General features: G+C 44.9%; 45 protein-coding genes and 1 tRNA gene (1 of these 46 running past the window's edge). 27 read left to right on the plus strand and 19 right to left on the minus strand.

Translation table 11 applies throughout. From position 1 onward, the window contains the following. Window positions 1-517: 517 nt before the first annotated feature. The 5 genes from AB204_RS13075 to AB204_RS13095 all read right to left on the minus strand — a co-directional run bounded on the left by AB204_RS13075 (window position 518) and on the right by AB204_RS13095 (window position 4,495). Window positions 518-1,096, minus strand: coding sequence for a TerD family protein (locus AB204_RS13075; RefSeq protein ID WP_047963809.1), 579 nt, complete (start codon window positions 1,094-1,096; stop codon window positions 518-520). Between the two features lie 74 nt (window positions 1,097-1,170). After that, window positions 1,171-2,199, minus strand: coding sequence for a TerC/Alx family metal homeostasis membrane protein (locus tag AB204_RS13080; RefSeq protein ID WP_047963810.1), 1,029 nt, complete (start codon window positions 2,197-2,199; stop codon window positions 1,171-1,173). 27 nt (window positions 2,200-2,226) lie between these two features. After that, entirely contained in the window at window positions 2,227-2,682 is a 456-nt protein-coding gene (locus AB204_RS13085) for a tellurite resistance TerB family protein (protein ID WP_047963811.1), read from the minus strand. Window positions 2,683-2,747: 65 nt separating this feature from the next. Further along, window positions 2,748-3,911: a TerD family protein gene (locus tag AB204_RS13090; RefSeq protein WP_047963812.1), complete on the minus strand. Its 1,164-nt coding sequence runs from the start codon at window positions 3,909-3,911 to the stop codon at window positions 2,748-2,750. Then, window positions 3,911-4,495 (minus strand): TerD family protein, encoded by a 585-nt coding sequence (locus tag AB204_RS13095; RefSeq protein WP_047963813.1) that lies wholly within the window; start codon window positions 4,493-4,495, stop codon window positions 3,911-3,913. Before AB204_RS13095 ends, AB204_RS13090 begins: the two co-directional genes overlap by 1 nt. A 444-nt stretch (window positions 4,496-4,939) precedes the next feature. Between AB204_RS13095 and AB204_RS13100 the strand changes: the two genes are divergently transcribed. The 5 genes from AB204_RS13100 to AB204_RS13120 all read left to right on the plus strand — a co-directional run bounded on the left by AB204_RS13100 (window position 4,940) and on the right by AB204_RS13120 (window position 9,529). Next, window positions 4,940-6,109 carry a phosphoribosyltransferase domain-containing protein gene (locus AB204_RS13100; protein WP_047963814.1) on the plus strand — a complete coding sequence of 390 codons (1,170 nt, stop codon included), beginning with the start codon at window positions 4,940-4,942 and terminating at the stop codon, window positions 6,107-6,109. Further along, a complete protein-coding gene (locus AB204_RS13105) occupies window positions 6,102-6,890 on the plus strand; it encodes a hypothetical protein (protein WP_047963815.1) in 789 nt (262 codons plus the stop codon). Before AB204_RS13100 ends, AB204_RS13105 begins: the two co-directional genes overlap by 8 nt. After that, complete coding sequence (locus AB204_RS13110) at window positions 6,887-7,966, plus strand: cysteine protease StiP family protein (protein ID WP_047963816.1); 1,080 nt, start codon at window positions 6,887-6,889, stop codon at window positions 7,964-7,966. Before AB204_RS13105 ends, AB204_RS13110 begins: the two co-directional genes overlap by 4 nt. Beyond that, window positions 7,966-8,904 (plus strand): HpcH/HpaI aldolase/citrate lyase family protein, encoded by a 939-nt coding sequence (locus AB204_RS13115; RefSeq protein WP_047963817.1) that lies wholly within the window; start codon window positions 7,966-7,968, stop codon window positions 8,902-8,904. Before AB204_RS13110 ends, AB204_RS13115 begins: the two co-directional genes overlap by 1 nt. 139 nt (window positions 8,905-9,043) lie before the next feature. Further along, the gene (locus AB204_RS13120; protein ID WP_047963818.1) at window positions 9,044-9,529 is read left to right on the plus strand and encodes a hypothetical protein; all 486 of its coding nucleotides are present in this window, start codon (window positions 9,044-9,046) and stop codon (window positions 9,527-9,529) included. A gap of 58 nt (window positions 9,530-9,587) precedes the next feature. On the opposite strand, the gene AB204_RS13125 is transcribed toward AB204_RS13120, so the two are convergent. From AB204_RS13125 to AB204_RS13150, 6 genes are all read right to left on the minus strand, one after another. Beyond that, on the minus strand, window positions 9,588-10,082 hold the full coding sequence (locus tag AB204_RS13125; RefSeq protein WP_047963819.1) for a TIGR00645 family protein: 495 nt from the start codon (window positions 10,080-10,082) through the stop codon (window positions 9,588-9,590). Window positions 10,083-10,273: 191 nt separating this feature from the next. Then, window positions 10,274-11,047 (minus strand): 2,3-dihydro-2,3-dihydroxybenzoate dehydrogenase, encoded by a 774-nt coding sequence (gene dhbA, locus AB204_RS13130; protein WP_047963820.1) that lies wholly within the window; start codon window positions 11,045-11,047, stop codon window positions 10,274-10,276. Next, window positions 11,044-11,922, minus strand: coding sequence for an isochorismatase family protein (locus AB204_RS13135; protein WP_047963821.1), 879 nt, complete (start codon window positions 11,920-11,922; stop codon window positions 11,044-11,046). The genes dhbA and AB204_RS13135 overlap by 4 nt, the downstream gene beginning before the upstream one ends. A 19-nt stretch (window positions 11,923-11,941) precedes the next feature. Continuing rightward, window positions 11,942-13,579, minus strand: coding sequence for a (2,3-dihydroxybenzoyl)adenylate synthase (locus AB204_RS13140; RefSeq protein ID WP_047963822.1), 1,638 nt, complete (start codon window positions 13,577-13,579; stop codon window positions 11,942-11,944). Next, window positions 13,576-14,769, minus strand: coding sequence for an isochorismate synthase (locus tag AB204_RS13145; protein WP_411354717.1), 1,194 nt, complete (start codon window positions 14,767-14,769; stop codon window positions 13,576-13,578). Before AB204_RS13145 ends, AB204_RS13140 begins: the two co-directional genes overlap by 4 nt. A 110-nt stretch (window positions 14,770-14,879) precedes the next feature. After that, window positions 14,880-17,090 carry a TonB-dependent siderophore receptor gene (locus AB204_RS13150; protein ID WP_084728578.1) on the minus strand — a complete coding sequence of 737 codons (2,211 nt, stop codon included), beginning with the start codon at window positions 17,088-17,090 and terminating at the stop codon, window positions 14,880-14,882. Between the two features lie 357 nt (window positions 17,091-17,447). Between AB204_RS13150 and fes the strand changes: the two genes are divergently transcribed. The 10 genes from fes to AB204_RS13205 all read left to right on the plus strand — a co-directional run bounded on the left by fes (window position 17,448) and on the right by AB204_RS13205 (window position 38,684). Beyond that, entirely contained in the window at window positions 17,448-18,776 is a 1,329-nt protein-coding gene (gene fes / locus AB204_RS13155) for an enterochelin esterase (RefSeq protein ID WP_047963824.1), read from the plus strand. A 47-nt stretch (window positions 18,777-18,823) separates the two neighbouring features. Then, window positions 18,824-19,051 carry an MbtH family protein gene (locus tag AB204_RS13160; RefSeq protein ID WP_047963825.1) on the plus strand — a complete coding sequence of 76 codons (228 nt, stop codon included), beginning with the start codon at window positions 18,824-18,826 and terminating at the stop codon, window positions 19,049-19,051. 57 nt (window positions 19,052-19,108) lie between these two features. Beyond that, window positions 19,109-27,838 (plus strand): amino acid adenylation domain-containing protein, encoded by an 8,730-nt coding sequence (locus AB204_RS13165; RefSeq protein WP_047963826.1) that lies wholly within the window; start codon window positions 19,109-19,111, stop codon window positions 27,836-27,838. 49 nt (window positions 27,839-27,887) lie between these two features. Next, entirely contained in the window at window positions 27,888-29,174 is a 1,287-nt protein-coding gene (gene entS, locus AB204_RS13170) for an enterobactin transporter EntS (protein WP_047963827.1), read from the plus strand. 325 nt (window positions 29,175-29,499) lie between these two features. Next, entirely contained in the window at window positions 29,500-32,694 is a 3,195-nt protein-coding gene (locus AB204_RS13175) for an autotransporter outer membrane beta-barrel domain-containing protein (RefSeq protein WP_053067909.1), read from the plus strand. Window positions 32,695-33,159: 465 nt separating this feature from the next. Then, window positions 33,160-34,473: a sodium-dependent transporter gene (locus AB204_RS13180; RefSeq protein WP_047963828.1), complete on the plus strand. Its 1,314-nt coding sequence runs from the start codon at window positions 33,160-33,162 to the stop codon at window positions 34,471-34,473. 814 nt (window positions 34,474-35,287) lie between these two features. Continuing rightward, window positions 35,288-35,719 (plus strand): hypothetical protein, encoded by a 432-nt coding sequence (locus tag AB204_RS13190; protein WP_047963830.1) that lies wholly within the window; start codon window positions 35,288-35,290, stop codon window positions 35,717-35,719. 20 nt (window positions 35,720-35,739) lie between these two features. Continuing rightward, a complete protein-coding gene (locus AB204_RS13195) occupies window positions 35,740-37,272 on the plus strand; it encodes a zinc metalloprotease (RefSeq protein WP_047963831.1) in 1,533 nt (510 codons plus the stop codon). A 216-nt stretch (window positions 37,273-37,488) separates the two neighbouring features. Next, complete coding sequence (locus AB204_RS13200; RefSeq protein WP_047963832.1) at window positions 37,489-37,881, plus strand: hypothetical protein; 393 nt, start codon at window positions 37,489-37,491, stop codon at window positions 37,879-37,881. A gap of 149 nt (window positions 37,882-38,030) precedes the next feature. Further along, window positions 38,031-38,684 (plus strand): type VI secretion system baseplate subunit TssF, encoded by a 654-nt coding sequence (locus AB204_RS13205; RefSeq protein WP_053067910.1) that lies wholly within the window; start codon window positions 38,031-38,033, stop codon window positions 38,682-38,684. Between the two features lie 369 nt (window positions 38,685-39,053). On the opposite strand, the gene AB204_RS13210 is transcribed toward AB204_RS13205, so the two are convergent. The 5 genes from AB204_RS13210 to aspA form a co-directional block, all read right to left on the minus strand. Then, window positions 39,054-39,129, minus strand: a tRNA-Phe gene (locus tag AB204_RS13210). 129 nt (window positions 39,130-39,258) lie between these two features. Continuing rightward, complete coding sequence (gene dicD, locus AB204_RS13215) at window positions 39,259-39,831, minus strand: division control transcriptional repressor DicD (RefSeq protein WP_047963833.1); 573 nt, start codon at window positions 39,829-39,831, stop codon at window positions 39,259-39,261. 18 nt (window positions 39,832-39,849) lie between these two features. Continuing rightward, the gene (locus tag AB204_RS13220; RefSeq protein ID WP_047963834.1) at window positions 39,850-41,580 is read right to left on the minus strand and encodes a protein-disulfide reductase DsbD; all 1,731 of its coding nucleotides are present in this window, start codon (window positions 41,578-41,580) and stop codon (window positions 39,850-39,852) included. 207 nt (window positions 41,581-41,787) lie between these two features. Continuing rightward, window positions 41,788-43,089, minus strand: a complete 1,302-nt coding sequence (locus AB204_RS13225; RefSeq protein ID WP_047963835.1) for an anaerobic C4-dicarboxylate transporter — start codon at window positions 43,087-43,089, stop codon at window positions 41,788-41,790. A 140-nt stretch (window positions 43,090-43,229) separates the two neighbouring features. Beyond that, window positions 43,230-44,654 (minus strand): aspartate ammonia-lyase, encoded by a 1,425-nt coding sequence (aspA, locus tag AB204_RS13230; protein ID WP_047963836.1) that lies wholly within the window; start codon window positions 44,652-44,654, stop codon window positions 43,230-43,232. Between the two features lie 413 nt (window positions 44,655-45,067). Between aspA and AB204_RS13235 the strand changes: the two genes are divergently transcribed. The 4 genes from AB204_RS13235 to AB204_RS13250 all read left to right on the plus strand — a co-directional run bounded on the left by AB204_RS13235 (window position 45,068) and on the right by AB204_RS13250 (window position 48,245). After that, a complete protein-coding gene (locus AB204_RS13235; protein WP_047963837.1) occupies window positions 45,068-45,637 on the plus strand; it encodes an FxsA family protein in 570 nt (189 codons plus the stop codon). A 176-nt stretch (window positions 45,638-45,813) separates the two neighbouring features. Continuing rightward, window positions 45,814-46,107: a co-chaperone GroES gene (locus tag AB204_RS13240; RefSeq protein ID WP_047963838.1), complete on the plus strand. Its 294-nt coding sequence runs from the start codon at window positions 45,814-45,816 to the stop codon at window positions 46,105-46,107. 54 nt (window positions 46,108-46,161) lie between these two features. Further along, window positions 46,162-47,808 (plus strand): chaperonin GroEL, encoded by a 1,647-nt coding sequence (gene groL, locus AB204_RS13245; protein WP_047963839.1) that lies wholly within the window; start codon window positions 46,162-46,164, stop codon window positions 47,806-47,808. A gap of 95 nt (window positions 47,809-47,903) precedes the next feature. Then, window positions 47,904-48,245, plus strand: coding sequence for a DUF4156 domain-containing protein (locus AB204_RS13250; protein WP_047963840.1), 342 nt, complete (start codon window positions 47,904-47,906; stop codon window positions 48,243-48,245). 223 nt (window positions 48,246-48,468) lie between these two features. On the opposite strand, the gene epmB is transcribed toward AB204_RS13250, so the two are convergent. Continuing rightward, entirely contained in the window at window positions 48,469-49,497 is a 1,029-nt protein-coding gene (gene epmB / locus AB204_RS13255; protein WP_047963841.1) for an EF-P beta-lysylation protein EpmB, read from the minus strand. Window positions 49,498-49,538: 41 nt separating this feature from the next. Here epmB and efp point away from each other — a divergent pair, with 41 nt between their 5' ends. Both efp and sugE read left to right on the plus strand, forming a co-directional pair. Then, entirely contained in the window at window positions 49,539-50,105 is a 567-nt protein-coding gene (efp, locus tag AB204_RS13260) for an elongation factor P (RefSeq protein ID WP_047963842.1), read from the plus strand. A 204-nt stretch (window positions 50,106-50,309) separates the two neighbouring features. Continuing rightward, window positions 50,310-50,624: a quaternary ammonium compound efflux SMR transporter SugE gene (gene sugE, locus AB204_RS13265; protein WP_047963843.1), complete on the plus strand. Its 315-nt coding sequence runs from the start codon at window positions 50,310-50,312 to the stop codon at window positions 50,622-50,624. Window positions 50,625-50,713: 89 nt separating this feature from the next. On the opposite strand, the gene AB204_RS13270 is transcribed toward sugE, so the two are convergent. After that, window positions 50,714-50,926, minus strand: coding sequence for a helix-turn-helix domain-containing protein (locus AB204_RS13270; RefSeq protein ID WP_047963844.1), 213 nt, complete (start codon window positions 50,924-50,926; stop codon window positions 50,714-50,716). A 149-nt stretch (window positions 50,927-51,075) separates the two neighbouring features. Between AB204_RS13270 and AB204_RS13275 the strand changes: the two genes are divergently transcribed. Both AB204_RS13275 and AB204_RS13280 read left to right on the plus strand, forming a co-directional pair. Beyond that, complete coding sequence (locus tag AB204_RS13275; protein WP_072061443.1) at window positions 51,076-51,315, plus strand: helix-turn-helix domain-containing protein; 240 nt, start codon at window positions 51,076-51,078, stop codon at window positions 51,313-51,315. Between the two features lie 240 nt (window positions 51,316-51,555). Beyond that, entirely contained in the window at window positions 51,556-52,341 is a 786-nt protein-coding gene (locus tag AB204_RS13280; protein WP_047963846.1) for a sulfite exporter TauE/SafE family protein, read from the plus strand. A gap of 106 nt (window positions 52,342-52,447) precedes the next feature. Here the strand turns inward: AB204_RS13280 and uriH are convergent, their stop codons facing one another. Beyond that, window positions 52,448-53,398 (minus strand): uridine-preferring nucleoside hydrolase UriH, encoded by a 951-nt coding sequence (uriH, locus tag AB204_RS13285; RefSeq protein ID WP_047963847.1) that lies wholly within the window; start codon window positions 53,396-53,398, stop codon window positions 52,448-52,450. Between the two features lie 450 nt (window positions 53,399-53,848). Here uriH and AB204_RS13290 point away from each other — a divergent pair, with 450 nt between their 5' ends. From AB204_RS13290 to phoA, 4 genes are all read left to right on the plus strand, one after another. Further along, window positions 53,849-55,153, plus strand: a complete 1,305-nt coding sequence (locus AB204_RS13290; protein WP_047963848.1) for an NAD(P)/FAD-dependent oxidoreductase — start codon at window positions 53,849-53,851, stop codon at window positions 55,151-55,153. A 65-nt stretch (window positions 55,154-55,218) separates the two neighbouring features. Next, on the plus strand, window positions 55,219-55,599 hold the full coding sequence (locus AB204_RS13295; RefSeq protein WP_047963849.1) for a cupin domain-containing protein: 381 nt from the start codon (window positions 55,219-55,221) through the stop codon (window positions 55,597-55,599). 15 nt (window positions 55,600-55,614) lie between these two features. Further along, window positions 55,615-57,108: an aldehyde dehydrogenase family protein gene (locus tag AB204_RS13300; protein WP_047963850.1), complete on the plus strand. Its 1,494-nt coding sequence runs from the start codon at window positions 55,615-55,617 to the stop codon at window positions 57,106-57,108. A gap of 250 nt (window positions 57,109-57,358) precedes the next feature. After that, window positions 57,359-57,671, plus strand: the start of a protein-coding gene (gene phoA, locus AB204_RS13305) for an alkaline phosphatase (protein WP_047963851.1). Its footprint extends 1,124 nt past the window's final position; the window shows 313 of its 1,437 coding nt (coding positions 1-313); it begins with the start codon at window positions 57,359-57,361; its stop codon lies beyond the right edge, outside the window.

Here is a 57,671-nt window from a genome sequence, read left to right on the forward strand (position 1 = left end):
GATGGAATTTGGAGGCAGAGAGGGAAAAGAAAAAGGGTTACATTTAGTACCAAACTGTTAACTTCAATGGGTTCCTCTCTTTTAAACTAACAATCATTTTTAAGACGCAAAAAATATTTTCTCAACTCTATGATGAAGAACGTTAATTTTTAATGTCTAACTTCCATAAAATTACAAAAAATCCTATAACCCCCTCCTATAATTTTATCTAAAAAACTCACCCTATATGAAAATTTCGCTATCGAAAGTGTGAAAAACCATTTTGTATTAAATTAAAAATATAATGTATCTGATAAGTGAATTTTTATGGTTTAATCTATATGAGTTAACAGTTTGGTACTAAATGTTAACTTATGAATTCTATTCTTAGAGCCTATTTGGGTAGGATCTGAAGTTATATAAACTGTTTGAAATTAAGAAAATAAAAAGCCCTGCCGATATCATCAAGCAGGGCTTTTAATCTCAGTATGCCGATTTTACTCTTTATACTGAAGTTTTATATTAATTAATGCCCAAATTAGGCAGCGTTAATGCCGTACTGAGCACAAACAGAAGCCAGACCACCAGCGTAACCCTGACCTACTGCGCGGAATTTCCATTCTGTATTGTGACGATACAGTTCACCGAACAGCATGGCAGTTTCAGTAGAAGCATCTTCAGTCAGGTCATAGCGAGCTACTTCAACTTGAGTGTCATCGTTAACCAGACGGATGAATGCACCGGAAACCTGACCAAAGCTCTGGCGACGGGTTTGTGCATCGTGGATAGTTACCACAAACACAACTTTATCTACCTCAGCAGGAATTTGATCCAGTTTGATTTTCAGTGATTCGTCATCGCCGTCCCCTTCACCGGTACGGTTGTCGCCAGTGTGCATAATGGAGCCATCAGACGATTTCAGGTTGTTGTAGAAAATGAAATCTGCATCGCCGCGTACTTTACCGTCTGCTGTCAGCAGGAAAGCTGATGCGTCAAGGTCAAAGTCTTGTCCGTCAGTTGCACGAGCATCCCAACCGAGACCGATCAGAACGTTTTTCATGCTTGGCGCTTCTTTGCTCAGAGAAACGTTACCGCCTTTAGAAAGAGATACACCCATTATTATTTCCTCATTTATTACGTTTTACGTTTGTATTAATTGGTTATACCCGATAGATTTTTAACTCACCGGATTTAGCTGGCGCTTTCTTTTTGTGGGAATAGCAGGCTGGCAAGAATACCTGCTGTCAGTACCCCGATGACCACAAGCAGGCTAGTCGTTGCCGAAATCGAATAACCATGGTGGAAAATGTGCTCAGAGGCGTTCAGACCCAGTTTAGTGGCGATGAAGAACAGCAAAACGATGACTGCCTTTTCCAAATGCACCAGATACTTTTTCAATGCTTCAAGCACGAAATAGAGCGTACGCAGGCCCAAGATAGCAAACATCATGGCGCTGTACACAATTAAAGGTTCCCGGCTGACTGCAATAACCGCAGGCACAGAGTCAAAGGCAAACATGACATCAGACAGCTCAACCACGGCCAAACACAGCATCAATGGTGTAGCGTAAAGCGCTGCTTTACCAGTACGGCCCACTTTCACATCGGCATTTTCCGGTTTAGCCAGTTCCGCATCTACTTCCTTTTGATTCAGCATAAAAGCATGACCGCGCAGTTTCGGCCAAATCGGGAAGAAACGCTTCACCATACGGTAGGCAAGGTGCTGTGAATAATCTTCGATTTCATCATCATCATCGCCGCTTTTCAGCATCATAACGGCTGTCCAGCCCACGATGACGGCAAACACTATCTCAACCCACGGCCCAAGTGCCAACAGGCTCGTTCCGATAGCAACGAAAATACCACGGAAGACGATAGCGCCAATAATTCCCCAATACAGGACACGATGGCGATAGCGGTCTGGGACAGCGAACCAGGAGAAAATCGCCATGATGACAAACAGATTATCGACAGAAAGCACTTTTTCCAGTGCGTAACCGGTCACAAACAGGCTGGCTGTTTCTGCTCCGTGATGAACATACAGGAATCCCGCGAAAACAAATGCAATCGCTATCCAAAAAACAGACCAGAGAGCGGCACTGCGCAGCGAAATCGGCTTATCATGACGATGCATAAAGAGGTCGATAAAGAGCGCACCAACCGACAGAATAATAAATACAGCAACGGTTTCCATCGGAAAACCAATGTGCGTGGATACCATGAAATAAGCCTCTTAAATTATCTGCAATTACAGTTCGAAATCAGCCGGTGCAAAGCCAAGGGCTGTGCAAATTTCACGGGCAGCATTCTTTTCGTTATTGTCGAAGTCACCATCACTTTTGGCGACTGCGATCCCTACGCGTAAAGCAAGCTGTGCCGCTTCCGGTTGTTGCTTCAGCGCCATGATGAATTTCATGGCTTCCCCTTTACCAATGTCAGCATCAAATTCATAGCTGCTGACCAGTTTGTTAAAGAATTCGATAATCTCAGCAGTATCGAAAACTTTCAGTTCAGGGGAGCTTTTAATGAATCCGATCATTTTTTGCTTTTCTTCTGAACTGACGCCATCGCTCGCCATTGCAACGTGCGCGCATACTGCCACCGTGCCTTCCATGAACTTTCTGTTCTTGAAGCGGCCAACTTGGTTGGTCAGTTCTTCACGTCCTGCGTTGAACGCTGACTTAATTTTGTTTAAAAAGGACATAGGTCCCTCCATTTGCATAAAATGCTGATGTAATAAGTGATTGTGTTATTTAAAAAACCAAAGCATTATTTTCTGCCGGATTCCCAGCTAAAGCCCCATCCCAACGCTCTGTCCATCTCTTGATGCCCGTTGAAGTATTGATTGATACGTTCTACTTTGATGGAGCCGTTTTCGTTGACAAGGCGGGCAATGGCACACATGTTTTTGTGGTTGTAGCCTTCTGTCATACGAGTTTCAATTGGCGGTTGGTCAGGGACATAGATCGTGACAACACCGTCGGTTTTATCCCAGCTTGGCGCACCTTCGTAGATAAAGGCGTAGATTAAAACTTCACTGATGTTTTTCCACTCAAGACCATTGATATGAAGCCATTCACCGCCAGCCACATTACCGGTGCGATCATCGCCCTGTAATTCTACGTAAGGTTCATAACGGTAATCACCAAAGCGATTCCCCAATGCCTGTACAACGTCTTTATAGCCATTTTGCAGCCGGACAAATGCACCGAGATCAAGGTCTATGTTTTTGTTTGAACCAAACATGCCTTGCAATATGCCTTTTGAAGCAGAGGAAGTTTGGTTCCAGTTCAGGTTAACGCGGATTTCACCGAAATTATCGCGTTTACTCAGGCTGATAGCCGGTTTTTCTTTGGTCAGAGAAACCTTGCTCAGATTAACGTTAGTCGGTGCGGGTGTTGTGGGAGCTGGTGCAGGTGTTGAAGTTGATGCGCCATCATCAACGATATCCACGCCAAAATGCTCCGCCAGAGGCTTGAGGCCGCCGTTAAAGCCTTGGGCAATAAAGCGGAACTTCCATTCACCATTACGACGATACAGTTCACCGAGAATCAAGGCAGCTTCCGAACGCCCTTGTATTTCAACGTCACCCTGTAAAATTACGCTACTGTTCAGTTCAACCCGAATGGTAAGGCTACGCAGGCTGGAAATCGTTTGGTTGCCGTCGCAGGTTGCGGTGAATGCCACTTTCTGGACATCCTGACCTAATGCGGGCAAGTTGACGAAAAATGAGGTATTGATGTTGCCACCAGCCAGGCGAATAGTGTTGTCATTATTGACGGGCTGACCGTAGAATACCATATCAGGATCGCCTTTAACTTTACCGTCGGCATACAGACGGAAAGCAGAGACATCAACGGCCGAACCTGACAAAACCCGCACGGTGAGTGTTTGGTTGGCAACGGGGGCATTCCCCCCGGGTGTCAGATTCATTAGCTTACCACCGTCTCAACGATCTGCGGATACATCGCATCAATGGTACGCCCAACGCAAGGAACACCATGTGCAGTGAAATCCCATTGACCGCCGTTGCGGCACAGAGAGGAGATGATAATGCCAGTATGGGAGCCTTGCTCATTCAGTTGATAGCGAGCCAGCTCTTTGCCGTTTTGGTCAATGACACGGCAGAAGGCATTTTCAACATCATTGAAGGTTTGGCCACGGAAGCTGTTAACGGTAAAAGCAAGATACTCGACATTAGCGGGCAACTTGATCAGATCGACACAGATAACTTCATCATCCCCATCACCTTCACCTGTCAGGTTGTCACCCGTGTGGAGGATAGAACCGCATTTTGATTTTAGCTGACCGAACCACACTGTATCGATGGCATTACCGGATTTATCAAGCAGAATGCAGCTTGCATCCAGATCAATTTCACCACTGCTGCCAAATAAACTCGCCAGAAAGCCTTTTTTCTTGGCTATGGGATCCCATCCCAGACCAAAATTAACTTTAGCCAGTGAAGCGCTCTGTTTGGTGAGCGAAACTGACTGATTTTTGCTTAACGAAACCATTAATGACACCTCTATACCTGTTTGTCGGTGAATTACGGTAATTTCACGCATTAAAAAATCATAATATGAAAAATAGATAGCCAATATCTGTCATATTATGATTCCCATAAACAGTATATCTGGTTGTTAACTGCATGATAGGAAACAATCTGCCTTCATTTTTTATCATTTCTTTTTCATGCGGAAAAGTCAAACAAATTTTGGAATAAAAAATCATAATATGATTGACATGTAGTGATTGTCAATTCTAGACTGCGACGCATATTCCGCCCAATTTAGAAAGGATGCTGCACATAGCCAAGTTGACTGTCGGCAATTTAACAATTGTTTCTGTCAAAATAACGAAATTTGATTTACGAAAAGATAATTTGATTTATGAGATAAATAGTTACCGCATTTATCAGCCATCCCAAGTGATCTGAAATTTTTTTCTAAAGGCATTACATGACAGCATTAAGTAACACCTGTATTTATCAGGAACAAGTTTATCAAAAACAGATTTACCAAAAAAAGTTGAACAGTGGGACGTTGACGGTAACGGCAACCCATGATTTTGCATCTCTGGAAACACTGTTTGATATCGCTGAACGCCGTAATCCCAAAAGAGCATTTTTGTTTGTCAGCAAAGTATTGGGGCGGCATATTCCGGTCAGTCCATCTACGATGCGTTCGGTCTATCGACAGTTGTCTGAACGGTTCCCAGCCAATCTTCCTGGCCCAGTTTTGTATATTGGCATGGCGGAAACGGCGGTCGGGCTTGCTGCCGGCGTGTTTCAGGAAACAAAAAGCAAAGTAGATGCTCCCGTGTTTCTGACTTCGACACGCCATCCTGTTGATGGTGATTTGTTGTGTGAGTTTAAGGAAAACCACAGTCATGCAACGGATCATCTGATTTATTGGCCAGCAGAAAGCCGGTTGCGTCAACGGGTGATAGATGCACGTACTTTGGTCTTGATTGATGATGAAGCAACGACCGGCAACACTTTTCTCAATTTATTGGCGGCGTTGCGTCAGGCAGGGCTTAAGCATATTGAACATATTGTCACCGTAACGTTGACAGACTGGAGTGGGAAAGCGGTTGTACAACGCAGCCCATTACCGGTTTCTACGGTTTCCCTGATTGAAGGGCATTGGCAATGGGATGCAGATATATCCGCTCCGGTTCCGGTTATGCCTCAAGTCAATGTTACCGCACGGGGAGAAGTCGGCATTATCGGTCGCCAGAATTGGGGGCGTCTGGGGTTAGATGAAAGCCAATGTGAGATTGGTACTGATATTCATGTCAGGGCAGATGAGAAAGTGTTGGTATTGGGTTCCAGCGAATTTGTCTGGCAGCCGTTCCTGCTGGCTGAACGACTTGAGCAAGAAGGGGCATCGGTCATGTTTGGCTCAACAACCCGCTCTCCTATTTCCTGCGGTCATGCTATCCAGTCTGTGATGGCTTTCACTGATAATTACGGGCTTGGCATCCCGAATTTTCTCTATAACGTCGCTCATCAGAAGTTTGATCGTGTCTTGCTCTGCCTTGAAACACCGAGAACGTCGGCTGATCAGGCGCTGATGGCACAGCTTGCCCATGTTTCTCCGGTTGTAGAGATTGTTGGTTATGATTAAGCCTGTCTTGCTGACCGATCTTGATGACACGCTATTTCAGTCACGCAGGAAGATAAAGCGCGTGTCGGATAGTTCAGCTTTTCGCGTGGGGGCTTTGGATCGAAACAGTTCTCCTCATAGCTATATGACGGAAGAGCAATCTATGCTGGTTGATTGGCTGTTGGCTCATGCAGAGTGTATTCCCGTCACAGCCAGAAATACAGAACAGCTCAGCCGTGTACAGATCCCTTTTAATTCCTGGTGCATTGCCTCTCACGGGGCAGTGCTTCTCACCCCAGAGGGTGTCGTTGATGAGCATTGGCAATCACATATGTTGCGGGAGCTAATGCCGTATCGGGAAAAATTGCAGGCGTTGGAGCGTTTGAGTCATCACCTGATTGAGTCTTATGGTATGGATGCGTGGGCACGCCTTGATTATGAGTATGGTGATATCCCTGTTTTCCTGATCATTAAACATCGGGATCATGACAGGTTGCATGAGCTTAATCTGCTGGCTGAAACTCTGGTTAAAGAAAATCATTTTTATTTCCACCAACACTTTTATGTACACCAAAACAATAACAACCTTACTTTGCTGCCAAAGTGTGTTGACAAGGGGCTGGCAACTCGTCACCTTTTGCAAAAGCTTCGTGCTGAGAGAGGGGTTTTTCCGGTCATTGGCTTGGGAGATAGTCTGAGCGATTACCGTTTCATGCACATGTGCGATTGGTTTGGTATGCCCCGGCAAAGCCAGTTTGCCGATACATTAATGACTGCTTTATTTGGAGCTGTAAATAAATGAATAACTTTCCTCCTTTTTCTGGAAGTTATGCCTCTGATGATGTTCAATTTTTGCTAAAACCAATCCAAATGGAGATGACACCTGTCGATGTTAAGGAACAGTTGATTCAATCTGGTGCCCGCCATTATTCGGATATGTTGAGTCAGGAACCGGAGCCAACCCCTTATCACCTTGAGCTGTTTGATAAAGCCCTTGAGCAGGGGGCCGTTCGGCTGGCAACGGAAGTGGTGATGCTTGCTAAAGCACTGGTATCGCGCTTTGGGGATACGCCGATTGTGCTGGTCAGTTTAGTCAGGGCTGGTGTTCCTTTGGGGGTAATGCTGCATCAGGCACTCAGGAAAATGGGTAAGCATTCTTATCATTATGGTATCAGTATCATTCGGGATCGGGGCATTGACAGGACTGCACTATCGTATATTGAACAGCAACATGGCACGGATGGTTTGGTGTTTGTCGATGGCTGGACTGGCAAAGGGGCGATTACCACAGAACTGACGCGATCACTGGCAGGGCGGGTGGGTTATTCGGGTATTCCTCGCTTGGTGGTACTGGCTGATCCCTGTGGTTGTTCGTGGTTGGCGGCAAGTGACGATGATTGGTTGATTCCTTTCGGCATTATGGGAGCACCGGTATCAGGGTTGATATCACGCTCTATTTGGCGTGAAGGTGGAGCGCACGGCTGTGTACAGTGTGATCACCTGACAGAGTTTGATTGCAGTCGCTTGCTGGTGGACACTGTGGCTGATTGCCGTGATCAATTAAATTTGGATGCGATATCAGAGGCTGTTTGGCTTCCGCAGGAAAAAACGCCTTTATTGCAATTGAGCAAAGCGGTGATTGCTGGCCTTGCTGAAAAATACCAGATTGACAGCATCAATCGCATCAAACCCGGTATTGCTGAAGCAACCCGCGCAGTATTGCGGCGCGTACCAGAACATGTACTTGTACGTTCCCAGGATGATCCTGATGTTGCGCTATTGGTTCATCTGGCACGCCAGAAAAATGTTGTTATTACGGAAGTGGGTGATCAGGTAGGTCAGTATCGCGCCGTTACTATCATTAAAAAGGTTGCGTAATGAAACTGATCCCTTCTCCATACCAACTTGGCGCGACGCTGTATATGCCTGCCACTCGTCAGGATATTGCAGAAATTGTGTTACAAAACAAAATTATTGGATTGCGCTCTCTGGTGATTTGTCTGGAAGATGCAGTCAGTGAGCAGGATATCCCTGCGGCTGTTGAGAACCTCAGCCGTGTTCTGCAAACATTGACAGGATCTGATATGGCTTCTTCCGGTACATTTTTTTCCGGCAAGAAACAACATCGCCCTCTGATTTTTATCCGTCCGCGCAACAAGACAATGGCGAAACACCTGATCGCCAGCATTAACCTCAATATCATTGATGGGCTGGTTTTGCCCAAATTTACCCACGCTTCGTTGCCCGATTGGTGGGATATTATTCGTTCAACGCATCTTTGCATTATGCCGACACTGGAGACTGAAGAAGTCTTTGATATCCAGAAAATGAATCAGCTTGCTGACGTTCTCAAAAATCATCCTTGCAAAGAACGCATCATTGCCCTGCGTATTGGCGGCAACGATCTGATGAATATGATGTCCTTACGACGCCCCCGTGATTTCACGCTTTATGATGGGCCTATGGGATATGTCATTAAAATGCTTGTTGCCGTTTTTGCGGCGCGGGGGTTTGCACTGACAGCCCCGGTTTGTGAGCACATTGACGATTTGGAACTCCTTGAGAAAGAATTGGCATTGGATATTGTTCACGGTTTGGTGGGAAAAACAGCCATACATCCAAAGCAGATTGACTGTATTCAGCGGGCGTTGAGGGTCAGTTCCCATGATTATACTGATGCATTGAATATTCTTACCTCAAACCAAGCTGTCTTTAAATCTCAGGGGGTGATGTGTGAACCTGCTACTCATCAACGGTGGGCGGTCAATATTCTTGAGCGGGCAGAACATTACGGTATCGAGCCTGAGACAGCATAAAGCCTGCAACCGGAGAAAAGAAGGCTAAGGCTTTTAATCTGTTTTGATATTGATTTACCTGTGATAGAGGCTATGCTGGAAGTTATTCCCGTGGTTAACAGTAGGGGGTTTCGTTATCCCTAACTTGGTAATTAAAAAGATGCTGCTCAGTCCCAAACAATTTAGAAATTTCAAGTTAACTTTATTACTTTCACATGGCAAACCGGTTAGTAAGGTTAGGATCATTAACGAGCTTAGTTGTTCTGAGCCGACATTAACACGTGCATTGCGGGAATTGAGGGATCTTTACTGTGCTGATATTCGTTTTAGCAAAATAGGGAATACCTATCAATTAGTTGATAGTGGAGCGTTGACCAAGAAAGACGTGAAAAGGATTGAAGAGCTGCTCGCGCAGCATCTCAGCCTGAAAGCCGAAGAGTCCACCAGCCATGTTTTCCTTGATAAAGAGAAGAAAAAACCTATTTCTCTTTCTTTGAGAATGTCTGTTATCAGAAAAATTGATGGTCTGGCTAATCGGCTTGAGACAACCAGAAGTGAAGTAGTCGAAATGGTTGTGGACGGGTTCATTGAGATGCTCATGAAAGAAACCCTGCACAGCGATTTACCAAAACGGCGAGTCCCGTAATGCCAGCCGGTTGAATTCAACTGGCATCAGGGGGTGGATTATTGGTTTGGTGGGTTATTTAGTGGTTGTGGCGGGTGAGTTTATCAAGATATCCCATCACAAAGGCGGACAAAACAAAGGTAAGGTGGATAATGACATACCACATTAGTTTATTGTCCGGCACATTTTTGGCATCCATAAAAATGCGCAGCAGGTGAATGGAGGAAATAGCGACAATTGAGGCAGCAACTTTATTTTTGAGTGAGGTTGCGTCCATTTTCCCCAACCAGCTCAGCTTCTCTTTGCTTTCGTGGATATCCAGGCTTGAGACAAAATTTTCATAACCTGAAAACATCACCATCACCAATAACCCACCCACCAAGGCCATATCAATCAGAGAAAGCAGTGTCAGGATCAGATCTGACTCTGCAGCCGAAAATATATTCGGCAGGATGTGCGTAATTTCCTGAAAGAATTTAATCGCAAGAGCAAATAGCGCGAATGATAAACCGAAATAGACCGGTGCAAGCAGCCAGCGCGAGGCATACATAGTGTTTTCGAGAAAGCGTTCCATGGTGTTTTTATATGTTACAAAAGGGGCAGTAGTATAGATCAAGAGTGTGAAAGCTATGAAATAGATATCGTTGTCAGACCTTCATTCAGGCATAGATAAGTTTTTATCGCTGTTCATAAAGATATTATTGCGGTGCAAAAGCGCTTGCTGGCTCTGTGATTAGTTATAGAGCCAGTGGCCTGCATTTTTACTCAGCTACCCAAAGTTGCCCCACCATCAACCACAATATCCTGCATCGTAATATGGCTGGCGAGATCTGATGCAAGAAAAAGAACGGTGTCCGCAATTTCTTCCGGCAAAGCAATCTTTTTCAAAGGAATACCTAACTTAAATGTGTCAGGAAAACCTTTAACGATGTTTCGCCTGAATACAGCGCCTTGTTGTAGATCATTTTGCCACATACTTTGTAGCATGGGTGTATCCGTAGAGCCGGGAGAAACCAGGTTACAACGCACACCGTAAGGTGCCAATTCAAGCCCGACACTTTGGCACAAGCTGCGCATCGCGGCTTTGGACGCACCGTAAGCTGACATTCCAATCCGTGGAACATGGGCAGCGTTAGAGCAGACAGAAACGATGTTTCCACTGCGTTGCCGTTGAAATTGGGGGATCACGGCTTGAAAGAGGTTAAAAGCGCCACCGGCATTGACGTTGAAACATTGTTGCCAATCTTCCCAACTTAGCGTTTCTGTGCTCCCTGTCCGTAGAATGCCGGCACCATTGACTAATATATCCAGGTGAGGCTCCGCCTTGAGCAATTTACGGCAGAGCTGGCTGACAGCGACAGGATCACTGACATCTAACTGATAGGCGGTGAAAGGAAGGTCAGAATCGGGAAATGCCAGATCCAATCCGATAACTTTCGCTCCGACCTGACTGAACCGGCTTGCAATGTGATAACCGATGCCGCGTCCTGCTCCCGTCACCCAAACCTGCTTACCGCTGAAATCGAAAGTCATGTTCATTGTCTGGATTCTTCTCTCTCAGTCAGCAGGGAGAGCCAGTTTGCCAGCGTTGGGGTTTTCATGAGTGAGATAAAATTAATATTATGATTTTCATGGTTCCAGCGAGCGACCAGCGACATGATTTTTACAGAATCGAGGCCGTAATCCAGCATGTTTTCATGATCATCAATATCACCACAATCATCATCCAACAGCGGCAAAATCTCAGTGCGGAGGCGTCCGCGAGTCCATTCAGGTTGCGGGGATATCTCACTGAGCAGTGTTTCTGTCGTCAGTACACGACCACTGCGGCCAGCAACATAACGTAATGCCATGATGTGTTCATCGTGGCTGAAATCTGCCAGTGCATCAGCGACAAAAAAAGGCTGGATATCACGCATAAAGGCATCTGTCGCTGTTGTCATGCAACCAATATGAGCATAAATCCCACTGATGATTAATTGGTCACGACCCATTTCTTTCAATTGTTGCTCAAAATCAGATCGTTGAAAGGCGCTGTAACGCCATTTTGTTAACACGATATCATCGCTTTCAGGCGTCAATGCGTCAGTGATACTTTGCTGCTCTGGATGCTGATTTAATCCAGCTCCCCACATATCATTCAGTAATCCACGTTCTGCATCGCTCTGATGATTGGGTTGGGCTGTGTAAAAAACGGGAATTCCCTGTTTCTTGCACATACTTTTTAGCTGCACGATATTATTGATAACCTGCTTCACCAGCAGACTGTCAGCCTGCCAGAAATTGAGGAAATAATTTTGCATATCATGGATAAGTAGCGCGGCACGCTTGCCATCAAGTGGCCAATTCACTTTATTGCTTGGTAATTCTTGAGTTGTGGGAAGAAGATAATCATTCAGTGTTGGAATACTCATTTTGTACCTCTGTGATACGTTAAGGTGCTACATGGTTCAACGTGCTGTGTGCGATTTGGCGTAATTTCTGTTTATCGATTTTTCCGACAGGCGTCATAGGCAGGGATGGAACATTTTCAAAGCGGTCAGGAAGTTTGTAATCAGCGATGCCTTGCTCGCGTAAAAAACGGCGCAATAGGGCGGACTTGACCTCTTCACGGGTAACGACATAGGCGCAACTTTTTTCACCCATCAGTGAATCAGGGATGGCGATCAAAGCGGCATGCAGCACGAGGGGATGGCGTAACAGTAAATTTTCAATTTCCTCTGCTGCAATCTTTTCGCCGCCACGGTTAATTTGATCTTTTTCCCTGCCTACGACTTTCAGATAACCTTGCTCTGTTTGAATAACGATATCACCTGAACAGTAAAATCCATTTTCATCAAAGACTTGGCTGTTATATTGATGACTTTGATAGTATCCACGGAAAGTATATGGCCCGCGTGTCATCAGCAGACCGGGAACGCCGGGAGGAAGAGGATTCCCTGAACGGTCAGATACCCATACCTCATCATCATCACTGATCGGACGGCCTTGAGTGGTGAAAATAGTGTGTTCGTCATCATCCAGACGTGTGTAGTTAACCAATCCTTCGGACATGCCGAAGACCTGTTGCAATTGGCAACCCAGTTCTGAGGGAACTCGCTGTGCCAGTGCTTCACCCAGACGAGCGCCTCCCACCTGTAATAATCTCAAGCTTTCAAGTGGTGATTTATCCCCTGTCAGTGCGATTGCTTCCAGCCACAGGCTTACCGCAGGAGGTACTAAAGCAGCCACATTAACCTGAGATTGTTCAACCAACGGAAAGCAACTTGATGGACTGGGATCATTGGCCATAATCACCTGACCTCCCGCATAAAAAACCCCTAATGCTCCCGGCGAACTCATCGGGTAATTATGGGCGGCAGGAAGGGCGCATAAATAACGTGTTTGGGCATTGAAATGGCAGATATCAACGCTGGCGCGAATACTGTAGTAGTAATCGTTGTGAGTGCGAGGGATCAGTTTTGGAATGCCGGTACTGCCACCCGATAGCTGGAAGAAAGCGACTTCATCTGCCGGAGTCGGCGTTGCGGTAAAATTGTCTGCTTCTTCACTAATCAGTGCTGTTAAATCTATCGGGCTAGCGTTATCTCCTCGCAGGAATACATTTGTCAGTGAAGGATAACGGGTGCGCAGTTCATGAATAAAAGTATTATCAAAAAACAGTGAATGATTGCGATCGGCGATCAGAAGTGCTGGTTTGATCTGTTCGGCATAAGCCAGTAATTCACTGCGCTGATGGTTAAACAGGGCATTGACCGGCACTATGCCCAAACGCAGCAGGGCAAAAAAGGTGATATAAAATTCCGCAATGTTCCCCAATTGCACTAATGCGGTTTGGCCCCGTTGGACACCACGGCACTTGAGGGCGGCAGCTAAATTATCTGATAGTTGATTGAGTTGATGATAGCTATATTGGCTGTAACCATATTGCCGATCTGCGCAAATCAGCGCGATATTTTCGTTATCGGCCTGACGACTGAGTATGTCATCAAGGGGAAGATCAACCCAGTAGCCACGTTGGCGATAATGTTGTGACAATTCTTCAGGCCAGCGATTGAACTCAATATTCATAACACATGTTCCTTACTGGCAGATAATCCCATAGCCTGTAGCATAGTGCCGAGTTTCACCCCCGTTTCCTGCCATTCGGCATCGGGTTGCGAATCAGCAACAATGCCTGCTCCTGCAAAGAGCCGAATATAATTTTCGAATAACTCACCACAGCGAATGGCAACCACCCACTCACCATTGCCTCTGGCGTCACACCAACCGACTATGCCACCGAAATAGTTGCGTTCGAAGGGTTCGAGTTGGGCAATAAGCTCGTAGGCTTGCTTTCTTGGTGAGCCACAAAGTGCCGGTGTCGGATGGAGTAAGCAGGCAACGGAGAGGGCATCAATGTGTTTGTTGCGTAATTCACTGCGTATTTCTGTTGCGAGATGCCAGAGTAACGGGGTACTGAATATTGAAGGTGAATCAGGGATCACCAGTTCAGTACAGTGTTCAGTGAGTGCGGCTCGTATTGCATTAATCACTAATTGGTGTTCATGGCGATCTTTAGCCGAATACAGTAACGATTGCCGTAAGGCATTATCTTCTGCGATATTGTGGCTTCTGCGTGACGAACCCGCCAACGGTTGAGAAATAATGGCATTACCCTGTTTGCGTAGCAGAAGTTCCGGGCTGGCACCAATGAGCGTCTTGTTACCCAATGGAAGATGGAAATTATAGCTATAGGGATTCTGGGCATTAAGCTGCATAAATAGCCGGATAGAATCAGGTTTCTGCTCAAATTCAAGGTCAAGCAAACGTGAAAGGACAACCTTATCAAGCCGGTCATGATCTATGGCATCAAGAGCTTGAGAAACCAGCTGACAAAATTCTGCTTTTTCGGGCCATAAATGGCCCTGCTGTAATGGCAATTGTGGTGTAGATAACGGGGTGGAAAAACGTAAAGTGTTCCGTTCAAGCCAACGATATTCATAAGGAATATAGAGAGCAGAAGGTTGTTTTTTATCAAAAGGAATAGCGCCTACTGCAATGGGATTTTTAATTCCTGCAAGTTCAGCCTGACGGAATAATTGAGAGAGATGACCCTGTAATGGATTATCAATATCATCATGATGATTAGCCGGTGTTGTTATTTTGGTAAAACATCCTTGTGCATGCAGGCTCTTATTTGAGGACAGAAACATAAAATCATCACAATTAAAATCCAATTGTTGGGATGTGGGATATTCAGCAGTTACCTTAAGCACGATGTTTCCCTATTAATTATTTTTTTATATCTTTTCCAATGGCAGAAAAGCTGAGTCATCACATTGTTTTTGCGATGGCGGCTTTTTTGCCACTGAAGTAAGTGCGTTTTGCTTTACCAACTATATTCCACAGTGGCAAAAATGCTGCGCCCGCTGCCATAGAAGCAGGCTCCTGCGTTCGTGCACGAAGCGACGTAACGTTTGTTGGTCAGATTGTTCACATTCAGTTGTACACTCGCGCCTTTTAACTGAGGGGCAGTTTCACCAAGATCGTATTTCGCCATGAGGTCATAGAGGGTATAAGGCTTGACGTGGAAGGTTTCTGTATAATCACCGGACGTAGAGCCGGTATAACGCACGCCTGCTCCTAATGTAAATCCTTTCAGCGCAGTTTGTGTGAAAGTATAACTTCCCCATGCAGAAGCCGCATGTTCAGGAATTGAAGGGACTCTTTTGCCGATACGTGAAGTATTGTGATCATCTTTGGTTTTGGTATCTGTATAGGTATAGCTTGCTGTCAGCTTGATTTCTGGTGTGATTTGAGAGCGAATTTCAGCTTCTGCCCCTTTTGAGCCAATTTTGCCAATTTGCTCGCTAAAACGAGTGACTGGGTTACGGCTGGTCACGTTTTTCTGGGTGATATCGAACAGAGAAAGTGTTAACAGGGTATTGTGATCTTTTGGCTGGAACTTGATACCGATTTCAGTTTGTTCACCGGTTGTGGGTTTGAAAGCCGGAGTACCGGGTTTACCTTGATCCAGATTTGGCTCAAACGAGGTGCTGTAACTGATGTAAGGTGAAATGCCATTATCAAAGGCATACAACAAACCCGCACGTCCTGTAAAAGCACGGTCTTTTTGTATTGTTGAGGTGTTTTTGATCAGGTTTTGTTGCTTGATTTCAGTCCAGTCATAACGCCCTGACAAGACTAAATTCCAGTTTTCCCAACTCAGTTGATCCTGCAAGTAAACACCTAACTGGTGGAGTTTCTTTTTGTCATCTAGGTTGAGGGACAGCCCTTTTTCATCGACAGGAATACTCCAAACCGGGTTTGACCAATCAAAATCGTGTTTTCTCTTTTCATCCCTGTCACGCCAGAATTTATTGTGGCTACTTACCCATTTATAATCGATCCCACTGATAACGTTATGTTCAATGTTACCCACTGAAAAAAGCGCTTTCAGTTGGTTATCCATGCTTATTCCTTGAGACTCGTTATGTTCACGCTGTGGGAAGCGTTTAATGGTGGTAGGTGTGATGTCTGATGCATAAACGAGATATTTATGCCGTTCTTCTGATTTTAAATAACGCAGGTTTTGCTGGAAAGAGAAGACATCATTGATGTCATGCTCAAGAATGTAGCCGATAGAGAGCTGTTCCCGCCGGGCCTGATTAAAAGAAGGATCACTGAGATTCATATCGTAGGGGATATAACCGGCATTAGGAGCAGGAGTGACTGTGCCGATTTTAGGGTAGAAATTACGGTATCCCGCTTTGGGGTCGTACTGATAGCTGGTCAGTAACGTAAAGGTCGTATTATTGTTGGGTATCCATGTCAGTGCCGGCGCGATGGCAACCCGTTCTTTTTTATTATCTTTAACGAATTGTTTTTGGGTGCTGAGAATACCATTCAAACGATAGAGAACGGACATGTCATCACTCAACGCGCCACCGAAATCAAACGCTATTTCCCCAAGACTCTGATTGCCTGCTTTCATCTGTACTTTATGGATGGGCTGGGCAGTTGGTCTTTTGCTGGTCATATTAACCAATCCACCAGGGCTGACCTGACCATACAGCACGGATGCCGGCCCGTGCACCAACTCCACACGTTCTAATAGCCAAGGATCGATCTGACCAACAGTGCCGCTTGAACTGTTCGTACCATAACTCAATCCATCGAGGAATTTAGGGGCATAACGGAAGCCACGGGTAATCACTTCGTCGTTGCGGTTGGAAGAACCCCGGTAATTAGTCACAACACCGCTTGAATAATTCAGGGCGTCAGCCACTGTCATCGCACCTTGTGCTTCCATCTGTGTGCGGTTGACGACGCTGATTGATTGGGGAGTTTTAATAAGGGGGGTGGAGCTTTTGGTGCCAGCGGCGCTGTCTGATTCTACAAAATGTTTTACTGAGTTGCTTTGATTGGTGCTTGTGACGGTGATGATGTCTTCTTTATCGCTGACAGTTCCATGGTTTGCTACAGCATAAGGGGATAACAGCAAAGTGGAGGTCAATATTAAGGGTAACTTATTATAGTTATGTTTTTCCTTTATTTTTATTGCAGTTTTTACCGTTTGATTCTTGATAAGCAGTACCATGGATTTCATCTCTCAAAATAGACTTATTTGAAAATAAATATTAAAAATCAATTAATTAATTGAAATTATCCCATTATGACCAAGCGGAATTGTGGGGTCTCCTGCCACATTACCCCTGATGTTGCTCCATGAATTCTGCCAGTCAGTCGCTACAACCAATAAATAACACGAATGATATTGCAAATGAAAATTGTTATCAATATCATTCTCGTGGCGGTGATTTTTTCCTTTGTGAGTGTTATTGGCTCCGATGTATCAGGCATGAATGCTATTCATGAACGAATCGTATGAACGAATCGTATGAACGAATCGTATGAACGAATCGTGTGAGCGGATCTTTTTGAGAGGGATAAGGGGATGAAGTTAGTATTTCAGCCATCAGGTACGGCAGATGATTTGTTATCTGCGCCCCATGTTGGCAGTGAATTATGGTGGAAAAATATTGCTGTTTTGGGAACGCCCATCATAGAGGTTCCAACAAATCATCAAGTTCAGGCAACATTCTTTTGGCGAGATCCTAACGGCAACGAACAACATTCAGCCCTGCGCAGAGTTTATGTTGATATTAATGGTATCACTAATCACCATCGTCCGGACCCCCAGAGTTTACAACGGTTACCCGGAACGGATATCTGGTATTGGTCAGTCAGCCTTGAAGATGACTGGAGAGGAAGTTATCGATTTATACCGGTCACGGATGCCCATTTGTCCCCCGACTTCTTTGATGAATCCAAGCCTGATGAACCCAAGCCGCGCAACCAGCAACAACGTGAATGGTGGATTTCACTCTTTCCGTTATCCATTCCAGATCCTTTGAACCGCCAACATCATCACCGTAATGGGCTTGGTTTGCCTTTATCGGCAATTCATATGCCTCATGCGACTGAACAGACTGTATGGGAACGCGTGGAAATAAAGCCAAATCCTGTTACGCAGCCGGGTAAACATGAACCTGTGCTTTTGCATTGGAATAGTGACCGCCTCAACAATCAAAGACGCGTCTGGCTTTACACTACAGGAGAAGAAACAGGGGAAAAAACAGAGCATCCACGCCCTCTTATCATTCTACTGGATGGATTAACCTGGCTGGAGAAAATGCCAATTTTTCCGGCGATTGACATGGCGACTGAACAACAGCAGATACCCGGTGCAGTCTGGCTTCTGATTGATGTTATCGATATGTCTCATCGGGAGCAGGAACTTCCCTGTAACCCTGATTTTTGGCAAGCGATTCAGGATGAACTATTACCGCTGGCCGCACAGCATACGGCTTTCAGTGATGACCCTGAACAAACCGTTATCGCAGGACAGAGCTACGGTGGGCTGGCAGCGCTCTATGCTGCTCTCCATTGGCCGCAACGCTTTGGCTGTGTCCTCACGCAATCGGGTTCTTTCTGGTGGCCTGATAGCAGAATTGTCCGACAGTTTACGTCATCTGCGGAACATAAATCCGGCTGGCTGACACAACAAGTTCTTGAACAAAAAGTGCTCCCCTCATCATTGAAAATCTTTCAGGAAGCGGGTTCCCGCGAAGCAGATATCCATTTTGTCAATGATCAAATGTATGCCGCGCTGCAAGGGGCAGGACACCGTGTGAATTATCGCGTGTTTAATGGTGGGCATGATGCGTTGTGCTGGCGCGGTGGATTAATTGATGGCCTGAGTTGGTTACTGGCTGAAAAGTGATGCGGTAAACCGATTGTTCAAATCCTAAATATAATTGAGAACCAACGATGAATCTGGAACAAAAGAACCCTTTTGATAATGACGAAGCTACTTTTTATGTGCTGATAAATAATCAACAGCAATATAGCCTTTGGCCAACCTTTGCCACACAACCCGCCGGCTGGGAACGGGTTATCGGTCCTGATTCACGAGCGGCTTGTATCGCATATATAGAAGAGCACTGGATCGATATGCGTCCGGCCTGTCTGCGTAAACCATTCTGCGTAAACCCATAGATAAATCAAATTAATAATGCTGATGGTTTAACCTGTCGATAAGAAAGGAAATCAAACGTGCCTAATGTATTGCAATTTTCTGAAATTAAATCAGTCAATCTGACCTTGCCGCTCGTGGCTGCCCAGCCCGGAATCTGGATGGCCGATCAACTTGCCAGCCATCGAAATGAATTCACCATTGCGCATTATATTGAAATCAATGGCGAACTGGATCGCGCTTTATTTGATGCGGCTATCCGCCAGGGTTTGGCTGAGGCCGATACCATTCATGCGCGATATTTTATTAATGAAGAGGGGGAGCCTGTACAGCAAATCCCGGCTTTTCATCATGCACAATTTCATCATGTACAACAGGTTGTTGCTCCAGAATGGATTGACTTCTCTCATAAACAGCCTCATAAACAGCCTCATGAACAGTCCCGCAAACAGGGAGAAAACGCATCACAGGAATTAATGCGGACGGATTTGACAATTGAGTTACCCGCAGATGGAGAACGTCCCCTTTATCGGCAGGTGATTATGAAGATTGAGGCTCAGCCTGAACGTTGGTTCTGGTATCAGCGTTTTCACCATCTTATGTTGGATGGCTTTAGTTTTGATGCCCTGACCCGACGTATCATTGATATTTATAATGCGTTAAGTGCAGGCCGCCAGCCAACTGAAAATCCTTTCAGTTCCTTTGAGTTGGTCGTCAAAGAATATCAGAGCTGGGAACAGTCACCAGCAAAAGCAGTGTCAGCCGCATTCTGGCAAAAACATACCCGTGAACGTGGTGCTTCTGTTTCACTTTCCACTGAAGATATTGTCAATACGGGCAACCCATTACCGTTACATTATCGTTGCCATTTTCCGATGGTTCAGTTTGCCTTATTAAGGGAAGATGATGTGCTGCGGCGGTTCCAGCCGGCTGAAATTGTGATGGCTGTACTCTGCATCTATTTCTATCGCATGAGCGGAGAAAAGCATCTGTCGATTGGCTTTCCTTTTATGCGGCGTCTGGGATCTCAGGCGCTGTGTGCGATGGGACCTGTCGTCAATATCCTGCCGCTACAAATAAAATTGCAAGACAGTATGACCCTTGCAGAGGTCGCAAGCCTGTTTGTGGATGAAATGAAGCAAGTTCGCCGTCACCAGCGATACGAAGCCGAACAGCTACGTTGTGATTTGGGATTATCGGGTAGCAATAACGCGCTTTATGGCCCTGTTTTCAACTATAAAATCTATAACGAAACGTTGAAATTAGGGGGGAAACCTGTCAAAACACACACCCTCGCGATGGGGCCCGTGGATGATTTAGAATTTGAATTATGTTGCTACGATAACCAGTTTCATCTGGCACTTATCGCTAACCGAAAAAAATACAGTGAACAAACCTTACAGTGGCATGGTGAACGGATCAGCTATCTGTTAAATCAATTGCTGTTGCAGCCACAGCAACCCATCGCATTCACGCCAATAATTCCACCGAAGGAACAACAACGGCTTGATGAATGGTCATGCGGGCCAAAAATTCAATTACCTGTAAAAACTCAATTACCTGTAAAAATTCAATCACCTGTAAAAATTCAATCACCTGTAAATAGTGTTTCTGTATTGGATCTCTTTTTGCAGCAAGTCGAACGACAGCCTGATGCCGTCGCCATACGTTGCCGCAATGAACAACTGAGTTACCGCCAGTTGATGACAAAAGTGATGCAACTTGCACGTTTCCTGCTGTCACAAAACATCGGGGCTGAGGATGTGGTTGCCATTGGTATTCCTCGTTCAATGGATTCAGTGGTTGCTATTTTAGGCGTGTTAGCCAGCGGTGCGGCTTATATTCCCCTTGATCTCGATTACCCGCAGGAACGTTTACAGTTAATGTGTGACGATGTTCAGCCAGTTTTGTTGATCACGCACCTGAACACGCTGGCACATATGCCCGAAGTATCCAAGATACTCTGTCTGGATGATCAGCAGATCGCGGAACAATGTTCCGGTTTCTCTGCGTTACCTGTTACAAACGAAGAACGACGCGAAAAACTGCGTGGAGAACATTTGGCTTATATGATCTACACCTCAGGCTCGACAGGTAAGCCAAAAGGTGTCATGAGTACACATGGCGGGCTGCTGAATTTATTGGTTTCCCATGCTACTAATCTGTTCGGGCCGCTCATTGAGAATTTTTATCGCCAACACGGCCGACGGGCGAGAGCGGCACACACAGCATCTTTCTCCTTTGATTCCTCTTGGGAACCCCTGTTTTGCATGATTCTGGGCAGTGAACTCTCTATTTTTGATGAGGAACTGAGGCGGGATGCCTGGGGCATGGTGCAGCAAATGAACCTGCTGCCGATTGATATCATGGATATCACCCCTTCCTTTTTGACTCAGCTTATCGACAGCGGGTTATTGGAAAAAGGCAATCATCAGCCAGCATTTATTATGATTGGTGGTGAGGCAGCGACGCCACGGTTATGGGAATTACTTAAGCAGCAGTCGCAAATTGATGTCCATAATTATTATGGCCCTTCCGAATACACTATCGATACGCTGGGGGCCAGTATTCAGGTGGCTGAACAACCCGTGATTGGGCGTCCGGTTGCCAATACCGATATCTGGCTTTTGGATAGCCACCTACAACCCGTGCCAATTGGGGCAGTGGGAGAGCTGTATCTCTCAGGAGCAGGCATCGCACGTGGTTATCTGCACCGTCCGGGCCTGACAGCAACGCGCTTTGTCGCCAATCCATTCCGTCATGGCGAAGTGATGTATCGCAGTGGGGATCTTATGCGTTGGCGGCCTGATGGGCAGCTTGCATTTATTGGTCGTGTGGATCATCAGGTTAAAGTGCGTGGTTTTCGCGTTGAGTTGGGTGAAGTTGAAAATGCGCTGGCAGATTTGCCGGAAGTCAGTTCTGCGGTAGTCATTGCGGAGCCTCTCGGTGCAACATACCGGTTGTTGGGGTATTGTGCAGTACCCGACGAGCAACGACGCGCTTTGCCGGATATCTCTGCTCTGTTATTGGCAGAATTGGCAAAAAAACTGCCTGATTATATGGTTCCTGCTCTTTTAATGGTACTGGAAACCTTACCGCTTACCGTTAATGGCAAAATTGATCGTAATGCGTTGCCTAAGCCGCAACAACTTCAATTGCCTGTGGGCAGAAAAGCGGAAAGCGAGCAGGAAAAATCTATTTGTGAAGCATTTGCCCGCTTGTTAGGCGTGCAAGAAGCCTGTGCTGATGATGATTTCTTTGTCCTCGGGGGAGACAGTATTTCCGCGATGGCACTGGGAACACAGTTACGCCGCCTTGGGTGGCAGTTACGCCCTCGGGATATTTTCAGCGAACGCACACCTGCGCGTATGGCGTTGAAAATGACGCCTGTTACCAGCGCAAAACAGGCTTCGAAGCGAATTCAAAAAGGGGCGATCGATAGCCTGCCTATTTTGCATTGGTTTGCCGAATCTCATGGGATCAATACCCGTTTCGCTCATGGGGTATTTGTCCGCGTTCCCGCAGAATTACAGCCGCAACAATTATCACAAGTATTGACAGCCTTAGTGCGAGCGCATCCTGTGTTGCAAGCGTTCACCCGTGATAACCAACTGATTGTGGGGGAATCGCCAGCCTTTGGTGAATCAACAACCATCACCGAGGGGCGCTATTACAGCATATGGCAAGATTGCGCAGATCTTGAATCTTGTGCAGAGCAAGCTTTCCACGATGCGGTTATGCGTCTGGAACCTGCGAATGGTCAGTTATTCCATGTTTGTTTATTACAAAATGGTGGTGTGTCTGAGGGGTTAGTGTTTGTTATTCACCATCTGGCAACGGATGGCGTTTCGTGGCGAATTCTATTAGATGAATTGCGTCAGGGAACAGAAGCGCTTATCACTGGCGAGGCCATGATTTTGCCTGCGGAAGAGTACACTTTGTACGATTGGAATGATGAACTGCGCCAAAACCTGCCACAACGTGCAGTCGAATTACCTTTCTGGCAAAGCATGTTAAATGAAAAAACGCTCCTTTTAGGGCGGCGTTCGTTAGATGTGCAGCGGGATCGCAGGATAAACGCCTGTGAAGAGCGAACATTATTGAGTGGTGAACAGACCACCGCATTATTAGGAACATTGCCAGCACAGTACCACGCCAATGTTGAAGAGATGCTATTAACCATATTGGTCATGGCTTGCTACCGCCATTTTAATGCCCATAAATTACGTTTCCAGTTAGAGTCTCATGGTCGCATTGAATTAGACCAAGAAGTTGATTTGTCCCGAACGGTTGGCTGGCTGACCGCTGAATATCCGATAGTGGTAGGTGTACCACCAACAGGAGAAAGCCAGCCTGCTGAAATGGTCAGGGCAGTCAAAAGCGTTCTGCGTGCTGTTCCTGATCGTGGCGTGGGTTATGGCTTGCTGCGCTATCTTGATCAAACGGGGAGGGAAATATTGTCATCGCAACAGGCACCAGAGATCTTGTTTAATTATCTGGGGCGTTTTGTCGAGATAAATCATTTATGGGCACCACAACGAACTGAAAATCTTTTCCGGGATGCGTTTGCTGTTTATCAAGATCCTGAAATGCCTCTGAACCACAGTCTGGAAATCAATTTGTTTGTGGATGAACAGGGGGATGTTCCGCAGTTGGTGATTAATTGGCAATGGGTTGATGGTATTTTCAGCCATCAAGATATTGCGGAATTACATCGTGGCATGGCATGGGCAGCCGATCGTTTAATCCAATTCGCCAAACAGCAGCCCCAGCAGGCTATGGCGACGTTAGTCGCCGCAGAAGTGGGAATATCCGATGTGGAGGAAAACGATCTTACCCAATTGGCTGAGCGTTATGGGCCATTATCTGCGGTATTACCGTTGTTACCGTTGCAACAAGGGTTATTATTCCACGCACAGACAGCCACTGAGCATGGTAGCTATAACTCATTGACGCGCCTTTCTTTGTCTGGGCCATTAACAGTTGCTGAATTGCGTCAGGCGCTGTCGGCTTTAGTACATCATCATCCGCAACTGGCTGCGAAATTTGATACTGAACAGTGTGCTTCGCCACTACAACTGATACCCATCATCTCCGATGATAAAGATTATTGGGCACTCGATCTTCATCAACTGCCTGAGTTGTCTGCGGAAGAAGAGGAGATGGCATTACGGGAACTTGAAACAGCCGAGCTTGCGCGGGATCTCTTCCGGCAGCAAGAAGCCTTATTACACGCATTGCTGGTCTGCCATGATAACAGTTCACGTTATACGTTATTGTTGAATGCTCATCATTTGGTCGTCGATGGCTGGTCTACCCCTATTCTGGTGCAGGATCTTTTGACGTTGCTGAATCAGGGTGCGCCAGCTTTGTATCGACCGGATAATCGCTATCAAGACGTTGTTCATCAATTATTGGCGCGTGAAATAGAACCGACCCGCCAATGTTGGCAACAGGTATTGCAAGGTGTTCAACCAACGTGCTTGTTCGGTGAACAATCCCATGTTGGCGAGGTTAAGGAACTTGAAATATCACTGACACCCGCGATGGAACAGGCATTAGTTGATTTATGCCAGCAACGCGGTTTGACACTCAATACCGTGATGCAAGGAATCTGGGCGTTGTTATTAAGTATACACAGCGGCTCATCTGATGTGGTTTTCGGTTCTCCGGTGTCGGGCAGGTTTGGGCAGACGGAAGGGTTGGATCAGCACATCGGGCTGTTCAGTAACACCTTACCGGTTCGGGTCATGCTGGATATGGCCCAACCACTCTTGCCTCAACTGGAACAGCTACAGGCACAGCAGATCCAATTGATTGAACATGACAATATTGGTCTTGGTGAGATCCAGCAAATTGCAGGCACTGGCACACTGTTTGATACCTTGCTGGTGGTTGAAAATTATCCCGAAGTGGAACAGCACCAAGAAGAGATTGAGGGCATCCTCTGTCAGGGCATTAATAACCGTGGTTACACTCACTATCCTCTGACGTTACTGGTATTGCCGGGTAAACGTCTGCGCCTATTAATGGAATATCGGGAAAGCATTAAACAGCCGGAACGCTTGGCACAACGCCTGATTCTCTTGATCCAGCAACTGCTCGAACAACCGAAGATCGCACTGCGGGAGTGGATCTTGCAATCGATTGATGAAACAGCGTTTATTGAGGAAGTTAATAAAACCTATCATGATGTTCCCTCCACAACTCTCCATCAACTCGTGATGGAACAGGCAAGGAAAACGCCCGACGCTTTGGCGCTCTTGGATTGCCATCATCGCCTGACCTACCGGCAAATGCGTCTGCAAACTCGCCTGTTAGCTGATCGTTTAATTGAAGCAGGTGTACAGGCGGGGGATATTGTCGGGGTGGCATTATCACGTTCAGTTCGACTGAGTCTGGCGCTACAGGCAATTCTGGAAACCGGGGCGGCGTGGTTGCCTCTTGATACAGGCTATCCTGATGAGCGTTTGACCATCATGCTGAAAGATGCCCAACCCAGAATCGTGATCACCGAAAGTACGTTTAAGGCACGCTTTGCCAGTCAAGCCTCTTTGTTGTTATTGGATAAATTGTTATTAGATAAACTGGCGGATGAAACACAGCCACCTGCCCATACTGCCGTTAACATCACGTCTGAACATCCGGCATACATTCTTTATACATCTGGCTCCACAGGGCGGCCAAAAGGCGTGGTCGTGAGCCATCAAGCCATTGTTAACCGCTTACTGTGGATGCAGGAAGCTTACTCACTGACAGCAGATGATGTGGTATTGCAGAAAACGCCATGCAGTTTTGATGTTTCTGTATGGGAGTTTTTCTGGCCGTTAATGACAGGTGCTCAATTAGTCATGGCACCACCAGAAGCGCATCGCGATCCCGCAGCCCTTCTCCGGCTTATTGATGACTACCGTGTCACGACATTGCATTTTGTGCCATCAATGTTGGCAACCTTAATGGATTCATTGGCGTTACGAGAACAAGAAGCGCCTTTCTGCCGTAGTCTGAGGCGTGTTTTCTGTAGTGGCGAAGCCCTGTCAAGTGAACTGGCACGTCGCTATCAGACGCTGATAGCCGCACCTTTACATAATCTTTATGGCCCAACCGAAGCGGCTGTGGATGTGACATGGCAGCCTGCATTTGGTGAGGCATTGGCACGTTGCAGCAGCCCGGGGATTCCTATCGGCCGACCAGTATGGAACACCCAATTGCGTATTTTAGATGCTTGGTTACGCCCCGTTCCTGTTGGCGTGGCGGGCGATCTCTATCTCAGCGGTATTCAGTTAGCCACAAACTACCTCAACCGACCCGATCTGACCGCCAGCCGTTTTGTGGCTGATCCTTTTGCCTCTGGCAAACGAATGTACCGAACGGGGGATATTGCCTGTTGGTCAGAAAATGGTGAAGTTGAATATCTTGGGCGCAGTGATGATCAGTTAAAAATACGTGGTCAACGGATTGAACTGGGGGAAATTGAACAAGCTTTGCTGGAGCAACCGGGAATTGCTCAGGCGGCGGTTGCAGCGCGTGAGCTGGGTAAATCAGGTCAGGCGACTGGTCATGTCGATGCACGTCAGCTAATTGCCTGGTTGATTCCTCAATCCGGTGTGACATTGGATCTTGAAGCATTGCACCAAACGATGATGAAACGATTACCGGCTTACATGCTGCCTGTCACTTATGTGATACAGGAAAATTTCCCGTTGAGTGCTAATGGCAAATTGAATCGCAAGGCACTTCCGATGCCAGAAAAATTAACCACGGGCAGGCAACCAAAAGCGGGTTTGGAAAGCCAGATAGCCGAGTTGTTCAGCGAGATTTTAGAGTGTGGCCCCGTTTGGGCTGATGATGATTTCTTTGCTCTGGGCGGGCATTCGTTGCTGGCAATGCGTCTGGCAGCCGAGATACGCCGACGCTTTAATCACCATTTTTCTAATCACCAGCTTTCTAATAATAGTGTTTCAGTCGGTCATATCATGGTCGCGCGAAGTGTAGAGAAATTAAGTGCGTTATTGGTTGATGAGCAGGAACAGAATTCGGCAGAAAAGCGTGGCGTGGGGGAAGTTCTACCTTTGCGGGAAGGAACAGGACCCGCGCTGTTTTGTATACATCCAGCGTCGGGTTTTGCCTGGCAATACAGTGGATTGTTGCGTTATCTGGAGGGGGATTGGCCGATTATCGGATTGCAGTCACCTCGTCCCCACGGTGTGATTGCAGATTGTGATAGCCTCGACGCAATGTGTACACGCCATTTGGCTACATTGCGCACTGTCCAGCCTCATGGACCTTACTATTTGCTGGGGTATTCTCTGGGCGGGATGTTGGCTCAGGAGATGGCAATCCGTTTGCGGCAAGAAGATGAAGAAGTCGCTTTCTTAGGGTTATTGGATGCTTATCCCCCAGAAGGGCAGGATTGGGGCGGATTAAGTGAGGAAGAGGCCAAACAGGAAATTGCCCGTGAACAGGCGGAGTTTATGGCGGAGACAGAAGATGAGCATGATCCGCAACTATATGATCCACAACTGGGCAGGGAAAAACAGGCGATGTTTGAAGATATTGTTGCTAACTATCAGGATGCTGTCCGCAGTTTATTGTCTGCCGTTAACAAGCAATATGATGGCGAAGCCATACTGTTTGTGGCTGCGCGGACATTGCCTCCAGAGTTAGATGTTGAAAAGACGTGGGCGCCCTGGATTAGCCACTTAAAGGTGTATCGGCAAGATTGTGAACACGCCGATATTCTTTCTCCGGCACCATTGAAACAGTGGGGACCATTGCTCAATAACCTGTTGAAACAACGTCGCAATTAACTTTATCGCAATTAACTTTATCGCGTTTAACGTTATCGTATGGAACATTATGGCTAAGTCATCAATCTTTTTAGATTTTAGTTTGCTCAGAAAGAACGCACATTTCCGCGCTATCTTTATTGCCCGCATGTTATCCGTTTTTGCATTGGGCATGCTGACGGTTGGCGTTCCTGTCCAAATGCAATTTCTGACGGGTTCTACCTTACAGGTGGGCATTGTGGTTGCTTTGGATGGGATCGGTATGTTTATCGGACTCATTCTGGGGGGAATACTGGCTGATCGTTATGACCGGCGTAAACTCATTCTGTTTGCCCGGGGAACTTGTGGTATCGGTTTTGTGGCATTGAGCTTTAACGCATTTTTAGATTCACCATCGCTGTATATGCTCTATTTCCTTTCTGTTTGGGATGGTTTTTTTGGTGCGTTAGGTATGACGGCGTTAATGGCGGCAATTCCAAATCTGGTCGGGCGGGAAAATCTGGCTTCAGCAGGTGCTTTGAGCATGATCACTGTTCGCATTGGTGCCATTATTTCTCCCGCTTTGGCAGGTATCATTATTGTTGTTGGTGGGCCGGGCTGGAACTTTGCCGTTGCCGCAATCGGGACATTGGCAACACTGCTGCCTTTGATGAGGCTCCCGGCAATGAAACCTCAGACGAGCAAGCAAGAACATCCGATCAGTGCGCTGGTCAGTGGGGTGAAATTTGTTTGTCAGCACAAAATAGTGGGCAGTGTCATTCTGGTGGGAATGATGATAAGTGCTGCGGGAGCGGTTAGGATTCTGTTTCCTGCATTATCTCAGGAGGTTTACCACCAAGAGCCATCAGCGACGGGATTAATGTATTCCGCCGTGCCATTAGGCGCCATGCTCGGTGCATTCACCAGCGGTTGGATAGGGAAAAGTACCCGGCCGGGGATCTTACTGATTATATGTGCCCTGTGTTCCTTTATCACGTTATCTATGTTGGGCGTAGTCACCCATATCGTGCTGGCATTAGTGGTATTGGTCTGTTATGGCTATTTGAATGCGTTTGCATCTTTACTGCAATTTACGCTTATTCAGAGCCATACACCGGATCATTTATTGGGACGAGTAAACAGTTTTGTGACCGCTCAGGATGTGACAGGGGATTCATTGGGGGCGTTGGGATTAGGTTTTATGGGGCGTTTGTTGTCTCCATTAATGACCGCCTTTTCATTTGGAACCTTTGCTGCACTTGTCTGCTTGCTGCTTGCCGCAGTCGTAAAACCGTTGCGTCATTCCACATTACGCGACAGCACATCATTATCAGATACACAACCTTTAAAGATTGAACCTCAGAAAAATGAAAGTTAATGGTCGTGAAGCCCGGCCATTATTCTTGGCAGAAGTTGCTTTCGGCTAAATAAGCCACGGCGTGGTATCAATATCACGCCATCTCCCCGAATCATAAAAATAACATTATTTGTTATGTTTTATTTAAAATATATATAAATAAATGTTAACAAAATATGGCATTTTATGGGTGTTTAGGGGGGCAGGTGGTGGCGTTGATTACATACACTTTTTTTAATCCTTCCCTGTTCTTAGGAAACTATACCTTTGATGATTCCTGCCCGCTTACACAATAAAAAACATAAAAACTGGTATTTTGGCAAATTAACAATGGATGGTAACTGAAATGAAGAAGCGATATAGAATACCTCGAAGTGCTTTGACTGCCGCACGTTTATCCATCAAAACCCAACCCCGTATACTTCACTACGCTATCGCCTGCTGTCTGGCTGCTGCCAGCGCAGGAGCTTATGCGGAAGACTATGTTGAGAAAGGGAAAATAGGTGATCCGGCGAGTTGGCGTACCAGTGAGTTTTTGAAGGGATGGGGGCTTGGTGCTATTCATGCTGACGAAGCTTATGCCAGAGGCTATACCGGTAAGGGAATCAAACTGGGGATATTTGATCAGGTGGTTTATGCCAAACACCCTGAGTTCGCAGGAAAAGATAAGGTTATCAACCTGACGACTTCTGGAATACGTGAGTATACCGATCCCTACATTAATGTTAATAAAGGCGACAAATTCACTTATGACGGCACACCAACCGTAGGTAAGAACAAAAAGCTAGGGGCGCATGGTGTTCATGTTGCGGGCACTGCGGCAGCCAATCGGGATGGCAAAGAAATGCATGGCGTAGCCTATAACGCCCAAATAATCGGTGCTGATAACGGTGATCCCGGCCCGGAAGATGGCATCATCTTAGGCAATGATGGCGGTGTTTATCAGGCAGGCTGGAATGCGTTGATAAACAGTGGGGCTCGCATCATTAACAACAGTTGGGGTATTGGTATTGATGCAGATCTTGAGAAAGCCGGGAAATACCCGAATGGGCCTCATTTTACTTTGGCAGAAGCCCAGAAACAGTTTGATGAAATCAAACCCATTTTGGGTACAAAACCCGGCGGTGCATATCAGGGAGCCATTGATGCGGCACGCAGTGGGATTGTGACAATTTTTGCTGCCGGTAATAGCTATAACTACACACATCCAGATGCCATCGCCGGCTTGGCGTGGTTTGTCCCTGACATCGCCCCAAACTGGTTAACGGTTACCAGCTTGCAGAAAGATCCCAATAGTACCAATAGCGAACCTTATACCATCAGCGATTTTGCTTCCCGCTGTGGTTATACCGCCAGTCTTTGTGTCAGTGCACCCGGCAGTTATATATATAGTTCAGTTATCACAGGAACAGGGGTGGCCGATTTGAAAAACGGCTACGCCAGTTACAGAGGTACTTCAATGGCGGCTCCCCATGCTGGCGGCAGTATCGCCGTATTGATGGAGCGTTTCCCCTATATGACGGGTGCTCAGGTCGCTTCTGTGCTTCGTACTACAGCGACAGATATGGGAGAAAAGGGGATTGATGAGCTTTACGGTTGGGGATTGATCAACCTCGGTAAAGCAATAAATGGCCCCGGTATGTTCTATACCGCAGAAGATATCCCTGAAAAACTCCGCATTCCCGATCCTGACGGAGTCGCTTACGGTAACGGTCAGTTTATTGCTGATATCCCGGGTGCCGGTGCTGTGCTTGATAAAGGAAAACCCACCGAGCGCATCTGTAATGGTAGTTTGTGTGAATGGGATATATGGAGCAACGATATCAGCGGTCATGGCGGGTTGACTAAACAGGGTAGCGGTAAGCTTATCCTCAGCGGTAATAATACTTATTCCGGCCCAACCTTGGTCAAACAGGGGTTACTGAACGTCAGCGGTAGTATTTCCTCAACTGTTTCAGTACAGGAAAGCGGAATTCTTGGCGGAAATGGTACTGTTGGCATGCTCAATGTTCAGAGTGGCGGTACTGTTGCACCGGGTAACTCTATTGATCTGCTTAAGGTCATTGATCCGCTTAAAGCGATTGATCCGCGTAAGGCTATTGGTACGCTTAAGGCTACTGGTACGCTTAAGGCTACTGAAAAAGTGACCTTTGAATCCGGCTCTCATTATGCTGTTGAAATCGCTTCCAATGGACGCAGTGACCGCATTCAGGCTGAAAAAAATGTACAACTCAATGGCGGAAAGGTTTCTGTTTTCCTTGAAAATAAGGATAACTTGCTTTCCCTTAACGAAGTGCAAAGCTTAGCCGGTCAGCAATACACTATTCTGAGTGCGAAGCAGGACATCAACGGTCGATTTGATCATGTTGTCCCGAATTATCTCTTCCTTGGCACTAGCTTGTCTTATCAACCCAGTGACGTCACTCTCCATGTCGGACGCAATGACACTGCTTTCGCGGCGGTGACTAAGACACAGAATGAACGTGCAATAGCTGTGGCTGCTGATACCCTCGGTGCTGGCAACCCGGTTTACGAAAGTCTTCTGACCAGTACTTCTGCGGGGCAAGCCAGACATGCCATTCGTCAGCTTGATGGGCAAGTTCATGCTGATATTGCTTCCTTGTTGGTTAATGATAGTCGTTATCTGCGTGATACGCTGAATACTCGATTGAGTCAGGCTGAAGGGCGTTCATCATCGCCTGATATCCGTGGAGATGATAACGGTGCATGGGTGAGACTGCTTGGTGCATGGAGCCATGCTTCCGGTACACAGAATGCGACGGGCTATCAGGCATCCAATTATGGTGTATTCCTGGGCGCGGATGCTCTCATGGATGAATACAGCCGTCTTGGGATCGCAACAGGTTACACCCGTACTTCTCTGGATGGTGGTAACAGTGCCACTGCTGACAGCAATAACTATCACCTTGCGCTTTACGGTGATCGCCAGTTTGGTGATTTAACTCTGCGTACCAATGGTGGGTTCACTTGGCACCGTATTGATACCAAACGCTCTGTTAGCTACGGCAGTCAGTATGACCGTGAAGAGGCGAAATACAATGGCCGGACAGCGCAGCTGTCTGCGGAATTGGCTTATCATCTGCCAGCGGGCGCGGTGAATCTGGAACCTTTCGTTAATCTGGCTTATGTTAATTTCCGCAATGAAGGTATTAACGAAAACGGCGGTGCTGCTGCACTCCACGGCAATAAACAACATACCGAAGCAACAATCTCTACACTGGGATTGCGTGCTAACCATAACTGGCAGACTTCATGGGGTTCTTCAATTGCCCTGAATGGAGAATTAGGCTGGCAGCATCAATACGGTGAACGTGAACGCGCTACAGGACTGGCATTCCGTGGTAGTAACACGACTTTTGTGACCCGTAGTGTTCCGGTTTCCCGTGACGGCGTGGTGTTGAAAGCGAATGCGGAAATGAGTGCAAGTGATAATGTGTCATTTACGCTCGGCTATAGCGGATTGTTGTCCGGCAGCCATCAGGACAATAGCATGAACGTGGGTTTTAAATGGCAATTCTGATGATTCATAGAGCATAAAACAAGCAGAGCTGGTTATACTGGCTCTGCAATTTCCATTGTGTATCTGTTAACATAGCTCGCGGCATGATGGTGAGGTCTGGTTATTTTTTGGCGAAAACGATTATACCAAATCTTCATGCTGTTCAATAACTCCTCACAAAATGTCAACAACACCTAGTACTTAAAAGTTTTACCCGGGGGCAGTTGTTGGCGATTCTAGCTGTTATTACCACTATCATTCTGTATCTTGCGAGTATCAGTGAGTATGATGCTTATCACTGGCTGTTAAATCATAACCCAGTTTCGCCAGTGGAAATTCAAGTAGTTGTGATAGTTACTATTACATATGTAATCATTTTTACAACAATAAGTTAACAATTATTATGACATACCGTTTATTATCTAAAGATATTTGGGCATTGGGCCTGGATACATGTGCTGACACTGTATTTATTCGGGGGTTAGCATGAGTCAACAATGGACATCCCGTCTGGGGCACGTATTAGCAGCAACCGGATCTGCCGTTGGCATTGGTGCCATCTGGAAATTCTCGTATGTTTCAGCAACAAATGGTGGTGGTGCATTTCTGGTTGTATTTTTATTGTTTAGCTTTGTGATTGGATTAGCGGTTCTGTTAGCTGAGAACATACTGGGAAGCAGTACGGGTGAAGTGGCCGTTAATGCATTTAAAAAATCACTGGGTAAACACTGGGGGTGGGTTGGCTTTATAGGTATATTCAGTTCATGGTGTATCTATAGCTTTTACAGTGTTGTCGGTGGTTGGACTATCGGTTATACGGTGATGGCAAGTACAGGACAGTTGAATATTACCGATATCTCTCAACTGAAATCTATTTTCACCAATTTCATCAGCAATCCATGGTGGCCGATAATTGCACATCTGGCATTTTCAGGACTAACCTGTTTTGTCGTATTATCTGGCGTGCAAAAAGGTTTGGAAAAGTCCGTTAAAGTCATGATGCCACTGTTATTCTTGATCATGATAGTGTTAATTATTATCGGCATCCGCTTACCTGGCGCTTCAGAAGGGCTAAAATTATTCCTCTACCCAGACTTCAGTAGCTTGACCGGAAAAGGTGTTTTAGATGCCTTAGGGTTGGCCTTTTTTTCACTGTCTATCGGTTTGGGGATTCACATTACGTACAGCTCTTATTTACCTAATAACAAAGGTATTGGTAGATCAAGTATCTGGGTTGTTATCCTCTCCTGTTTGGTTTGTATATTGGCTGGCCTGATGATTTTTCCTGCTTTGGCGGCGGCTGGCTTAGAACCTAATGCGGGACCCGGATTAACGTTTATGACGATGCCAATTTATTTCGCCAGTCTTCCCGGTGGTTCAATATTAGCAGTCACTTTCTTTTTATTGTTATTAATGGCTGCACTGACTTCAGCAATTTCATTACTTGAACACATTGTTGCTTATGTTCAGACGCGCTTCCAATGGTCACGTCGTAAAGCCAGCTTAATAGTCACGGCATCGATTATGTTAATGGGGATCCCTGTTTCCTTATCTTTTGGCCCCTTAAGTCACGTTACATTAGGTGGAAAAACCATCTTCGACATGCTGGACTTTGTTACTTCCAATGTCCTAATGCCATTGTTCGGGATTATCATTTGCCTCGTATTTGGCTGGTCACGCAAGGTCAATGCACTAATACCGGATAATATGTCATCGCGGAACCGTCAGTGTTTACTGCTTATATGGAGATATGTCGGACCTTTATGTATCGGAGTGATTTTGGTACACGGACTTATTTGATTGTGTTAAGTATCATCTTTCATCCGTTTTTATTTGATAAAGAATGATGCTGCAATTTTGCTGTTACATTTTAGGTAAAAATAATACCCATATATGTTTAACGGGCGAGTTTACCCACCAAAACCGCCCGTTAGCCATCATCAGAATGCCTGGGTCACGCATTCAATCCGTTGATTTGTACTAAACATCGTATTTAGGTTCAATGAAGGTGATGATGATTTTATCGTGTATTTCTAAATAGCTGCTCCTAATAGTAGATCACGGAAAAAATCATACAGTATCCCCCTATTCTGGGAATGGACATGGAATGGCAAGAATGTAGCATAATTAGGATCAGCTACTTAGAAAAACGTGAATGTAGTGACCACTTTCAACTGACCACTTCAGATAATTGTTTTAATGCAACAGAACCTGTTTTTAAACACAATGGAAAAATTGAGCCAGTTTAGTGACTCACTCTTCATTATAAATACATTAAAAAACATTCATTATTTAGCTATGTTTGTGTGTTATGATAGGTTTCTTCTCTTCCTCAACATAAGAAGAGGTGTCAAATGCAACTATCGGTTCACACCTGGATGCAGGAATTACACGAATTACAGGCTTGTTCGACACCTTTGTCTCACCTTGGCAGTTCACACCAGCATAGCCCGAATTATCTTCGGTGCTTACTCAATTATATTGAACGTACAAAAGACGATAACGCTCGTATTTCACTTGCCACTTGTTACTTGCTCCGTTCCAGTTTTTACAAAGACCATGAGGTGAAGCCAATAACACAAATTTTTAATAAAATTAAAACGGAGACTTATTTATGAATATCATGAAAAAAATACTGTCAGGAGTTTTTATTTTATTCACCCTAAGTTTTTTTTCAGCAGCATATGCCCAAATTTATAAAATAAAACCTAACACCAACGAAAAATCGTCTCAACTTGCGCAAGGAAAAAAATGTACCGCTCAGTCTTCCTACCTCGGTTATGTTGTCTCTGTTGCTATTGGGTATGGAGGTTATAACAAAGGCCCGAAGATAAAAAATTATATCGCTATTACCGTGGTTGATAAAAATAGAAAAAATCACGAATGGTACTGGTCACAGTATGATGCTAATACAGATGCAGGTAAATCCATACAAGCACTGGCGTCATATGCTGCCGCTAGTGGGCAAAAAATTCTTGCTGAGTGCGAGGCGGTCGGAGATCACCAAAATATTAACTCCTTATGGGTTGGGCCAGATGCTTGGTAAAAGGATAATGGGAGCATATTATGAATTTAATAAAGAAAATATTTATTGCCATAATGGCAATGTTATCATTTTTACCATCTATTTTCATGGCATTTGGCCAGCCATTACCCGAAGGTGATCCAAGGCGTTCGGTTGTCGGTTTCTTTTTTGATACAGAAGGTAATGTTTATAATCCCATAATGGCTTACGGAAATACAATAAGATATAGACTGCCCGACCCAAATTTATCGATACAATATACATATGACGATTTCCAAGCTGATATTCGGATCGCACCACTTATGCGCCGTGCTGCAGCATATTGGAATAATGTGCTGAATCCTTATTTTACTATCAGGGAATTTCAACCGGGGGAACAACCTAATTTTATTCTACAAACTATGTTGCCTACTATGCTAGATAGAACCAGGCCTGATTACTATCTTGGATATTTAGACGCAATAACTGCTATGCCTATTTACTATGAATATGATGAGATGAGATTTAATTATGGCATTACGTCACCAGGAATATATTTTGTGCCTACCATTGCTGTATCTGACAGGCTTTACGACACTTGGGAAACCACAATGGGGAATGATCTTGATTTAAGTGGGTATGCAGAAATTTTTACATATGCGCTTGTACTTCATGAGATGGGTCATGCTTTAGGATTGGGTCATCCTGATGATGTACTCCGGGGGGTAAACCTTACGAGTACAGATGTTCACCCGATGTTTAGTAGGTTAAATAATTTTGCTGTATACAGAGATTTAGAGAGTAGTGTTCCACAAGCACCAGTAATGCTTGAATATCCAATTTATTTTTTACTAACTTTGCATCAACAGCTTGATAGGCCATTAAATATTAATAATATTGCTATATCAGAACATGAAAGAAGGTTGTTATTCAATCAGGTTTCTGGATTTTGTGATCGTTTCAATCAGGTTTCTAGATTTTTTGATCGTTCAAATAATGCAGACTGTGATTATAATATTGTTTACCCATTAGCAAAAACAATGGTGCCCATTGTCAGTATATTGCTGAGTAATTCCACGCCTAAGCCAAAACCAAAAGTTAAGATTTGTACAGTTGAACTTAAAACCACAGACGAGATAGAGCTTATCTTTTATAGTCAGTGGCATACCACCTTCACCCGAAAGGGTGGCTGTCAGGTCAATCTGAGTTTAAAATGCGATGGAAGTGAAAGCGCCTGTTCCAGCGGAGACTATTCGTCACATAATAAATTCCAATTAATCATACATGATGACCAATCAATCAATGACGAGAAGCTCACCATAAGTGCTAGAGGTGCAGAAAAAAACGACACAATGTTAAGCATAATAAATTTCTCATCAACTGATAATATGAAATTTGAAAATAAAGGTAGTGGCATAGCCAAAATTTCATATGTTGATTCAAGCTGTTACTATAGTACAGGCCCCTCTTTCATGGAAATTCAACCAGATCTTGATCGTGCGTTTACCGTAGAAACTAATAATGGTTTTTTTAGTGCCTGTACATCACAACCCAAAGTAATAAGCTGGAAAATTGAATACATTACATATGAATAAATTAACTAAAACTGGCAAGAACATAATAATTATAGCTGGAAATTTTTATCGAAGTAAAAACTTTATGAATAAAATTTTCAGGATCCGAGAATACTTTGTATCAAGAGTTGGTTAGACGAAGCGACAGTTCTAAACAGCTTGTCATAATAGTGAGACTCTTATATTTCTTATTTCTCTGTATGTGAATACACATTAATTAAAAAGGAATGAATTGCTATGAAATCAATTTATTTGTTCGTATTATTTTGTTTTTTTGCTTGCAGTGTGTCAGCGGAGGGGAATGGTGACAAGATAACTGGCAGCCAATTAAAGCCAAATATCTCCGTTCCTACAGGTAAGAATGATGCAATAAACTGCAATGAATCCATTACAGGCTATATTATTTCCGTTTCCACAGGATATGAGGGAAATAAAAATCGGTTGGCCTTTACAATTAAAAATAAAAGTGGTCAGAGCTGGTTTTGGGCAGCTCATCTAAACAATACTGATGCAGGAAAATCCCTGCTTTCAACGGCAATTTTTGCTGCTTCTAGTGGCCAAAAAATTTATGCCGAATGCGATAATAATCACTATATTACATCTCTGTGGGTTGGGCCGGATGCGTGGTGATTCGGTTCTGTCGCATTAGTGAAGAAAGCTCGAGGATAAGGCATTAGAATACTTAGATGACTGAGCCCTGATATGTGGTGACGAAACACTGCGTTATGAAAACAAAAAGCAGTTGTTAAAACATATAGGATGTCGATGAGGCGTTTTTGTTGGGCTGCGTACCTGCTATTCATCTGGAAAATCAGACCAGCCCACCTATTTTGCTGGAAGCCGATAATCACAGTTACCCTTTACCGTTGGGAGAATCGTTGCGGTTGTTCCGGCTACGGGAGATTCAGGTCGAGCAACAGCCTGATGACAGCGAGCAGCGGGGCACACCTTACCACTGGTTGCCGATTGAGCAGTTTACTCCAGCAGGACATTTTCTGGATGACGACCGGCAACCCGACACTTTTTACTACCAGCTTCAGACCGAGCGTGATTTTCTGGACAGAACCCAGCACCGTCTGCGTTTTTTTGATTTGACCGGGAAACCGGCAAACGACTTACCTGTCATTGAAGTATCAGGCTATTTCACCGGCTACCATGTACAGGCGTGTACGCTGGAACAAAACATTATCACTGCGACGCAGGAAGGTTCTCCTTCTCATCTCAGCGTAAATAATATCACGCCTGTCACCCTTGATTACCCGCCGCTGTTACAGGAAAATGTGGGCTGGCCGCTGCTGTCCTGCCTCTCCAGCCCGCCGATGATGTGTAGCGGTCAAGAAATACCGGACACATTTTTAGCCTCTTCCCACTGCTTTTCATATTCAACCGGTGAAATTCCACCATTAAAACTATGCGGACGATCGTGGTTGTAATATCCGCCCAGAAAATTGCCCTCAGGAACTGAACACGAATTTATTTGTTCTGGGCGATCACCTGATTGAAGCCCGTTACTCAACTGATACGACTCTCAAGAATCTATATTGATTCAGCTATAAATAGAGGCCACCGCCATCGGCGAGTTTGTAGGTTTTTTCTTTGGGTTTTGCAGTTTCGATTTGCCGGGCGTTTAGTTTCATTATTAAGGGCATCCTTGTAATCGAACGGTAAGTGCCCCGAATTATGCCCTTCGCTGCATATTGATTGCAACAGACGAAACTAGACGTAGAAATAGATAATAGTGTTGATTTTGCTGGATTTGACAGGAATTGTTTTACTGGGCTGGACTTCACTGGAAGTTGAAGTGGTGCCCGGAGGCGGAATCGAACCACCGACACGGGGATTTTCAATCCCCTGCTCTACCGACTGAGCTATCCGGGCTAACGGGGCGCATTAAACCGTATTCAGCCCAATCCGTCAAACACTTTCTGCGAAAAAATCATTAAAATTGATTGTTCGCTGTATTTTTATACCAACTTAGTGTGGTTATTCAGCTTTGGCCGCTTTTTATTAACTTAACGCCCCATTTTTTCGGCATTTTGCGATGGTTAGAATATCTTCAGCCAGCAGTTTTGCCGTCAGGACATCTTCAAGATCTCTTTTCACGAGTAGCTTACTAAGACATCCTTCAAGGATAAGTTCCATCTGTTTGGCGACTTGTTGAACATCTTCAATATCGAGTTGCTGCAATAACTCCGTTGAGTAATGGAAGGAATTTTGTTTTTGCAATTCTGCCAATTGATGAATCGGATGGTCTGCATCAGGGAAAGCGCTGCAAGCTGCGATGAACAGACAACCCGGATAACGCTGTTCCTGTACTTTTTCCTTGAGAGCATCAAAGCGGGCCAATAACTTTTGTTCAGGATTCAAGTTTTCATCCAACAGGATTTGGCGCTGCCAGATCTCAATCTGTTGGCTGTGGTAGCGTAAGCAATCGTAGAGCAGGGCCTCACGATCAGGCCAAAAATGTTTTATATGGTCAATATCAATATTCAGGGGAGTTAAAAGTGTCTCCAGTGTTGCTGACAGGCCATGTTGCTCCAATAAGTTCAGGGCATGGCTAAGCACATATTCACGTTGCACGGTGACTTTCCTTCCAGATTATTTTTGTTGTAAATGTTGTATTTGCTGCACATGCTGGTTAAAACGTTCTGCATTCATAAATCCACTGACTCGTGAATCGATTAACTCTTTTCCTTGAGTATCAAAGAACAAGATAGTGGGCAGCCCTCTTACCTGCAATTTGTGTAGTAATTCTTTCTGTTTTGGCCCGTTATCTGTGACATTTGCCTGTAACAGGAGGAATTGACTCAATTGTGCCTGTACTTGTGGATCACTGAAAGTATATTTTTCGAACTCCTTGCAGGCTACACACCAGTCGGCATACAAATCCAACATAATCGGCTGATGGCTATTTTCGGCTAAAATTTGGCTTAATTCTTGCCAGTCACTGATTTGTTGGAATTTTATTGCTGTCTTTTGCTGTTCTGCCGTAGGCGTTCCCCACATCCAATCTTGCAAGGGACGTGAAGCGATAAGTACCAGAGCCAGCAAGACAATTTGTAAGATACGCAGCCAGCCGTTTTTGCTGTTTAATGTTAATGCGAAAGCCCATCCTAAGAACGCAACCGCCAGCATACTCCACAATCTGACGCCCCATGTGTCACCAAGAACGCGCTCCAGTAAGAATACCGGCAGAGCCAGAATAATGAACCCGAAGGCTTCTTTAACGTATTGCATCCACGGGCCGCTGCGAGGCAGAAGTTTGTGGCCGAATAATGTGACTGCGATAAGCGGTAATCCCATACCCAATGCGTAAAGATAAAGAGTCAGACCTCCAACCAGCGTATTACCGCTTTGGGCGATATAGAGCAAAATGGCGCTGAGTGGTGCAGTAGTGCAGGGAGAGGCAATCAACCCGGCTAAGGCACCCATACTAAACACGCCAATATAAGAGCCGCTTTGCTGTTTGTTGCTCCAATCCACCAAACGAGTTTGGATAGAAGAAGGAAGTTGCAAGTTATATAGCCCGAACATTGATAGGGCGAGCAAAATAAATAGCACTGACAGCCCGATCAAAATGTAAGGGCTTTGCAGGGCAATCTGAAATTGCAGGCCCGCAGCCGCGACGATTAATCCAAGCACGGTATAAGTAAGTGCCATTCCCTGAACGTAGCTCATGGCGAGCCAAAATATTCGTTTCAGGCTTTCGGGGCGTTTCTGGCCCAGAATAATGCTGGAAATCAGCGGATACATGGGCAGTACACAAGGCGTAAAAGCGATGCCAATACCAATCAACAACGCCCATAACGGGGAAAATGGAACGTCATGTTCTTTGGTTTGGGGGCTTTCCTGTTGCGATACTGCGGTTTCATTATTTGATTGGTCTGAAGCAACCACCGCTTGTAATGGTACGCTTAATGTTTCAGGAGGATAACAATAACCCGCCTCTGCACATCCCTGATAAATTATCTCAAGAGAAGCGTCATTGGTGGCGGATAAAATAGGAACATCAATGCGCGCTGATTGAAAATAAACTTCACTCTTCCCAAAAAATTCATCCTCATGATCTATTCCCTTGGCATAAACCATTTCACCCAATGAGGCTTGCTTGGGAATAATCCTGAATTGTTTTCGATAGAGGTAGTAACCGGGTTTGATATCCCAGTTCAGAGTGAGTTTATTTCCTTGTTGCTGAAAATCAAACATAAATGCCTGCTCAGCAGGAAGGTAGAGACTTTGCCCCGGTTGTTCAAACAGTGCGCTGGCTTTGATAGGAGAAAAAGCGATACCGCTGAACAGCAGAAACAACATGAGAATACGTTTCATCATAAGTAATCTTTGGCCTGCTTGTATCGTGAGTTTGATTCGTAAAATTTATTTAGTCAGCACTATAACCGATGACGCCCATAGCAGAAAGCCACTTGATTAATATTAATACAATGCTGTTCTGGGGGAGAAAAAAGATTTTTACGATGGAAATATTTCAGGGGCGTTATTGCCCCTGAAATAATATTTCCAAATGTTCGATTAATAAAACTACAAGATCATGCCGCCAAACAGAAAGCCGAATGTGACAGCCAATACAACGGCAATGGTTCCCGGAATAAAGAATGGATGGTTGAAGACAAAACGCCCAATACGCGTGGTTCCTGTATCATCCATCTGCACCGCTGCAACTAATGTCGGATAAGTTGGCAGGATAAATAATCCTGAAACCGCAGGGAAAGAAGCAATCGCAGTCAATGGCGTTACATGCAGCGCCAAAACCATTGGCATCAGAGCCTTTGCTGTGGCTGCTTGTGAATAGAGTAACGCTGAACAGAAGAAGAAAATGATCGCTAACAGCCAAGGTTGGGCATGAATCAAGCTACCCGCCGTTTCTTTAATCCAGTCCATGTTCGCTTGAACAAATGTATCCCCTAACCATGCGACACCCATAATACAGATACAGGCACTCATCCCAGCTTTAAAAGTACTTGAGTTTAAAATAGCATCGGTATTAACGGAGCAAATAACAGTTGTGAGGGTAGCGATACTTAACATTATGATAAGTATCGCACTGGTGGTATTCATAATTGGTTTTTCGATTAAGCCAATACTCGGGCTGTTAATAATCGCGTAAATAACAATCCCAATAACTCCCAACAGAAACAGTAGTACAGAGAGTTTAGCTTTTGGTTTTATATCAATTTTATGGCTGCTGCGTAGTTCAACTAGACCATCTGCAAGACGTTTTTGATAAATTGGGTCATTAGACAATTTGGAATCGAAGAGCCATGAGATGATAAATGCCATCAAAATAACGGCTACAAATGATGAAGGAATTATTATCGACAACATTTGAATATAGCTGACACCTTGCCCTTCCATAATAGAAGACATATAGACAACAGCGGCGGAGATTGGTGAAGAGGTGAGCCCTATTTGTGCAGCTACGACAGCTGTGGATAGTGGTCGGCATGGTTTAATGCCTTGTTCTTTTGCTACTTCGGCGATGACAGGTTGTGTTGCTAGGGAGATATTCCCTGTTCCAGCTAGTAGTGTTAAACAATAAGTGACGATGGGAGCGAGGATAGTGATGTATTTCGGATTCCTTCGTAGTAATTTCTCAGTTTGCTGAACCAAATAATCTAACCCACCAGCCACCTGCATGACAGAAATTGCGGCGATAACGCCCATAATGATTGAAATAACATCAAATGGTATATTGCCTGGTTTGACACCTATCGTAGATAAAATTAAAACACCAAGCCCTCCAGCAAAGCCAATACCAATTCCCCCTAGTCGTGCTCCCAAAAAAATGGCCAGCAGAACGATAGCTAATTCTACGGCTAACATGTTACGTACTCCTTAATTTATTTGATCTTATGAAAACTTATGGTTAATACTTTGTGTTTGCAGACAATTAAAAAGGCACGCTTCCGGTTGGAATGGCGTGCCTTAATAATTAAGACGAACTCGTTATTATAAACATTTAATCAGTCATCAAAACGTTTTGCTTTATAAGTTGGATGTTTTAGGTTCTCAACGGAGAAAATATCATCTAACTGAGCTTCTGTCAGTAAGCCGCGCTCCAGCACAACTTCACGAACGCTCTTACCAGTTTCAGCACAGATCTTGCCCACGATATCGCCATTGTGGTGACCAATGAATGGGTTCAGATAAGTGACGATACCAATGGAGTTGAAGACGAAGCTTTCGCACACTTCTTTATTGGCTGTAATACCGTTGATACACTTCTCAACCAGATTACGGCAAGCGTTGCTCAGGATAGACATAGATTCAAACATGGCCTGACCAATAGCGGGTTCCATGACGTTAAGCTGCAACTGACCGGCTTCGGCTGCCATAGTGATACAGGTATCGTTACCAATGACTTTAAAGCAAACCTGATTAACAACTTCTGGCACAACCGGGTTAACTTTAGCTGGCATGATTGAAGAACCTGCCTGCAATTCTGGCAGGTTGATTTCGTTAAAACCAGCGCGAGGGCCGGAAGAGAGCAGGCGCAAGTCATTACAAATCTTGGACATCTTAACAGCCAGACGTTTCAGCGCGCTGTGAACCATCACGTAAGCGCCGCAGTCGGAAGTCGCTTCGATCAAATCTTCTGCTGGTTGGCAAGGTAATCCTGTGACTTCGGCCAATTTTTCAATTACCAACTGTTGGTAACCTGGCGCAGTGTTCAAGCCAGTACCGATCGCAGTCGCGCCGAGGTTCACTTCCAGCAGCAGTTCTGCTGTGCGGTTGATGTTTTTGATTTCTTCTTTCAACAAAATGGAGAAAGCACGGAATTCTTGACCCAGTGTCATTGGAACAGCGTCTTGCAACTGGGTACGGCCCATCTTCAGGATATCGTCGAATTCAGCGCCTTTTCTGTCGAATCCTGCTTTCAGCAACTCAATGGATTCAATTAATTGCATCAATGAGTTATAGACAGCAATACGGAAACCCGTAGGGTAAGCATCATTGGTGGACTGGCTTCTGTTCAGGTGATCATTGGGATTCAGGTACTCATATTCGCCTTTTTGATGTCCCATCAATTCCAGACCGATATTCGCCAGTACCTCGTTGGTATTCATGTTCAGAGAAGTACCTGCACCGCCTTGGAAGACATCAACAGGGAATTGGTCCATACATTTGCCAGTGTTGAGGAGTTCATCACAAGCTTTGACAATAATGTCCGCCACTTTTCCGGGAATAGTATGGAGTTCTTTGTTTGCCAGTGCCGCAGCTTTTTTCACCATGACCATGCCACGAATGAACTCTGGGACATCGTTGATAGTACGGTCACTAATATAAAAGTTTTCAATCGCACGCAGAGTGTGAATACCATAATAGGCTTCAGCAGGGACTTCTCGTTTACCTAACAGGTCTTCTTCGATACGAATGTTGTTTGACATGAGAACCTTCTTAAAATTGGATACGTTTTTTTACTGTTCTATTACGTGTTTGTTTAGAATAATGTTGCCGGCGACAATTGTCTTGATATTAAACACTTATCATGGAATTGTGTGCGCGATCATATGTGGATTTATTATAAATGCCTTGAACCTGGATCACTTTATAGTGCTATTTTATTAATGAAATCACATATGTGTGATTGAAGTCACGATTACAGAGATGGAAAGTCAACTCTCTGAAGTATTGAAAACTGTTACTATCATCCCCACATTATGTGATCTAACGCCATATTGTGTGCTTCTGGCATAATATGAACGATAAATATTGTGATGAACGATATTTACTGCGATGAACAATAATGCGATGCACATAAATAGTGTGAACGACAAATAAATAATGAAAGGAGAACCGCGTGCGCTGGCTCCCACTTATTCTTATATGCCTGCTGGTTTACATCGAGTCTGTCCTGTTTGTCCGGATTGCCTCTGAAGTCGGGGTCTTGCTGACTCTGCTGCTGGTTATTCTTACTTCTTGTCTTGGTGTGTCTCTTGTACGTAATCAGGGCATCAAGAATTTTATGTCTATGCAGCAAAAAATTGCAGCGGGTGAAAGCCCTGCCGAAGAAGCCATCAAAAGTGTTTCTTTAGTCATTGCGGGATTTTTACTGATAGTGCCCGGTTTTTTCACTGATTTTCTCGGGTTGTTGTTGCTGCTGCCGCCTGTACAGAAACTTCTGACGGCAAAGATGCTGCCCCATATCAATTTTTACCGCTCCAATGCCTTTTATGGTTCAAATAATCATAGTTCGGGTTCGAATAATCATAGCTCAAGCCACCAGAACGGGCAGACCTTTGAGGGAGAGTATGAGCGTAGGCAAGATGACGCTTCCTATACATTGGATGGTCAGAAGCCAGATGATCAAAAAAATCATGATGAATCTGGCAGTGAACATAATTCTGGCAGTGAACACAAAAAAAAATAATGGTGTCTGCTTAGGCTGAAATTTCAATGGGTAATAAAAAAGTAAAATATTTTTTGGCTCTCACCCTTGAAGTCCCGATCTTAAGCCCCAACTTGTAGCTTCATGGTACTGGTTCTGTTGGGTTCTGGTATCAATCCTCTTACCTGATATGGACTTTATTTATAGGAGATCTATCAATGAACATTCGTCCATTACACGACCGCGTTATCGTCAAGCGTACAGAAGTTGAATCAAAATCCGCTGGCGGAATTGTTCTGACTGGTTCTGCTGCGGGCAAATCCACCCGTGGAGAAATTTTGGCAGTTGGCAATGGTCGCATCCTTGAAAACGGGGAAGTGAAAGCGCTGGATGTAAAAGTGGGTGATACCGTCATTTTTAATGAAGGTTACGGCGTTAAAACAGAGAAGATCGATAATGAAGAAGTATTGATCATGTCTGAAAGCGACATTCTGGCAATTGTTGAAGCGTAATCTAGTCCTTGCGCTTAGATCTTCTTAATTGAATGAATTTAAAGGAAAGACACAATGGCAGCTAAAGACGTAAAATTTGGTAATGATGCTCGTAGCAAAATGTTACGCGGTGTGAATGTACTGGCTGATGCAGTTAAAGTCACTCTGGGTCCTAAAGGTCGTAACGTAGTTTTGGATAAATCTTTCGGTGCACCTGTTATCACTAAAGACGGTGTATCTGTAGCACGTGAAATCGAATTGGAAGACAAATTCGAGAACATGGGTGCGCAGATGGTTAAAGAAGTTGCCTCTAAAGCCAATGATGCGGCAGGAGATGGTACTACTACTGCAACAGTACTGGCTCAATCGATTGTCACCGAAGGTCTGAAAGCTGTTGCTGCTGGCATGAACCCAATGGATCTGAAACGCGGTATCGACAAAGCAGTTATTTCTGCCGTTGAGGCGCTGAAAAACCTGTCCGTACCTTGCTCTGATTCCACTGCTATTGCACAGGTTGGCACAATCTCTGCAAACTCCGACGAAACTGTAGGTAAATTGATCGCTGAAGCGATGGATAAAGTCGGTAAAGAAGGTGTAATTACCGTTGAAGAAGGTACTGGCCTGGAAGATGAACTGGATGTTGTTGAAGGTATGCAGTTCGACCGTGGCTACCTGTCTCCTTATTTCATCAACAAACCAGAATCAGGTGCTGTTGAGCTGGAAAACCCATACATCCTGTTAGTTGACAAGAAAATCTCCAACATCCGTGAACTGCTACCAGTTCTGGAAGGCGTAGCCAAGGCAAGCAAGCCTCTGGTTATCATCGCTGAAGATGTTGAAGGTGAAGCGTTGGCAACTCTGGTTGTTAACAACATGCGTGGTATCGTGAAAGTTGCTGCGGTTAAAGCACCAGGCTTCGGTGATCGCCGTAAAGCAATGCTGCAAGATATCGCAACTCTGACTAACGGTACTGTTATCTCTGAAGAGATCGGTCTGGAGCTGGAAAAAGCGACTCTGGAAGATCTGGGTCAGGCAAAACGTATTGTTATCAACAAAGACACCACTATCATCATTGATGGTGTAGGTGAAGAAAGCACAATTGCTGCTCGTGTTACTCAAATTCGCCAGCAAATCGAAGAATCCACTTCTGACTATGACCGTGAAAAACTGCAAGAGCGCGTAGCTAAACTGGCAGGCGGTGTTGCTGTTATCAAAGTAGGTGCAGCGACTGAAGTTGAAATGAAAGAAAAACGCGCTCGCGTTGACGATGCTCTGCACGCAACCCGCGCGGCAGTAGAAGAAGGTGTTGTTGCTGGTGGTGGTGTTGCACTGGTTCGCGTTGCTGGCGCTATCGCTGGCCTGACTGGTGACAACGAAGATCAGAACGTGGGTATCCGTGTTGCAATGCGTGCAATGGAAGCGCCAATGCGTCAGATCGTAGACAACGCAGGTGAAGAACCTTCTGTTGTTGTGAACAACGTGAAAGCAGGTAAAGACAACTACGGTTATAACGCTGCAACTGAACAGTATGGCGACATGATCGAAATGGGTATCTTGGATCCAACTAAAGTAACCCGTTCTGCACTGCAATTCGCAGCTTCTATTGCTGGCCTGATGATCACCACCGAAGCGATGGTGACTGAGCTGCCTAAAGATGACAAAGCTGACTTAGGTGCAGCTGGCGGCATGGGCGGCATGGGTGGAATGGGCGGCATGATGTAATGCTGTTCATCCTGATGATGGAATTGCCCATCCGTTAGGACAAAACTTTGAAGGCGAGCAGGAAAAACTTGCTCGCCTTTTTATTGAGGGAAGTTATGCGAATTAAAATTTTGCTTGGTGCGTCAGTATTATTATTGGCAGGATGTACAACGAATCATCAGTTAACCTCCGCTGGTGCTAATGTGCAATTTGTGGATACTCAACCGGGCAGTGAATGCCAGCGGTTAGGTGAAATTACCGGTACGCAAAGCAACTGGCTCAATGGTGTTAGCGGCGAGAGCAGTTCTATGCGCAGTGCAGCCAATGATTTACGCAATAAAGCGGCTGAAATTGGTGGAAACGTTATCTATGGCGTAAACAGTCCATCGGAGAATTTGCTGGGTAGCTTTGTACCTCTTGATAGCAAAATGGTTGGTCAGGTCTATAAATGCCCTTAGGCATTAATGGCAGAAAAATAAAAGAGATAGCCCCGTAGATGAGGTGGTGTTGTCTATCCGATATGGATGTAAAAATCGATGGGGTTAGTGAAAAATAAGTTTGGGCAATGCTCAGAAGAAACGTTTCGGAATAGCAAGAATGACATATACGTTTGGTTTCTGGCGCTGCCCATTCTGGAAAATCTTCAATGATGAAGTCAGCCCACTCAGTGATTGATGGGCACTAATTTTGTTTCAATTCTAAATCCAGAGGCGTTTTGCTTGGTTCCCCCCCAATTTCCCTTGTCAGACAAGGCACTAAATAACCGGATACCTTTGACAATAATTCTCGCATGATGGTTTTCGCTTCTCCATCACTCACAAGAAAATGTGCAGCACCTTGAACTTTATCCAGAACGTGGATGTAGTAAGGCAAAATACCTGCATCAAATAGCGCGTTACTTAAATTAGCCAGAATATCTGCATTATCATTAACATCGCGTAGCATCACACTTTGATTAAGCAGAGTTACACCAGTTTGTTTCAGCCTCATCATACTTTCCCGGAAGGCATCATCAATTTCATTGGCATGGTTGATATGGGTGACCATGATCACTTGCAAATGGGTCTGTGCTAAACGATTACACAGTGAAAGCGTGATTCTGTCAGGGATAACAACTGGCAAACGCGTGTGGATCCGTAGCCGCTTAATGTGTGGGATAGATTCAATGTGACTGATTAACCAATCCAGCTCATGATCTTTTGCCATCAGTGGATCACCGCCGGAAAAGATAATTTCATCAAGCTCAGGGTGTTGAGCGATATAATCCAGAGCAAGCTGCCAATTGTTTTTATTGCCCTTGTTATCTTCATAAGGGAAATGACGGCGGAAACAATAACGACAATTTACCGCACATCCCCCTTTGACCAATAACAAGGCGCGATTGTGGTACTTATGTAATAAGCCAGGTACAACACTGCATTGTTCATCTAATGGATCGGTGGAGAAACCAGAAGGCGTAGCAAACTCTTCCCGGGAAGTCAGGACTTGCAATAACAGAGGATCGCGGGGATCGCCCTTTTTCATTCGTGCTGCAAACGCTCTTGGTACACGCAGGGGAAATAAACGCTTTGCCTCATTACCTTCTTTCAATATGGCATGCGTGTTTAAAGACAATAGTTGCAACAATTCATTGGGATCAGTAATAACATCCGCAAGTTGTTTTAGCCAGACTTCTCTGACAGGGTGAATATGGGTTATAATGTGTGCCATTTTTTTGGCTAAGCCATTTTGTTAAAAATTAGAGGATCTCCATGGCTACTTATAGTACCAATGAATTCCGTTCAGGTCTTAAAATCATGTTAGATGGCGAGCCGTGCGCTATTCTTGACAGCGAATTTGTTAAACCAGGTAAAGGACAGGCATTTGCCCGTGTCCGTCTTCGTAAGCTGATTTCTGGTAAACTGCTGGAAAAAACTTTTAAATCAACAGATTCTGTTGAAAGTGCAGATGTCATGGATGCTAACCTGACTTATTTGTACAACGACGGTGAATTCTGGCATTTCATGAACAACGAGACTTTCGAGCAGTTAGCTGCGGATGAGAAAGCCGTTGGTGACAATGCAAAATGGTTGATCGATCAGGCAGAATGTATTCTGACTCTGTGGAATGGCCGTCCTATCATTGTAACTCCACCAAACTTCGTTGAGCTGGAAGTGGTTGAAACCGATCCAGGTCTGAAAGGCGATACCGCTGGTACTGGTGGTAAACCAGCAACCCTGAGCACGGGTGCTGTGGTAAAAGTGCCTCTGTTTGTGCAGATCGGTGAAGTCATTAAAGTTGATACCCGTTCTAACGAATACGTTTCTCGCGTTAAATAATCGAGTCCGTTATTCTAAAAAAACCGCAACCCCTTCGTCCAGAGGTTGCGGTTTTTTATTGTCAGTCGTCGGTCGCCATTATTGCAGCAGTCAGATCGGGTAGCTATAATTCAGCTTCATTTCTTATCGTTATTCGGGACGACTCGGATAAACGTCATCTCATTGGGGACGGCCCCACTTGTCATCATATAAAAAGGGAAAGACATGTCTTGGTTGATCCTTCTTATTGCGGGTTTGTTGGAAGTGGTGTGGGCGGTAAGCCTGAAATATACGCATGGTTTTTCACGTTTGATTCCGAGCCTAATTACGATCGGTGCGATGGCTGTTAGTGTGGGGCTATTGGCCTATGCCATGAAAAATCTGCCAGCAGGAACCGCATATGCAGTGTGGACAGGCATTGGTGCAGTGGGAACGGCAATTTTTGGCATTATGGTACTGGGAGAATCAGCGAATTTTGCCAGAATTTTGAGCCTTGGCTTGATCGTTGCGGGTATTGTTGGTTTAAAGCTGGCGAGTTGATGGTTTATAAATGGATTGTTTTATAAATGGATCGTTTTAATGGATCGGCTTGTAAATGAACCCAGCACTGCGCTGGGTTCTATTTTTGATTATTTTCTTTCATAGCGCGAAGGCCATATTTCTTCTGGCGTGCGCTCCAATGCGGTCGCGATAAGACGTTCGCCTTTCGGCCAATGCCGTTGTAGGGCATTGGCAAGGGTTGATGATGCAAGTCCTGCCTCTCGTGACACTTCTGATAATGTTGTCCCGCGTTTTTTCAATTCAGCAATAATATCAGCGGAATGCCAGTCTTTTTTTTCCATCCTTAAGATCTCCAATTAGCTATCGTTTTTTCAATTAAAAAGTAAGTTATTAAACAGTAGACTATAAGTCACACATCATAGCATAACTCAAATTGAATAGTGACTCATAGTCCGTGGTCGGATAAGTAACACGAATCGATACTTATCGGATGAAAACATCGAACAACATCAGATCCCTTTTTGGGCAAAGAATTAGATATCTCAGGAAAGAAGCTGGGATGTCGCAGGAGGCTTTTGCCGATAAATGTGGATTGGATCGAACTTATGTCAGCGGCATTGAACGCGGCGTCAGAAATCCTACCCTAGAAATTATTTATGTGATTGCCAATGGATTACAGATTGAACTGAATGATCTGTTTGATTTTAAAACAATGTTTCCGCCTCATTAGGGCTAATTATCGATATCACTTCTCTGCAATAAAAAACGTCATTCTTTCTTCTCCTTCATCATTCAATTTATTAACTACAACCTGAATGATGAAGGCGATCCCCAACTTTTCCCGTGATCGTTTGTTTGTAACTTATATTCTTTTTTTGAATATGATATGTGTTTTTGTCATATTATGCAGGGAGCGTTTGGTAACATTTGATGAATGAATTTTAATTAAATTCCAATTGGAAACGAGATAATGTTATTGATCCCTGAACTTGCAATTGGGGCGGCTGTTGGTTTGGTTATCAGCACTACTGGCGTTGGCGGTGGAGTGATAATCCTGCCGATCCTGATTTATTTTTTCGGATTGGATGCATTGGCTGCTGTAGCGACGGCAAATTTTCTTTCAATGCTGATGAAAATATCATCTTCTTATATACATTTTCGCATGGGAAATATTCCCCTGCGCCGATCTTTGATAATTCTGTTGATCATGATACCCAGCACAGTGTTGGCTAGTTATGGTGTAACGTTGTTGAATCATTTTAGCCACTATCAGGAGCAGATCGAATGGGGAATTAATTTGCTGGTGGTATTGGCTATCTTATTTTCCTTATATCTTTTTTATCGCCGAATACGCCAACCACAGTTACAAATGAATGGCACATATCCAACATCAGGAATGGTTAAACCTCTTTTATTGCCCGGCACAAGTGCTGGATTGGTACTGGGAGCAACAGGAGTTGGTGGTGGAGTTGTCGTGCTGCCATTGTTGCTGCGTTACGGGCGGATGAATATAAAACAAGCAATTGGCGTATCCCTTTTCGTCACAATGATATTATCTGGTTCATCTGCTTTTGCTTATGCGTATGGCGGTCATACAAATTGGAAACTGGCACTGGTGTTATTTGTTGGTTCCCTGTTGTCTGTCCCCTTTGCTAAATATCTGATGAAACGTATGCCTGACAAGGTATTTCAATATGCCACCCTGTCCTTGATCTTATGTAGCGCGGTGCTGATGGGGATCAGATTAATTGAATAGGATCTCCTTTAACCACTGAATCAGGGCATCATTTCAATGGTCAAAGGATATATTCGCATGATTTTATTAAGTTAACTCTTCCCGAGCAGACTTATGACTTTTAAGGTCAATAGGTTGTTTCGCCAATATTTTTCAAAGCATCGATCACTAACTGCCAGAACTTAACTTGATCTAATTTAACGGCAACTTGTGTATGGCAATCTTCAGGTGGTGGAAAACGGAAATCTGCGACTGTCATGCCTGTTGTTAAGGCTCCGGTTAGCTCAATATTAACGGGAACTTTTTGGGTCGTCATGACAGTAGGGTCGATCACATAGGCTACCGCACAGGGATCGTGTACCGGAGGATAGCCGAATCCTTGGTTCTCACGATATCTATCCCCATAAAATTGGAGTGCATCCAAAACGAATTGAGCAGAACGCGTTTTAATTTGGGCAATTTTCCCGATAATGTCAGGTGTTGCTTGAGCTTGATGAGTGAGATCTAAGCCAACCATTGTCAGAGGCCATTTTTCATTAAAAACAATGTGTGCGGCTTCCGGATCGATCAAAATATTAAATTCAGCAACAGCGCTTCTGTTACCTTTGTGGTAGCCGCCTCCCATCAATACCACTTCTTTCACTCGCTCGACGATCTGCGGAGCTTTACGTGCAGCCATGGCGATATTCGTCAGACCCGCCGTCGGAACCAGAGTGACGCTTTTAGGCGGATTTTCCATAATCACATCAATGATTAAATCCACTGCATGACGGGCATCCAACCTCATTGCTGGTTCAGGCAGAATAGGGCCATCCAGACCAGTCTCGCCATGAATGTCCGGTGCTGTTTTGATCTCCCGAACGAGTGGTCGATGGCATCCTGCTGCGAAAGGAATATTGCGAATATTGGCAATTCGGGCAACGCACAGCGCATTATGGGTTACTTTATTCAGAGTTTGGTTGCCAACGACGGTCGTTACAGCCAATAGTTCAATATTTGGATTTCCGTGAGCAAGCAAGAGAGCAATGGCGTCATCATGCCCGGGATCGCAATCAAGGATAATTTTCTTGGGTAGCATATTTGTTCCTTTTAGTGATTATGCCTTTCATCTTTCAGGCGGCTGTTTTGGTTACAATCCGAAACTTATTAGGCACACACGCAAATATCCCTTTCAGAATAATTCAGTATTAAAAAAATTCCTCTTCCATCTATCACAAAATGAAAACACAAAACTCATCATTTTTTAATGAATATTTTAATAATTGTGATTTGATTAACATGAAAACAACAAACAATTTGAGCATTTTAAGTACATGTGATTCATATATACCTTGAGATGAAATGCACAGACAACGATTTGACATATTATTATTAACTTATTAATGTTTTTGTTGGTGTGTTTGTTAAATTTTTGTGAATGCACCTAAATAATCAATGTTCAATAAATATGATAAATCTCCCTGAAAAAACAGAATAGCAATGTAACTGGATGTATATCATCAGGGGATAGATGCACACGGGGTATAGCATGAATAATAAACTTGATTCATTAACATACTATGCGGCAACTAAGAAATATGATCTCCATTTTCCAATGCTGACAGAAGATTTGGATGTTGATGTCGTTATCATTGGTGGGGGATTCTCTGGTATCAATACGGCATTAGAACTCGCTGAAAAAGGGATCACCAATATTGCTATTTTGGAAGGCCGGACTCTGGGGTTTGGGGGGACAGGTCGTAATGGTGGGCAAGTGATGACAGGTATCGGTCATGACTTGGATAAGATCAAACGCCATGTTGGTGAGAAAGGTCTGGAAACAATATTCAAAATCAGCAGCCTGGGAGCCGGTATCATTCGTGACCGGATTGCCAAATATGATATTCAGGCAGATTTTTGTCAGGGTTATGCTTATCTTGGCTGGAATCCACGGCATGATAAAACCCTGCGGGGCTGGCTGGAAGGCTTCCGTGCCGCTTCCCCTGATGAGGAAATCGAGCTTTATACAGGGTCTGATGTTAAAAAAGTCATTGGATCAGAGCGCTATACCAGTGCATTGAAACATATGGGTGGCGGGCATGTTCATTCACTCAATTTGCTTTTAGGCGAAGCTAAGGCTGTCTCCGAATACGGTGTTAAGATTTTTGAAAATAGTCAGGTCTTGAATGTCGAATATGGCCCGCGGGTCACGGTACGTACAGCAACCGGCTCAGTTCGTGCCGGCAAGATGTTGTGGGCATGTAATGGCTTTTTGGATGAGGAGCTTGAACCCACTATCTACCGAAAAACTATCAATACGTATGCCTTCCAATTGATGACAGAAGAACTGCCCGAAGATTTGATGGAACGGATAAGCCCGATTCGCGGTGCATACAGCGATATTAGCCCCGTCATCGATTACTACCGTGTCACTAAAGAAAACCGCCTGTTATACGGTAGTGCGACACAGTTTATTGAATATATACCTTCCGATTTAAAAGCATGGAACCGCCATATCATGCTGAAAACCTTCCCTTACCTGAAAGACGTGAAAATAGAATTGGCATGGGGCGGGCCATTATGTTGCAGCGTTAATTTGTTCCCGCAAATCGGTTCCCTGCCTAAGCATAAAAATGTGTTCTATGTTCAGGGGTACTCAGGCTTTGGTGTAACCCCAAGCCATATTATTTGCAAAATTCTTGCTGAAGGAATGAGCGAAGGCTCCGATCGTTATTCACTCCTGAGTTCCATTCCACATCTCAATGTTATCGGGAAAGACAGCTTTAGGAATGTATTGCTCTCTGGCGGCAAAATTTGGCACCAAACTTCGGGTTATTGGAAAGGACGTCGTTAGTCGGATCTCTGTTTAGCATTTTCCCCACGATTTTTTTGAATGGTAACTGTTAAAAGGTAAAAGTCATGATCAAGCCATTATTATTAAATAAAGCCCTTCCTGAATTAATGCCCATTGGCAGCGTCACTAATCTTGGTTCTGTTGTGGTTGAGGGAGATCCGCAGGCGAGTGCGGCCATGATCCACGGCGCACCATCGGATAACCTGACTTGCGGTATTTTTGCCTGTACCAAGGGCAAATTTAAAATGGTCTATCCCTTTGATGAAATGGCCACAGTGCATGAAGGCTCAATAAAACTGACGGATGTCAAAACTGGGGTTACGGTTGAATATCATGAAGGTGACTCGTGGTTTGCGGCAAAAGGAACTGAAGTACTGTGGGAAATCACCAGCGAACGTTTCGTCAAACATTACATGGCTTGCATAAACGGACAGGTGTCTGGCTAGGCTGAGGAAGAGATGATGAGTGAAATTAATTTGCTGGAGTCTGTTACCGCTTTTCTGCAACGTTCTCACGGTCATTATATTAATGGAGTCTCTATTCTTGGTCAGGAAAATGAAACTTTCCCTGTCGTTAACCCAGCGACGGGTGAAACGATAGCTACGGTCAATCAAGGAGGAGAAACCGAAGTTAATCAGGCAATGCAGGCGGCATCGGCTGCTTTTCACGGTGTATGGGCAGAAACTTCACCCATGGAACGGGGGAATTGCCTGAATCGGCTGGCTGATTTATTGCTGAAAAATAGTGAAGAACTGGCACAACTGGAAAGCTTATGTTCAGGCAAACCCATCCAGTTATCTCGTATGCTGGATGTGGGGGCATCTGCCGATTATTTACGCTATTTTGCCGGATGGTCGAGCAAAATCAGCGGAGAAACATTGGATGTTTCATTGCCCTCATTTAAAGGAGAGAAATATACCGCGTTTACCCGCCGTGAGCCGATTGGTGTAGTGGTTGGTATTGTTCCGTGGAATTTCTCCATCATGATTGCTATCTGGAAATTAGGGGCAGCGCTGACCAGTGGTTGTACCGTGGTGCTGAAACCCAGTGAATATACCCCTTTAACTATGCTGCGTGTGGCAGAACTGGCAAAAGAGGCGGGAATTCCAGATGGTGTAATCAATGTTGTCAACGGATTGGGCGCACGCATTGGTTCTTCTCTGATCGCACATCCTCTCTGTGACAAAGTGACTTTTACAGGTTCTGTTCCAACGGGCATGATTGTTGGAAAATCGGCTCTGGAGCAGGGACTGAAACACACTACGCTAGAACTTGGTGGCAAAAACGCAGCGGCTTTTCTGTCAGATATGACAGTTGAAAAAATCGTTGATGGCATACTGGAAGCGGGGTACGTGTATCAGGGGCAAATCTGTGCGGCTGCGGAACGTTTCTATATTCCTTCTGTTCATATGGAGGCGGTTTTAGCATTGTTGTCTGAGCGTCTGTCTGCAATGAAAATCGGTTCTCCCCTTGATGAATCAACGGAAATGGGGCCTTTGGCAAATAAAGAGCATTATGAAAAAACTCTTTCTTTGTTTGAAAAAGCGCGCCAGGAGGGGAGTGAAATCGTATATGGTGGCCATGCTCTGGAAAGGAAGGGTTTTTTCGTCATGCCAACCGTGATCCGTGCCAACAGTGCTGAAGACACACTAATGAAAGAGGAGACATTCGGGCCGATAGGGACTTTCCTCAGCTATGACGATGAGGAAGAGCTGATTGCCATGATGAATGCAACGCCGTTTGGCTTATCTGCCAGTTTATGGACTAACGACTTGGGTAAAGCGATGCGTATGACATCTCGCATTGAAGCGGGAATTTTATGGATCAACATGCATACGTTCCTCGATCCAGCAGTTCCATTTGGTGGAGTGAAATCCTCTGGGATGGGGCGTGAATTTGGCAGCGCTTTCATTGAGCATTATACGGAACTGAAATCGGTCATCATGCGCTATTAATTTATATTGATGGAGCGCCATCCGGCCTTTGGCTGTTGTGGCGCTCCATTTCACTTTTTCATCTTTTAAAAGATCTTCCTGTCATCAGAATGTCGTCATAGGTTCAAATAACTGTCATATGACATATCTATTATCCGAGCAACTCAACATGCTGATTTTTCATCTTTGACCCAATGGATTTTAAGGTGCAGCCAGCAAGGCTACACTTGAAAGACGAGGGGTATATTTATCTGACTGCAAGGAAAAACCTATGTCGCGTAATTATGAAAAAAAGCTGCTCGCTGCTGCCATTACTGTATTGATGTCAGGAGCTATTATGCCTGCATGGGCAGCCAGCGATTCAAATCACATTATGGCGCAACAGCGCGCCGCACAAGGTAATATTACTGAATTTGGTGGTGCACGCCGTTTGACTCAAGATCAAACTGAGGCACTGAAAGCCGCCCTGAGTAACAACAAAGCGAAGAATGTGATTTTGTTTATCGGCGATGGCATGGGGGACTCTGAGATTACCATTGCGCGTAATTATGCAGAAGGCGCTGGTGGATTCTTTAAAGGGATCG

This window comes from Xenorhabdus khoisanae (genome assembly GCF_001037465.1).
In the GTDB taxonomy this organism is placed as follows: Bacteria; Pseudomonadota; Gammaproteobacteria; order Enterobacterales; family Enterobacteriaceae; genus Xenorhabdus; species Xenorhabdus khoisanae.

Excerpts from the sequence above, each read along its gene's own strand:
- AB204_RS13075 (WP_047963809.1), bottom strand. The coding sequence starts at position 1,096 with ATGGGTGTATCTCTTTCTAAAGGCGGTAACGTTTCTCTGAGCAAAGAA.
- AB204_RS13080 (WP_047963810.1), bottom strand. The coding sequence starts at position 2,199 with ATGGTATCCACGCACATTGGTTTTCCGATGGAAACCGTTGCTGTATTT.
- AB204_RS13085 (WP_047963811.1), bottom strand. The coding sequence starts at position 2,682 with ATGTCCTTTTTAAACAAAATTAAGTCAGCGTTCAACGCAGGACGTGAA.
- AB204_RS13090 (WP_047963812.1), bottom strand. The coding sequence starts at position 3,911 with ATGAATCTGACACCCGGGGGGAATGCCCCCGTTGCCAACCAAACACTC.
- AB204_RS13095 (WP_047963813.1), bottom strand. The coding sequence starts at position 4,495 with ATGGTTTCGTTAAGCAAAAATCAGTCAGTTTCGCTCACCAAACAGAGC.
- AB204_RS13100 (WP_047963814.1), top strand. The coding sequence starts at position 4,940 with ATGACAGCATTAAGTAACACCTGTATTTATCAGGAACAAGTTTATCAA.
- AB204_RS13105 (WP_047963815.1), top strand. The coding sequence starts at position 6,102 with ATGATTAAGCCTGTCTTGCTGACCGATCTTGATGACACGCTATTTCAG.
- AB204_RS13110 (WP_047963816.1), top strand. The coding sequence starts at position 6,887 with ATGAATAACTTTCCTCCTTTTTCTGGAAGTTATGCCTCTGATGATGTT.
- AB204_RS13115 (WP_047963817.1), top strand. The coding sequence starts at position 7,966 with ATGAAACTGATCCCTTCTCCATACCAACTTGGCGCGACGCTGTATATG.
- AB204_RS13120 (WP_047963818.1), top strand. The coding sequence starts at position 9,044 with ATGCTGCTCAGTCCCAAACAATTTAGAAATTTCAAGTTAACTTTATTA.
- AB204_RS13125 (WP_047963819.1), bottom strand. The coding sequence starts at position 10,082 with ATGGAACGCTTTCTCGAAAACACTATGTATGCCTCGCGCTGGCTGCTT.
- dhbA (WP_047963820.1), bottom strand. The coding sequence starts at position 11,047 with ATGAACATGACTTTCGATTTCAGCGGTAAGCAGGTTTGGGTGACGGGA.
- AB204_RS13135 (WP_047963821.1), bottom strand. The coding sequence starts at position 11,922 with ATGAGTATTCCAACACTGAATGATTATCTTCTTCCCACAACTCAAGAA.
- AB204_RS13140 (WP_047963822.1), bottom strand. The coding sequence starts at position 13,579 with ATGAATATTGAGTTCAATCGCTGGCCTGAAGAATTGTCACAACATTAT.
- AB204_RS13150 (WP_084728578.1), bottom strand. The coding sequence starts at position 17,090 with ATGGTACTGCTTATCAAGAATCAAACGGTAAAAACTGCAATAAAAATA.
- fes (WP_047963824.1), top strand. The coding sequence starts at position 17,448 with ATGAAGTTAGTATTTCAGCCATCAGGTACGGCAGATGATTTGTTATCT.
- AB204_RS13160 (WP_047963825.1), top strand. The coding sequence starts at position 18,824 with ATGAATCTGGAACAAAAGAACCCTTTTGATAATGACGAAGCTACTTTT.
- entS (WP_047963827.1), top strand. The coding sequence starts at position 27,888 with ATGGCTAAGTCATCAATCTTTTTAGATTTTAGTTTGCTCAGAAAGAAC.
- AB204_RS13175 (WP_053067909.1), top strand. The coding sequence starts at position 29,500 with ATGAAGAAGCGATATAGAATACCTCGAAGTGCTTTGACTGCCGCACGT.
- AB204_RS13180 (WP_047963828.1), top strand. The coding sequence starts at position 33,160 with ATGAGTCAACAATGGACATCCCGTCTGGGGCACGTATTAGCAGCAACC.
- AB204_RS13190 (WP_047963830.1), top strand. The coding sequence starts at position 35,288 with ATGAATATCATGAAAAAAATACTGTCAGGAGTTTTTATTTTATTCACC.
- AB204_RS13195 (WP_047963831.1), top strand. The coding sequence starts at position 35,740 with ATGAATTTAATAAAGAAAATATTTATTGCCATAATGGCAATGTTATCA.
- AB204_RS13200 (WP_047963832.1), top strand. The coding sequence starts at position 37,489 with ATGAAATCAATTTATTTGTTCGTATTATTTTGTTTTTTTGCTTGCAGT.
- AB204_RS13220 (WP_047963834.1), bottom strand. The coding sequence starts at position 41,580 with ATGATGAAACGTATTCTCATGTTGTTTCTGCTGTTCAGCGGTATCGCT.
- AB204_RS13225 (WP_047963835.1), bottom strand. The coding sequence starts at position 43,089 with ATGTTAGCCGTAGAATTAGCTATCGTTCTGCTGGCCATTTTTTTGGGA.
- aspA (WP_047963836.1), bottom strand. The coding sequence starts at position 44,654 with ATGTCAAACAACATTCGTATCGAAGAAGACCTGTTAGGTAAACGAGAA.
- AB204_RS13240 (WP_047963838.1), top strand. The coding sequence starts at position 45,814 with ATGAACATTCGTCCATTACACGACCGCGTTATCGTCAAGCGTACAGAA.
- groL (WP_047963839.1), top strand. The coding sequence starts at position 46,162 with ATGGCAGCTAAAGACGTAAAATTTGGTAATGATGCTCGTAGCAAAATG.
- AB204_RS13250 (WP_047963840.1), top strand. The coding sequence starts at position 47,904 with ATGCGAATTAAAATTTTGCTTGGTGCGTCAGTATTATTATTGGCAGGA.
- epmB (WP_047963841.1), bottom strand. The coding sequence starts at position 49,497 with ATGGCACACATTATAACCCATATTCACCCTGTCAGAGAAGTCTGGCTA.
- efp (WP_047963842.1), top strand. The coding sequence starts at position 49,539 with ATGGCTACTTATAGTACCAATGAATTCCGTTCAGGTCTTAAAATCATG.
- sugE (WP_047963843.1), top strand. The coding sequence starts at position 50,310 with ATGTCTTGGTTGATCCTTCTTATTGCGGGTTTGTTGGAAGTGGTGTGG.
- AB204_RS13270 (WP_047963844.1), bottom strand. The coding sequence starts at position 50,926 with ATGGAAAAAAAAGACTGGCATTCCGCTGATATTATTGCTGAATTGAAA.
- AB204_RS13275 (WP_072061443.1), top strand. The coding sequence starts at position 51,076 with ATGAAAACATCGAACAACATCAGATCCCTTTTTGGGCAAAGAATTAGA.
- AB204_RS13280 (WP_047963846.1), top strand. The coding sequence starts at position 51,556 with ATGTTATTGATCCCTGAACTTGCAATTGGGGCGGCTGTTGGTTTGGTT.
- uriH (WP_047963847.1), bottom strand. The coding sequence starts at position 53,398 with ATGCTACCCAAGAAAATTATCCTTGATTGCGATCCCGGGCATGATGAC.
- AB204_RS13290 (WP_047963848.1), top strand. The coding sequence starts at position 53,849 with ATGAATAATAAACTTGATTCATTAACATACTATGCGGCAACTAAGAAA.
- AB204_RS13295 (WP_047963849.1), top strand. The coding sequence starts at position 55,219 with ATGATCAAGCCATTATTATTAAATAAAGCCCTTCCTGAATTAATGCCC.
- AB204_RS13300 (WP_047963850.1), top strand. The coding sequence starts at position 55,615 with ATGAGTGAAATTAATTTGCTGGAGTCTGTTACCGCTTTTCTGCAACGT.